Below are 57,671 nucleotides of genomic sequence, written 5' to 3'. Positions count from 1 at the left end.
TACTCATACTCGATGAGCCTACCAACGGTCTCGACCCAATGGGGATAGCAGAGATACGGGAGCTCATCAAAAAAATTGCAGCCAACGGCAAGACTATAATTTTGGCCAGTCACCTGCTGGATGAGGTACAAAAAGTATGTACGCATTTCGCAGTGCTGAAGCGTGGCAACCTGGTACATATAGGGCCTGTGGGCGATGTAGGAAAAGGTGAAGAGACTGTGGAAGTGTCAGCCGATGTTGAGAATCTGAATGAGCTGTTGCTTGCATTTGCCGGAACATCGTCCATCGATCGTGAGAATGGAAGTTACCACGTGGTAATGCGCGAAGGCTTTCACAGCAAAGACCTGAACAAGTTTCTCTTTGATAAAGGTGTTGTGGCTTCACACCTGTTTACCAAGAAGAAAACACTCGAGAAACAATTCATCGAGATATTGGCAAGCTCGTAATCATACAGCTTACACAGCGATTAAATTTATTTCACTACGCATCCCGCTATATCCGTATGAACATGTTGCATCTCCTCAAAATAGATCTTAAAAAAATGACCAGTTACCGTACCTTCTGGGTAATTGGCGGACTATACTTTTTAACGCTTGGGCTAGGCGCAGCCAGCGGCATGGAATTTTTGAAATGGCTCGCACGCACCTTCGAAGATTTTGGTACAAAACTGAACATCAACCGCATTCCACTCTATCACTTTCCCGATGTATGGATGAACCTGATCTGGTGCGCAGGTCTTTTGAAAATTGTATTGGCTGTATTGATCGTTATATCAGTCACCAACGAATATACCTATAGAACACTACGCCAGAATGTAATTGACGGATTGAGTCGTGCCGAGTTTCTTTTCTCCAAGATACTCACCAACGTTATGCTCAGCGCCATCAGCGTAATCATGATATTTGTGATCGGTCTTGTAACTGGTACGATCTATAGCCCTTCGCTGGAATGGGATAAGATGATTACCGATACAGAATTCTTTCCGGCTTACTTCCTGGAATTGTTTTGTTTCTTATCCTTTGCATTAATGCTGGGTATATTAATCCAGCGCGCAGGGCTTACCATTATTATACTGCTGCTCTTTCCTGCAATTGAATCGATCATCACGGCCAAGGTCGATAACTTTGCGCCTGCATTAATTCCTTATTTCCCGATGCGTTCCATCTGGTACCTGATACCGTGGCCCTTCCCGCGCTACGCTTTCCAGGAGATACAAGACTATATAAAGTGGGGATCAGTGGCGATTGTCGTGGCATGGACGGTAATCTTCAATTACGTAGCCTACCTGAAACTGAAACGCGCAGACATCTGATCGAGGGCTGTATAGATTTGGTTTGAGAAATCACTAATTTAATTTCTCAAACCCAACTATATGCCACATTATTCACGAAGAGATTTTATAGCACGACTAGGTCTCGGTGCTACTGCTCTGCTAACCGCGCCCTCCATCATTTCCAATGCCAGGGCTATACCTCAAGACAAGAAAATTTCCATTGCCCTGGTAGGGCTTGGCTATTACAGCGAGTTTCAATTAGCGCCTGCGATAATGAAATCGCAGTACTGCCGGCTGGGCGGTATAGTTACTGGTACGCCCGCCAAAGCAGAGAAGTGGAAAAAACAATACAACCTTCCCGACAAGAGTATATATAGCTATGAAACGTTTGATCGCATTGCTAACAACAAAGATATAGATGTAGTATATGTAGTGTTACCCAACTCCATGCACCGCGAGTTTGTAATCAGGGCAGCCAAAGCCGGCAAACATGTTATTTGCGAAAAGCCCATGGCTGTATCGGTAAAGGAAGCGGAAGAGATGATTGCTGCGTGCAAGAAAGCCGGAGTAAAACTTTCGGTAGGGTATCGTTTACATTTTGAACCATTCAACCAGGAAGCTGCACGCTTCGGTAAAGGCGATTTTGGAAAAGTAAAGATGGTGGAGTCGTCATTTGGTTTCAAGATTGGCGACCCGACACAATGGCGTCTGAAGAAAGCACTTGCCGGTGGTGGGGCCATGATGGACGTTGGTATTTACGCCATACAGGCATCCCGTTATTCTACCGGTGAAGAACCAATTAGTGTAACAGCGCAGGAATTCAAAACAGATCCCGTTAAATTCAAAGATGTAGATGAGACAATATTCTGGCAGCTTGAATTCCCCAGCGGTGCTGTGGCATCTTCTATGACAAGCTATGCATCTTACATCGAGCGCTTGTATATATCTGCAGAAAGTGGCTGGTTGGAATTGAACCCTGCCTACGGCTACGGTCCGCTCGCGGGTAAAACACATCAGGGCCCGCTCAACCTGCCCATCGTAAATCACCAGGCCGCGCAGATGGATGACTTTGCCAAATGTATATTTGAAAACAAAGAGTCCAATGTAAGCGGAGAGGAGGGACTGAAAGATTTGAAAGTGATCGAAGCAATCTACCGCGCCATTCAAACCGGAGGAAAAGTTAAAATCTAGATGGACGTTGATGCATGAAATGCAATCGCTTTTGAGACAATAATTTCTGCAATCGTTTTAAGTTGAAAGTATAGCAATAAAATTACATGAACGGTCGATCACCGCAACGTTTGATTAATTTTGTCGTGTATATATAAAACAAGAATTAAGACTCTTACAGAATTATGAATATGATTCAACTTTTAGGATTGTTTGCTGGTGGTTGTACAACGATCGCTTTTTTGCCACAGGTTATTAAAACGTGGAAATCACGTTCGGCAAAAGACCTTTCGCTGAGTATGTTCTCAATCTTTTGTCTGGGCGTTACACTGTGGCTTATATACGGCATCATGGTGCAGGATATTCCTGTAATTGCTGCCAATATGCTTACGTTGATGCTTGCTTCTACGCTGCTATATTTCAAACTGCGCTTTAAAGAGTAATAGAACTCCAGCCCGTTCTTTTATAGGAACGAAGCAGCAGAAATATCAAACCTATTTGCACGGCGATCGTGCCCAATTGAATACTCGGCCATTTGGACAGTAGATAATGTCCAAAGCCGAGTATTCCTATTATAAGGAAAGCTATAAATGCACGCGCAACGTTCCCGGACTGGCTACGCAGGTTTGGTGCGATTGAGAACGGCAATTCGCGCTTATTGATCAGCGCCAGAATCAGCAACATGATGGCGTTGTTAAAGAAGCCGAACAGTATATCATCAGCTGCGCGTATTCCCCAGATCGCCAGGATCAGAATACTGATACCAACATAACCTGGTATAAACAGGCGCACAAATACAGCCTTCAATGTTCCGGATAGAATTTCTCCAGGCTTATCAATCGGTGTTGAAAAGTAAACCCAGCTCGCCTTAAAGTCATCGGAGTACGGTATTTCATGCAACGCTACCTGCAGCACCATAAACGTAAGGTATATCAGCATGATGTGATACTCGGTGTTGGGTAAATTATGCCAGGTCTCAACTATATCTTTTTTACCCTGCATCATAAAGATTAATCCGAAAATTATCACATATCCGAAGGAAGGGTATACCTTGAGTTTGATCTTACGGTCGCGTCCCAGAATTTTATAGATCAGATCGAATGCTCCCTGTTCCATCGGGTTCGTGGTAATATACGATGACAAGCGCTCTATAAAACTTTCCTTTTCTTTCCTGTCCTTCTCAACCTTCTCTGTGCCTGCTCCCATAGAACCAAGCTTTCTGCTGAAGACCGGTGAAAGATATTTATTCACCACATAAGCCCCCGCTACAGGAAGCACAACAGCGCAGAACAGCAACGCTATGTGCGCACTATCGTACAGGTGAAAATGAATTGACTCCAATGCACCGGCCATCCACACAGGCGGCAGCAAAAAATGATACCACTGGGTTTCAAATACATAATTTTTAATGTCCATTCGTTCCATCAGACGCGGCAGAATCTGATAACCACCCATGATGAATACAGCCATCATAATCTGGAAATAGTTGATGATATTCTTCAGCTTCTCTTCGCTGGCAAACTGCATAATGACCAGGTACAGACTGTTGGTGAGAAACACAGCCGTAAGAACCGACAACGTAGTGGCTACCAGGAAACACAGGAACAGAACAAAACCATATTTGATGATGATAACAACAGCCGGTAAAATGGATAGCCCGATCGCGAGCTGACCCAGGTATAGCAGTATATGTGTGAGGCGCGCAGCGAATAATGTCTGTCCGTTTACCGGGCGCGGAAGGATGATCGTGTTGTCGCTGGTATCCAGCAGGATCGATGAAAAATCAGTGATCAGTGTCATGGCGATCATTACTATGATATAGCTGAAGAACACGATCAGCGACAATATAAAGGAAGGAATAAAATATAGCGCGAGTGCCACAAATATTCCGAAGAGACAATACACGATAAGTGTTTTTACAAAAGCATTGCTGGGTTCCTTGCTGGCTTTGCGATTGTAGGAAACGATCTGCCGCCTGCTGTCCATCGTAAGCTTTATATCGACAATAGATCGCAGTTGCTCATAGTCAACACCAAGCCGCTGGTACAGCCAGCGGAACAAATCCAGAAACCGGAGGAGGGTAGTGTTCATATTCGTTTCGGCAGAACGTGAAGCTATATATAGTAAACTAATTTTCCAGGATGTTAATAAACTGGCCTGCAGCACTGCTGTGCTCCTTGTTGCCCGTTAACTCGGTAAATATAGTTTCGAGCGATCCTTTCGCCTGCGTGTTCAGTTCTTCAAATGTACCGTTGGCAATCATTTCTCCTTTGTTGATGATCATGATGCGGTCCGAAATTTTTTCAACCACATCCATCAGGTGTGAACTGTAAAATATAGTCTTACCGCTTCGTTTCAGTTGCGTCAGAATCTCCTTTACCAGAATCACAGCGTTGGCGTCAAGCCCGGAAAGCGGCTCGTCCAGAAATAGTATAGATGGGTTGTGAATCATCCCCGCGATCAGCAACACCTTCTGTCGCATACCTTTTGAAAAGGTAGTCATGCGTGAATCAACATAATTACTCAGATCAAAAACATGCAGAAGTTCTTTTGCTTTTTTATCGACAACAGCGCGTTCCATTTTATAGAGCTGTCCTACAAAATGAAGATACTCGATCGGGGTAAGGGTATCGTATAGCGCAGCATTCTCCGGTATATATCCGATCCTCCTTTTTACTTCAATAGCATCCTTGCGAATGTCCAATCCCAATACAAACGCATCGCCATCATAATCCGGAATAATACCGGTCAGGATTTTGATCGTTGTACTTTTGCCGGCACCATTCGGGCCAACATACCCGATGATTTCACCGGCATGCACCGTCAGGTTAATATTCTTTAAAACCGGCACCTCGTAGGTCTTAGAAAGATTAACAGTGGTGATTACAGGAGATAAACTTTCCATATAGAATAATCGATATTACAAGTATAGCAATATTGTCTCACAAAGTGGTCGTTCGGATGTATGGGAATATTTAAAAATGTACATCTCATAATAACATTTGATAAAATACATACCAACCCTTGTTCGGTGGCGAAATGCATCATGGTTATGTTGATAACCCGACAAACTTACAGCTATAACGAATATTGACCTTCGGTATATTTAAATGGCGACAGATATATTTCAAGGTTCTATTTTGTGATATAACTGCAACCCTTTTAACCCTACTACGTGTGAAACATTACCGCTCCAGGATCTATATGCTGCTGCTGGCAACTGCGTTTGTTGCCTGCGAAAAGAAAACTGAATCAACGTCTGCTGAAGCCGAGGTAGAATCATGGATTACAACCGGTGACAAATCGGCCTTGTTAAAAAAAACAGCCGGTGTATCGTTTACTACATTGGCGGATAGCCTTCCCGTTATAGATATTGACACCGCGCAGCAATTTCAAACCATCGATGGCTTTGGCTATTCGCTCACCGGTGGCAGTGCTTATCACATCAACCAGAAGTTGACTGCACCTCAACGCGAAGCGCTTCTCAAAGAGTTATTTCTTACCAATGGTAATAACATAGGTATAAGCTATCTGCGGGTAAGTATAGGTGCTTCTGATCTGGATGATCATGTGTTTTCGTATGCTGACATGCCTGCCGGCAAAACCGATAAGGCACTTGAGAACTTTACCATTGCGGAAGACAAGAAGAACCTGGTGCCTGTGCTGAAAGAGATTTTGAAACTCAATCCGGATATAAAGATCATGGGGAGTCCTTGGTCGCCACCTGTGTGGATGAAAACCAACAACAGCCCCAAGGGAGGAAGTCTCAAACCTGAATTTTATGAGACATACGCGAATTACTTTGTAAAGTATATACAGGCCATGGCGGCCGAAGGTATTACCATCGATGCCATTACATTGCAGAATGAGCCGGAGCATCCCGGCAATAAACCCAGCATGTTAATGACGGCCGAAGAGCAAGCATTGTTTGTAAAGAAACATTTAGGACCAGCGTTTGAGAAAGCTGGTATAAAGACAAAGATTGTAGTATATGATCATAACTGCGATCATCCCAATTACCCGATAACTGTGTTGAACGATGCGGAAGCGAAGAAGTATATCGATGGTTCTGCATTCCATTTATACCTGGGCGAGATAAGTGCATTATCAAAAGTACATGAAGCACACCCGGACAGGAATATATACTTTACCGAACAGTGGACATCGCCAAAAGGTACATTTGATGGTGATCTGCGCTGGCATACCAAAGAACTGATTGTGGGGGCAACCCGAAACTGGAGCCGTACGGTATTAGAGTGGAACCTCGCGGCTGATCCTGAATTCAATCCGCATACCGATGAGGGCGGATGTACCATGTGTATGGGCGCACTAACCATTGGCGATTCTGTTAGCCGCAACGTTTCATACTATATCATTGCACAAGCATCCAAGTTTGTTCGGCCCGGCTCCGTTCGTATAGCTTCGAACATTGTTGATGCACTGCATAACGTTGCTTTTATAACCCCGGATGGTAAAAAGGTATTGATCGTTGTGAACGATAGTGATGTGCCCAAGGAATTTGCCGTACGAGCGCACGATAAAAGTTTTGAGACAAGCCTGGCTGCAAGCTCTGTCGGTACGTTCATCTGGTAATTATATATATACCTGATAGTATTGAAATCCCCTGGTTTATAGAGCCGGGGATTTTTGTTTTCACACGGATGATATCTGTGCTTCAAATACGAGCAATGCTTCGTAGGGATCGCCTGTCAGCTTTAAAGCTTTTGCAAATGCCGGTTCTGTTTTGAGCCCGCCTTGCTTTAGCGCCAATACTTGTTTGTGTAATGATTCTCCGTACTGTTTCAGTAAAAAATATTCTATCCGCAGGTGCCGATAAGCATATTGATTTTGAATAGGAACCGGCTGCGCGAAGATCTCAAATAAAAAATCGTTATAATGGAACCTTCCTATAACGGAAGGTGTTTGGCGAATGTTCTTGATTGTGCATTCGTAATCGCTATACATACCGAACGCTTGTGTGATATACTTTTCAAAGTGTGTCAGATCTTCAGCATAACAGATAATATCCAGGTCACTGTCTGGCAGATATAGGTCCAACGGCAACGTTCCTGCCAGTATAGCATCAAAGGCTTTTAATTTCGCCAGCGCATTCGTATCCGATAAAATTTTCCAGCCTTGTTGCTGAATGGGTGAACCGTTCAACAGGTAATTTATGTTTGTAAAATCAAGTAGCATTTCAGTTTTCAATATAGCCAAATTGTCTAATGCGGTGTCGTTTTGGCTGAAGCTATAAATTGGTATAGGTATTGATTCACGTAAGACCAAGAAGGGAGATATAACAGATGAAAAAGAAATTTCAGGATTTATTAACTTCCGTGGATGTTCTGAATACGTTGCATGGAGGTATCAGCGAACCGGTTGTTACATTACGTCAGCAGTCTGGTGGCCGTGAGGTACGTGTTCGCGTTCCAGGCATCAGCAGAGATTCCATGCAAGTGGAAATCCACAACAATGTACTCTCGGTTTTTTATCTTATTCCGATCGAATCTGAAGGTAAGAAAATTAATATGCCGGTGGTAGTATATAACAAGACCATACCGTACTTCATTGACATCAGCGCTATCAAAGCTGATTTTGAAGAAAATGAATTGATCGTTCAATTGCCGTACAATGAATTATCAAGCGGGTATAACCGAAAGATACAGATAGGTGAAGAATAAGAGAAGGTTAAGTTAAGTGGTTTTTTGAGATGAGTCGTCTGCGCAAGCGGACGACTTTTTTATGCTATATATAGTTGTCTTTGAACATTCTTCAACGCTTCGCGCGTACAATATGCCTGGTACGGTAACGAAAAAACGGGTGCAAGTAATTTGCCGAAAATATTACCGGGTTTTGAAAAAGTATGAATCTTGAAGATTAGTTTTTCTTCACCTGTTTGTTCGATTGTAAAGGTAGATATACCTCGTTCAGCATGTCCTTCCAAAGTTTCATAGCTGAACCCTATGCGTGCTGCTTCGTGAATGATCGACTGAATACGGACGCCAAAAATCAATTTAAGTGATACGCTATTTATTGGAGGAATATATACCTGTTGTATAATCGTATCACCCGGCTGCATTTCTCTATCTTCCTCTTGCCACTGCGTTAGGAATGTCATGATGTGTTTCGGAAAAATTTTGTACTGAAATAGTATATCTGGGTTTATATCTTTTATTGACTTTACTGCACCTAAGCCGATTGTTGTTACCTGCTCATGCAGCTGCGCATGGCTGTAGTTCATAACCGGTTGGCAGATCAGCTTGTGCAAGTGTTGGTCAAATTGGTCCTGTTGGTCCGATAGGTATAATTGCATTCGCGGGACTTGTATACTAATTAGTGAATGAAATCCATAAACACAAAGAAATCGCGAAGAAGGCATAAAGTATCACAGGGGAATTTTCTTTGTGATTTCTATGTCTTCTCCGTGTATTCAGTGCAATGGATTTTAATTGCGCTATATACTACGACCTTCTCGTATAAACCTTCGAGAACTGAAGCAATAATATATAGCCCAGTAACAGAAAGGTAGAGAATAAAATAGTTACACCATAAGTATGCGGATGTGCCAGCGGATTGAGGATGCGCGCTGTTATGTCGTTGAGGAGTTCGGTCGGTGCCGACACGACATCCCAGCTGTTCCAACGCAGGTAGCGACCCAGATATATACCAAAACCGGCCAGCAATAAACTACCAATGGAAATGATCCAGCCAACAACTGGATGAAACCGGCTGGTGAATACAGCCTGTATGTCCATCATGGAGGCAAAGCCGAGCATCAATCCATTCCACGCAAAGAAAAGTATAAGGGCTAGGTCATACCAATACGGAACGCCAGTTCGTGGACGAAGATGAAAAAGATCTGTTAATATATAGGGAGCATTCGGAAAGAAGCACAACCATACGGCAAAAGTTATCCAAAGCCAGAACGAGCGCTTCACCTTGTGGTGGTATAGCACCAGCAGTGTGGAGATCATGTAGGGGATGAGAGCCAGGAATATATTCCATACTAAAAATACAAATGTGACCCTGGAGGTATACTGTACCCGGAAAGCAACCAGTGTTACACAGAGTATAGTAGTAAGCGAAAAGATAAGAAGGATAGGAAGCCTGTTTGTTTCCTTCAGGCGGGTGATGATGCCGAACATAGATCAGGAGTTTATTTTCCTGTTCACGCAGAAGGCTATGGAAGGGTTTAGCGGTTGGGCGGGAATTTATACTGGAAAACCGGAATTAAGAAGTAAGGAGAATACAGGCAACCATTCTTACTCCCTACTTCTGGCTTCTAACTTCTGCTACCCCGGTAACTTCTCCATCAGTCCTTCCAGCATATTCAGTAAGCCCGTAAGCTGTCCGCTCGAAGTTTTTTTCAATTCGTCTATTACAAGTGATGAAATGAGCTTTGGCCAGAAAAACGGAGACTCTACATCACCGCCTTTCTTTTCAATGGCTTCGATTTGTTCGGCCAGTGTTATGCGTAATGATTCAGGAACAGCTTTATCCTGTGAAAGCACTTTGAGCTTTTGTAGGCCTTGTTGCAAGCGGTTTGCCTGCAGATCGGCAATAGCATCGGTTAACTGGTAAGGCCAGTGTATACCGGTTTCATTGGCGAAACCAGCCCAATAGAACTTCGACTGGTTGAAATCTTTTTCATAGGCTTTGACAAGGCCGAGCAACATATAGAATACAGTGGCTTCATATTGAACCTCTGATTTTGATTTTCTCAATTGACTTTTCGCCAGTTGAGATTCCTCTCGTGCCAGTGTGTCCCATCCTTGTTCGTACATAGCAATTGAGCGCAGTGATTGTGCGAGGTAGCGGACATCTTCATCTGTACTTTCCTGTGCCAGGTCAGCTTCAGCAAAAGCCATGGCAGGTTTCTTGGAGATCGTCCAGAGATAGCCCAGCAGCAAGTGCGCATACTCTGTTTTTACCGGTGCTATAGTATCCGGAAGTTCATGATTATAGAGTGTCACGGCCGGGCCTACTGTTGTAGCCGATGCTGCTTTATATGTTTTATAGGTAAAACTAGAAGTTGTTTCTTCGTAGCGTTCACGCTCCGTTTTTTCTTTCGAACAGCCGATAACCAATAACAGGAGTGAGAGAAGTATATATTTACTTTTCAAGGGACTACTATAATTTAATGATGAAGATTAAGACGAAGCGTTTATTGAACCCGTTTGTAGGTAACTTGTGATTTCAGCGGATCGGCACTATCAGACGCGAGACCAATGGTATTGTCATCGATGAACTCTATCTTGAATTCCTGTGAAGTGGATAATCCGTATAGTGAAAAAAGATCGCGGGCAATTTTCTTTTCCGTTAGTCTGAACTGATAATTTGATGCGCGTTTTATTTCAGATACCCACACATCATTCGAGTCTGCAAACATCCTGATAAACTTGTTGTCGTTTAGTTTGAACAGCCTTCCGGTAAACTTGTCTTCCTTTCGCTCAATTTTTATCTGGATACCCTCGAACATGCTTCTGCCTTTCAGTTCCCAGACACCAACAAATTTGTCGTCTGGCACATACGCATTATTCTTGCAACCGAAGCAGAGTGACAGAAGGATAACAAATAGAAATTTTATTTTCATGAAGCGGGTAATTGTGTGTTGATTCTGTAAATATAGGAGTATGTATTTCTTCCCGGTAATAAGTGATTTCTTTTTACGATAATTTTCCAACTTTGACATTATATAACTTTCATTTCAAATTACTACTACCCCTATGAACAAACTGATCAGCAGTATTTTCGCTGGCATCTTTCTCCCGGTATTCATGTATGCTCAACCCAGCCTCCAGCATACAGTAAATACGCAAATGCAAGAGGTAACTGTTTTTCTGAATGGTGCCGAGATTGTCAGTGTTGAGAAAATACCCGTGAAGAAAGGAAGGTCTACCATCCTTTTTAAAGGACTGTCTCCTTACGTTAATAGCAAGAGTGTGCAGGTATCAGTCGATAATGTAGCATTGCTGTCGGTTTCAACCGAGAATGCTATAGAGGAGCATGATGTTCGTTTAGAGGTGATACACGATTCGATCACGGAAGTCACCGATAAATTAGAGCTTATCCACAACCAGGAAGATGCCTTGCAGTTTGAGAAAAAGATGCTGACGGAGAATCAGCGTCTGGGAGGAACACAGAGCGGAGTTCCTTTGGCTGAACTGACACGCGCAGCGGATTTTTTCAGAGAGCGAACATTAAAGATCAACAATGCACTGACTGAGCTTAGCCGGAAAAGCAAAGTGCACGACCTGCGGTTGAAGATATTGGAAGCACGGTATAAATCCATGCGTGAAAGCATAAATACAGCGCGCAAGCATATTGTAGTAACCATTGCTTCTGATAAAGACCAGACGGCAAACTTTATAATTCGTTACCTGGTAACGGAAGCGGGCTGGGTTGCTTCGTATGATCTGATAGCTTCTGATATTAATAAACCGGTTACACTCAAGTATAAAGCGCAGGTATATAATAATACTGCAGTTGATTGGAAAGATGTAAAGCTTACCTTGTCAACCAGCGATCCTTCGCTTGCTGCTTCGCGACCGTACCTGACTGCGTGGACACTAAATTATTCTTCGAATGCGAATGAAGGTCTGCTTCAGAACCGCATGGCACAAGTAAACCAGAACCAATTTTCAGATCCTGCGGCCGCAGACTTTGAAGATATAGCAGCAGAAGAATTAAGTACATCTTTTCCGATTAAGCAACAGCAATCGGTATTGGCAAATGGACAATTCCACCAGCTCGACCTGATCGATGAGACATTGAATGCTTCCTTTGAATACCTCGCGATTCCGAAAGTTGATCTCAGTGCGTTTCTGATTGCCAAAGTTACCGGCTGGGAGAAATTAAACCTGATCAGCGGTATAGCCAATGTATACTTTGGAAATACATATATAGGCGAATCGCAGATTGATACACGGCTGATGAGCGACACGCTGGAACTTTCACTCGGGCGCGATAATCAGGTATTGATTGGTCGTGCGAAAATTGAAGACAAAGCCTCTACTAAATTGATCGGTTCAAAGCGCGATGAATCGTTCGTGTATGAGATCCAGGTAAAAAACAATCGCAAGACACCGATCAATATAAAGATACAGGACCAGATTCCTGTTTCCCAGGAGAGTGATATCACCGTGGAAACATCTACTATATCCGGAGCCGAACTGGATAAACCGTCTGGACGATTGCAATGGATACGAAATATACAGGCCGGTGAAGTCGTGAAGTATATAGTGTCGTTTTCTGTAAAGTATCCCAAAAACAAAACTGTCGACATCCGCAAGCAACGCGTGATTCGCACACCGCGATTCAAGCACTGATAAAGATATACCTGGAGTATAGATAGATGTACAAACTTATTTTAGAAGTAAGAAGCCAGGAGTAAGAAGTAAGAAGATTATCGGAATCTAATTCTTACTTCTTACTTCTAATTCTTGCCCCTGTTCCAACATCAATAAACGAACTAGCCCTTACTGGTTGTATTCAATGATTTACTCAATTGTGATGTAGTATTGATGTAGTCGTTTTCTTTCTGCTGAGACAGTTTTGATGTAGTCTGTTAATTGACTTGCCCGGCTGTATTTGTTCATTTTTGGATTAACACAAACGTTTGTGTTAAGAGTTCAACCAGTAAACCCAAAATGTATGAACAGCAATTACAGAACGATACACCTGCGAAAGGTGTGGCTACTTTTAATGGCTTGCCTGGCCTCGGCAACACTATATGCTCAGACACTGGTCTGGGAAGATAACTTTGACGGCCCTTCCATCGATGGTAACAAATGGACCTTTGACTTTGGCGATGGCTGCGAGCGTGGCTTATGTGGCTGGGGCAACAGCGAGTTACAATACTATACCAGTCGCACTGATAACGCGCGTATTGAGAATGGAAACCTGGTGATTGAAGCCAAGCGTGAAAATTTTCAGACACGTGAATTTACTTCTGCACGTCTCAAGTCAGAAGGTCGCATGCATTTTAAGTACGGTACACTTGAAGCACGCATTAAGGTACCGAATCTCGCGAACGGCTTGTGGCCGGCATACTGGATGTTGGGCACTACAGGCAATTGGCCTGCTAACGGAGAGATTGATATGATGGAGATGGGATCAGCTGCTGCTATAGCTGCGGGTGTTACAAACCGGAGAGCCGGTGCTGCCGTGCATTGGGATTACCAGGGATCGCAAGCTGACTTCGGTGAAGACTATACCAGTGCAACGGATCTTACCACAGGCTATCATATCTATAAACTCACGTGGGATTCACAATTCATCCGTGTCTTCATCGACAACATTGAGTTCTTTGACTTCGCTATATCGGATATAGCGGGAGGCTCGCTGGAAGAATTTCATATACCACACTATCTGATCCTTAACCTCGCTGTGGGCGGAACCTATACAGGTGTGATGTCTGCGGCTGGTATAACTGCGCCACTGCCGGGAAAAATGGAGATTGACTATATACGCTTATACCAGAACAGCGGAAGCACGTTATACCTGGGAAGCGCGAATGCTCAATCCGGAACCTTTGGTGTATATACGGAAAATACTCCGGTGAATAACCAGCTAACGTACGGGGTAGACGCCAATTTATACCTTTGGAATAATCTTACTCCCATATCAGCGACTCCGTACGAAGGCAGCCAGGTAATGGCGTATCGTGCCAATGCAGGTGCGTGGTTTGGACTTGGTGTTGCTACTGACTATAAGAACATGAGCAGCTTTGCCGGTGGTCATCTTAAATTCCACATGAAGACCTCATCAACCGCTACATTTAAAGTCGGCATCAGTACAGCTTTTGGTGATAGCTGGATTGACTTTGTGAATGGCGGACAGCAGTATGGACTGGTTCGCGATGGTAACTGGCATGAAGTATCTATACCCTTCAGTGCCTTTTATAATCTTGATCTATACTCCGTCAAGCAGATGTTTATGGTAGTGGCCGATCCGCCTGCTGCCAACGTAGATATATTTATCGACAATATATACTATAGTGGTGGTGCTGTTACGAATACACCGCCTACTGTGTCGATGACATCACCAACTGCCGGTGCAACTTTTATACAAGGACAGTCTATTACGATAAACGCAACCGCAGCTGATGCCAACGGCTCGGTAAGCAAAGTCGAATTTTATGCCGATGGCGTAAAGCTGGGTGAAGATACATCATCCCCCTATACCTATACATGGACAGGTGCTACACCAGGTACCAAAGTACTCACGGCAAAAGTAACGGATAATGGTAACGCAACCACTACATCATCTTCTGTTTCCATTACGGTAAATGCGGCAGCGACCAATCTTGCGTTGAATAAAACAGTTACTGTATCATCGACAGAGAACGCTACATTAACCGGAGCAGCCGCAGTGGACGGCAATGGCACTACACGGTGGTCAAGTGCATTCAGTGATCCGCAGTGGATCTATGTTGATCTTGGAGCAACCTATAATATCAACCGTGTAAAAGTTACCTGGGAGGCAGCATACGGTAAAGATTACCAGGTACAGGTGTCGTCTAATGCTTCTTCATGGACATCGATAAAAACAATTACCAATAACACAGCACTGGTAAACGATCACACCGGCCTGAGTGGCAGTGGGCGTTATGTTCGCGTCAATGGTACCGCGCGGGGCACAGCATACGGTTATTCTATCTATGAGCTCGAGGTATATGGAACACCGGGTACCAGCAGCACCGCATGCACCGGTACTGCAGCGAATGGTGATTACCGCTATGAAGTATCTACATCAGGCGGCAATGTTAATTGGAAATTTATACCGCTGTCTCCAATACAGGGAAGTACACTTTCCATCATCTATGTAAAAGTAGGCAGTGGTGGTTATGCAGGATACCCGATGACGCAATCGGGCAGCGACTTTACCTTCTCACAGGCACAAAGCAATGGCAGTGCGCTTACATTTTACTTTACCTATCGCGTGGGCAATACCACTACAGAACGTAACTCCAGTGCCAATCCGCATAGCTATACCGTTGGAACAACTTGTTCCGGAGCGAGAACTGCGGCACCGGAAACATTCGCAGCAGAATCGGAATCTCCGATTGAAATTTTCCCGAACCCAGTGAAGCATGAGTTACGGGTGAAAGGTGTAAGCGAAGCGCCTATAAAAATTACAGATGTTGCCGGTAAGGAAATTCTCAACGGTGAACTGAAGGCCGGGGCGATTGAAGTATCATCAATACCATCGGGTATATATATAGCAATCATTCGCAGTAATCGAGGTATGGCTGTGAAAAGGTTTTTGAAACAGTAGTCATACTGTCGTTGTATATATGTAAAGAGTAAGAAGGCATGCCTTCTTACTCTTTTTGTTTTTAGAACAATGGCAGATGCCGGAGAGGAGCACGGGGCGGTGGTCGCCCGGACGCTCGCGTCATAGAACTAAATCGGAAATGGAATTGTATTATTGCAGGATCAAAGGCATTTTAAAACGTACACAACATGCATGTATTACAAAAAATAGGTCTGACGATTCTGGCAATGACGATTCTGCTGTCAGCAGTTCATGCTCAGGACAAGCAACAGCTTTCGGTCGATGAGTTTGAGACAAAGCTTAATCAAACGCCCGAAAGTCAGTTGGTAGATGTGCGGACTCCGGAAGAGTTTAGGAAGAATCATATTAAGGGAGCGTTTAACATCAATATCAACAGTGACGAATTTGAGAAGCAGGTGGCTGCGCTTGATAAAACAAAACCGATTCTGGTCTACTGTCTCTCCGGAGGAAGAAGTGCGAAGGCTGCCGCGTATATGCGTAAGCAAGGTTTTAGCAAGGTATATGAAATGGATGGCGGTATGATGCAGTGGACCGCGCAGAATAAACCATTTGAGGCCAGCGAAAAATCTTTACCGGGCATGTCGGAAGCAGACTTCGGGAAGAATGTAGATACCGATAAAATTGTATTGGTGGATTTTTATGCAAAGTGGTGTGCTCCCTGCAAGAAGATGGCTCCCTGGCTGGAGGAATTAGTCACGCAATACCCTGACCAGGTAACGCTGCTCAAGATCAACGTTGATGAAAATTCAGTGCTGGTAAAGAAGATGAAGGTAGATGCACTGCCAACGCTGCAGCTATACAAAAAGGGTAAAAAGGTATGGTCGAAAACCGGACTTGCCGAGAAGAAGGAATTAGAAGAGAAGATAAAAGAAAACTTATAGTATATCTCTCCGGCAAATCTGTCGGAGAGATATATACTATATCTTAATCTGCAAAGCTCTGGTAGGTGAGCGTTTTGAATTTATCACCAATGGCCCAGTGCGCGCTGTTATATACATTGGTAAAGATGAGTCCGATCAGCTTCTCTTTTGGATCAGCCCAGTAATGTGTGTTGAAAGCTCCTCCCCACGAGAACGACCCCAACGATACGATAGACTGGTAATCATTCTCAACAGTTTCCAGTCCGAACCCCAAACCTACATGCGAGCCGTTAATATGTTGATCAGTTAACATCAGCTCAATAGTTTTACGACTGAGTATCCGAACGCCATTATACTGTCCGTTGTTCAGGAACATCTGCAGAAATTTAGCATAGTCCTCAACCGTTGAAGAAAGACCAGCGCCTCCTGAGAAATAAGTTCCTGCTGTATTCGGATAGTCAGGATCAACATTGTCGTAAGCTTTTGCCTGAGGCTTTACAATCTTGCCATCTTTATCCGTATATAATGTAACGAGACGACTGTGTTTTTCTTTCGGCAAATAGAAATATGTATCCTTCATGCCGAGCGGGTCGAAAACGCGTTTCTTCAGAAATTCATCGAACGGCATTCCTGACCAGACTTCCACCAGGTATCCCAGCAGATCGTTGTTTAATCCATAGGTCCACTTCTCTCCCGGGTTGTGTCTCAACGGAAGTTTTCCGAGTATGCGCATCTTTTCTCCGAGTATAGCATTGTTGTTTCCTATACCACTGGGTACACCGGCCTTTGCATATATGGCTCTGAACTCGCTGCTTCCGATAGCGGCATAGTCAATACCGGAAGAGTGCGTGAACAGCTGACGAATTGTTACTTCACTTTTGGCTGGCTCCGTAGTATAGCTGCTGTCTTTCGGGTTAAAGGTTTTTAATACCGTGGGATTTTTAAATTCCGGTATATACTTTGAAACCGGGTCGTCCAGCAAAAACTTGCCCTCTTCAAAAAGTATAAGTGCTGCCAGTGCTGTAACCGCTTTACTCTGCGATGCAATTCTGAAGATGTTATCTTTCTTTAAAGGTGTTTTTGTTTCTACATCGCTATAGCCATACGCTTTGTGGTATACAATTTTGCCATTGCGTACAATCAACACAACAGCACCTGGTATCGACTGGTTGGTTACATATTCATTAACCACCTTATCGATTCGGGATAGCCGGTCCGTTGCGAAACCAACTTCTTCGGGCTTTGAGACAGGTGTAAGTGTTTTTAGTTGTGAAACGGCTGATGAGGAAATAAAACAAAATAGTATTCCCGCAAGGAAAGTATTGCGCATGGTTGTTTGTAAAATGGTTTAGTACGACAGCAAATATAAAGAAGCCGTTACACTTTTACGTGTGCCCAGTTCTCTCCGATTTTGATGCGGTGTATTTGCATATCGGAAACCCGGAAGCGCTTGGCAAGTGCTTTCAAAGTTGGTTGCTTCTTCGATTTGAAGAGCGCTACTTTTATCTGCTTCACTTTGTCTTGTGTAAGCTTCGGTCCTTCATCAGGGTTGAGGCGCTGCAGTACATTGGGGTCGCGCTTGGCATGCTCGATTTGTGCTTCGTGGTTAACCCACTTCAGGTTGGTTGCTTTGTTATTGTCTTTGCGGTGATCAACATGAATAACAAACGCATTCTTGTTGTTGGTGGGCTTATTAAAGTACTCTGCCACAAGCCGGTGTATATAGTAATTCTGGCGGGTGTCTTCACGACCAATGGTTATACTTGGGTAGCCCTGCGTTAAACGCGGTTTCAATATATATCCGTCTTCAATTTCTTTTTTAAAGCTAACGATGCGTCCTTTGTCAGACACAGCATAACGCTTGGTTGATGTTCCTTTTTTCAGTTTTAGTTCTTTCCAGTTTTCTCCCGGCAGGAGTTTCAGTTTGCTTTTTTGTAGTGTAGCCATAAGTTTAAAGGTAAAGGGTTCAGAGTTAAGGGTCAGGCGTGAAGATGCCCTGTGGGTATAGTCACACCGTTGCGGTTCTGGTTTCCTATACTATAGCGTTTAGCCATCGGTATAGAAACCACGTTTACCATGGCATGGGAACCTGGGTATAGAATGTGTCCACCGGCTTCCGCTGCTATAGCTTTTTCAAGCATGCTTCCTATCTGTATATACCCTGGGTATAACGTAGTGGCTGCTGCTCGCAGTCCATGCATGCTAAAGGGCAATATTCCCTTCCGATAGATTTTACGATAAGTCTTAAGAATGTAGTCAGGCATTACACAACTTAATGACAACGGTATATCCATCATATTGCCTGCTGACAACTGGCAATACCAATTTATTCCACAGGGAGTATCAGGATCAGGATACTGGAGCATCTTTGATTACATCTAAGCTTTTCACCGTCTGACACCAAAAAAAGGGGGGTAACTGAAGATTTATTTGATTTACAGACAATGAATGTTATTAAAGTAAATATTATTTTTTGTAAGGGGCAAGACTTTAACCAAAAAGGTGTCCGGTTTTTTTCAAAACAGATCATACCATCAAAGCTATAGCCACCCCGTGTTGTGTAGTTGCGATTCTTTGCAAACCCTTTAACAGAGCTGTCTTCCGCTCGCTATGCCTCCCTATAGTTATAAAAGTTACCCTGGAAACGAAGGGTATAGGTGGCTTTCATGTAGGTTTATGTAGGTATACAAGGCTGTTTTCGTAGCCTATAGATGATTTTTGTTGTAGTTATGTATATCTATACCTGATTATGTGGTATATTATATGAGTCAGAAGTCTTTTTTATGAACAAGCAGGTAATAATCTTTTTCAATAGCCAGGTATCCTTGTTCGTAACAGTAAAAGTATTGCGCTCCCTCGCGCGTTTTGTAAACACTGGTGAAGAAGTTAAAGTCAAAGCCTCTGGCGTTTAGCCTCTCTTTACTTACTCTACTTTTGCCATCCGGGTTAAGGTCTAACAGGATGCGTCTGTTCTTGCGTAGTATATTATTGACGTTACGCATCAGATTGGTGTCATCACTGTTAAGCTTGTTGTTAAAGGAACTCCGGCATTGATCAGAGCAAAACTTTTTATCAACCCTGCCTTTGATGGCAGTACCACATTCAATGCACTTCTTTTCAACTATACCTGGCATATAACTATCCGTTTACAAACGGCTACAAACGAAAGTAAGCGAAAGTATCCGTTTTTCATACGACTATAAATTTGTTTAGCTCCCAACTTTGCATCATCAATCACCAACGAAGTGGTTCGATAAAATACTAGCTAACGCAACAATAAATATAAATACATATATGGCAAACTTACGCAACAGTGTACAACTCATCGGTCGTCTGGGTAAAGATCCAGAGGTAAAAACATTCGACACCGGTAAAAAACTGGCAACTTTTTCAATTGCTACGAATAGTACATACCGTAATCAGAAAGGAGAGAAGGTAGAGGAGACGCAATGGCATAGCCTCGTTCTGTGGGATAACCTCGCAGATATAGCTGCCCAATATCTAAAGAAAGGAAACGAGATCGCTATAGAAGGTAAACTGGTGCATCGCACGTATGAAACATCCACCGGAGAGAAACGCTATATCACCGAGATCAGCGTGAATGATATGGTAATGTTAAGTGGAAAATAAGAATAGAAGTTAAGGAGATTAAAAAGTTAGCTGTTAGTTATCGTTAGCCTGTAAACGTTAGCCTTCGTGTTGTGCTACTCTAAAATTAGCCTGGCTCTTGTGGTGCCAGGCTTCTTAGGATATTTATAGCGAAGGTATATATAGCTTAAAAAGCATAGGTTAGCTTCATGCCGAACTGCAATTTTCTGAAGTCTTCCGTCAGGTAAAATTCGGGTATAATGTTGAGGCGCGTATTACCGATATCTGAAAAGAAGAAAAATTTAGCAGTTTTTCCTTTAAAAAAGTTTTCAGTTTCATGCACAAGAACGGCTGCACCTATACCTGACCACATAGGACGGCTTCCATGTTTGCCAAAATTTTTCCGATACGTAATGCCGAGGAAGGAACTAATGGAGTTGGTATAGCCTCCTTCGCTTTTATTTTCCAGCAGAAACATACTGGAATAAGATAACTCTATCTTGTGGCTGGTTCGGTTGAAGCGGTCACTGAAACTTAAGCCGATAGAGGGCGAAAGCTCGGGATAAAATTTATCTCTGAATACACCTACACCAGCACCGGCTGTGAGGTATAGGAAATCGTGCATTTCCGTATGCAATACGTTGCTATAGCTTATGGTATTGTTCTGCATAATGAACCTGGCCTTGAAGCTTTTTCGGCCGATGTAGTAATTTTTTGATTCCTCACGAACGCGTGATACGATTTGTGGAAAGTTATTACTGGCAAGTTCACGCAACTTGCTTCGCTCAGGGATATATAGATATACTTTAGCCGTTTCAGTTTGTAAAAAGATTTCTATACCCGGGGGAAGCAACTGTATAATTTGCTGATCCTTTACCAAGACGGTAGTCTGCGGTTTTGTTTCTTCTATCGTAATTTCTTTTTCATTGTTCAGTTTATTAACTACGCGTATCGTAACCGCCTGTCCTTTTTGATGAGCCGGGATACTTTTTTCAAGATAACCATCCAGTTCCTGTAGTGTAGCCGGAAAGTTCTCGATCAACGAGCTGTGATTTTCGAATCGCTTCAATTCAAACACTACAAGCGATTCCTGCTCCGGGAATTCCACGCGAATAGAATCCGGATAGTAATTAATAGCATCGCGTTTGGTTCGGTATATATTCTCGTGGCGTCCGTGGCCTGAAGAATAATTAACCACTTGTGCGTTCAATGTGCTAGAGGTAATGACAAGGATGAATATAATGTTATAGTATTTCATGATCTGAAGTGATTTCGGGTTCTGTTATTTAATTTAGATATAGTTATACTGTCTGGATGCCGGTGCACAAGGCATTCAGTAATATTTGTATTAAAATTATAGTGAATGATTAGTTCATCCTGGCGATGATGAGTTGACTTCCCTCGGATTCTCCGTTCGTTGACTTCCCTTTTAGAAATCTGAATTTTTTCTTTTTCTCGAGCTGCGTTACCAGTGGTTGCTCCTGCGGAGGAATTATACCTATAATTACTTTCGGTCGTTTATCAACATCTGTGACAACTTCCTGTTGTGCACTTTCGGGTATGGTTACCGGGGTAGTCATCTCCTGGTTCGCTACAGTTGCCGTGTCGCGGAATGTTGCTTGCAATGCAGCTGCAGAGCTATAGGGCTCTTCTTCAATTCTGATTCGGGCACTGTTTTGTGTTATAGCGTTTCCTGGTGTAACGGTCTCAATTTTTGCCGGTATATCTTTACTTTCAGAAAGTGGTGAATTTACTATAGCCGGTTGCGCAGAATTTATTCCGCCTGACGGTATTGCTTTACCCTGTGTATAGGATGTCTGTTGGTAAATATATACTCCGGCCAATACAGCAACCGTTAAGGTGGCGGCTATCGAAAAGTATACCGGTCGCTTGGATCTTGTGGCAGTGCGATGGATCTCCATACGAGTCCATAATTCGTCCTTGTTCCAACGGACAGGGTATTGCTCGGCTTCCTGAACCTTCAGGCGAATATTTTTTTCGGTGTTATGTTCCATAATGGTATCCTTCTTGGGTGAGCATTTTCTTTAAAAGTGCTTTAGCTTTAAACAACTGCGACCGCGAAGTACTCTCCGTGATCTCCAGCATCGCAGCAATCTCCGCATGGTTATAGCCTTCCACTACAAACAGGTTGAAAACCGTGCGGTAGCCTGTGGGCAGTTGGGTTATGAGTTGATAAACATCTTCAGCCTCCTGCTCGCTGAAAGCGTGCAGGTCGGGTTCCGGTATAGAGGCATCCAGACTCTCCGTCAGGTTAAAGTTGTGTCTTCTTCTCAGCCACATCAGCGATTCATTCACCACAATCCTGTGCATCCATCCTTCCGTGCTTCCTGCGCCCTGGTAAGTAAAGTTGTCAAGGCCACGGAATATCTTGGTGAAGGCCGTCATTAACACATCCTCGGCATCGGCATCACTTCGTATGTACCGACAGGCCAGCCGGTACAATCGGTCAGCATAGCATTTATATAATTGCTCTTGTGCTTTGCCGTTGCCCTGCTTACATTTTTTAACGAGGTCTTCTTCAGTCAAGCGGTTTGGGGGTTGTGGTTTTATAGATAGAAATGCCATCTTCGCAGCGGTCGTTGCCTGACCCCTGAATTCTTTTTTAAGATGTTGCTGTGGCAGGCGAAAGTTTTATGGGCAGGAGGAGGCGGTCGTTAGTCAAATTATAGACACTACCGTGAATGAATAGCCGTTTAACTATTAACTTTATCGCTGATGAATTTTTTATATCCTTCTTTTCTGTGGGCGCTGGGTGTGCTGTCTGTTCCGATCATCATTCACCTTTTTAATTTTCGCAGAACAACCAGGATCTATTTTTCCAATAACCGTTTTTTGAAACAGGTAAAGGAAGCCACTACAGCCAAGCGCAGGCTGAAGCACTATCTTATTCTCGCTTCCAGATTGCTGTTCCTGTTTTTTCTGGTGATCACATTTTGCCAGCCCATCATCCCCGCTAAAAATCAATTGACCAACGACCATGCTATTGTTCTATACCTCGATAACTCGCAAAGCATGTCGGCACAGATGGAAGACAAAGTGCGCGGCCTTGATGCTGGAATTGCTTTTGTAAAAAATATTGTCTCACTGTTTCCGCCTGATACCCGGTATAAGCTCATCACCAACGACTTTGCTCCGTTTTCGAATTCGTTCAAAACAAAATCGGAGATACTCGACCTGCTCACACAAGTGCGCCTCTCGCCTGTAAGCAGAACCATGCAGGAAGTAACAGACCGCATCCGCCAGCAAGGCGCAGCCCATGAACGTGAAGTATTCTGGATATCAGACTTTCAGAAATCAACCTTGGGCGCTATACCAACAACGCTTGACTCGGCAACGCAGTGGCACCTGGTGCCGATTCGCTTCGCATCTCTGTCGAATATATTTATCGATTCTGCTTATCTCGAAAATCCGTTTGCTGCCAGTGGCGAGAAAAATGTATTGCGTGTAAAAGTACGGAACGATGGTAAACGCGATGTCGACCAACTCAGTCTTAAACTGACCATTAACAATATACAATCCGGTGCCGCTACATTGGATGTGCCACAAGGTGGTGTTGCCGAAACTACGTTTGATCTGGCCACCGGATTAACCGGACTCAACAAGGCACAGATAACCTTCAATGATTTCCCGGTAAGTTTCGATAACGAATTTTTCTTCGCGCTGAATTTTACCGACAAGATCAAGGTGGTAGAGATTAAAAAAGATAATGAGCCTACACCGGTCGAGAAAGTATATGGTAACAAGCTCGTATTTAGTTACCATGGTTTTGCTGTGAGTAATTTTAACTATAACGAACTGGCGCAGGCGGATCTTGTGGTTGTCAACGGACTGAATACTGTCGATCCTTCATTGACGAATGCACTGTCAGACTATATCAATAAAGGAGGAACATTGTTACTGGTGCCGGGTACCCAACCTGATGTTAACAACCTGAAGAATCTGGCGCAGGTGGCGGGGTTGAACGCTGCTCCGAAAGGTGAACTGGCTGACCTGGACAGACCTGATTTTTCAAACCCGTTTTTTGAAAATGTGTTTGAAGAAAAATCGATATCACTCGCTATGCCGAAAGCTTCGCGTGTGCTCGACTGGGGCAACGATCGCGCGGCTATACTTCGATTTAAAAATGATCTGCCTTTCCTTTCACTGTTCAATCGTGGTGGCAAGATATATATACTGGCCAGTGCGCTCGACCGCGACTTCACTGATTTTCACCAGCATGCATTGTTTGTCCCGGTAATGTATCGCATCGCTGCGAGTGCGCGTAGAAATGAAACCAAACATTATTATACCCTGCGCGAGAATTTAATTACCCTGCGACTGGATAGTATAAAGAATGATGAACCGTTAAAGTTAGTGGGTAAAGAAGAAGTTATACCGGGCCAGCGTAAAGTGGGCGACCGTGTGTTTATGGAAGTTCCCAAGTTCTCGATCGAGCAGGGCTTCTATAAAATTGCTTCGCAGCGCGACACTATAGGCTTGCTCGCTTTTAACCTGGATAAGGAAGAATCGCTCATGGACCAATATCCGGGTGAAGAAATAAAAACAAGAGTGGGTGGAGGAAATAACATCAGCATTTTTACAGCATCAACATCCGATACTTTCAGCAACGAAATAAAGGAGCGATATTTGGGCACGCCCTTGTGGAAGTACGCATTGTTGCTGGCATTGCTCTTCATTATAACAGAAGTATTACTGATCCGTTTTTTGAAATAAATATTGATGGTAAAACTTAAACATATTAACCTGTGAAAACAGTTAGTATTGAATTACCAGAGAATATAAGCGAAACAGAATTGAAAATAATTCTGGGGGGTGAGCTATATGAGCGTGAGAAACTTACCCTGGGCCAGGCGGCTGATCTGGCCGGCCTTAGCAAACGCGCCTTCATTGAAAGGATGGGCAAGTATGGCTTTTCTATTTTTGGTGACTCCGTTGATGATTTAATGGCCGATATAAAAAATGCCTGAGATTGTAATTTCAGACACGAGTTGTTTGATTCTTTTAACGAAGATTAATGAACTCGATCTTTTACGCACCAGCTATAAAAAAATAATTGTTCCGGAAGAAGTAGCACAAGAGTACGGCAGTTCCTTGCCCGACAGGCTTGAGGTAAGAGAGGTATCTCAGAATTCTCTGCAAAAAACGCTGCAACAGATTGTCGATAAGGGAGAAGCAAGCGCTTTCGCTTTAGCATTGGAAATTCCTGTTACGCTTGTAATTGTTGATGATCGGAAAGCCCGCAAGGTAGCCTTGTCATTAGGTTTTAACCGTCACAGGAACGTTAGGAGTATTTGTTAAAGCAAAAAGACTGGGATTGATACCTTCTGTTAAGCCAATACTTGCTAAACTTGCAGGAACAGATTTCCTGGGTATCCGAAAGGATTGTAACAACCATTCTGGAGCTAACGGGTGAAAAATAACAAGCATGAAAATTCTTATACAAAACGCTGAAATACTTGATCCCAATTCCCCCTTTCATCAAAAAGAAAAAAATGTATTAATCAACAACGGCCGTATTGCCGAGATCGGTGATAAAAATTATTCTGCCGATAAAGTTGTAAAGGCTGATGGTATGAAGCTGTCTACCGGCTGGTTTGACCTCGGTACCTATGTAGGCGATCCGGGACTTGAACACAAAGAAGATCTGGATTCCGTGTCTAAAGCTGCAGCAGCCGGAGGGTTTACGGAGATCGCGGTGCTTCCCAATACATCGCCTTCCATACAAACTAAAAATGAAGTAAGCTATATCACCCGCGGCAACGATACACGCCTCGTAGAAATCCATGCGATGGCAGCCGTAACAAGAAATAATAAAGGCGAGGAACTTACGGAAATGATAGACCTGCACGAAGCTGGAGCTATAGCATTTACCGATGGACTGAAGCCTATCTGGCATACCGATATCTTGCTGAAAGCGCTTCAGTATCTTCAGAAGTTTAACGGAGTGCTCATCGATCACCCCGAAGATATATGGCTGAATATGTTTGGCCAGATGCACGAGGGTATTAACAGCACGATGCTCGGCCTGAAAGGTATGCCGCGCATTGCTGAAGATATCATGGTAAGCAAGAACCTCGAACTGCTGGGCTATGCAGGAGGTCGTTTGCACATGGCCAGATTATCTTCCGGTAAAGCCATTGAACTGATACGTGCAGCGAAAAAGAAGCTGAACGTAAGCTGCGACATCGCTGCCTATCAACCGCTGTTGGATGATAGTCACCTGGCAGACTTCGATACAAACTATAAAGTAAATCCACCCCTGCGTGAGAAAGTGGATAACGATGCGCTCATCAAAGCATTGAAAGACGGAACGATTGATGTGATCTGCTCCGGTCATGTACCGCATGAAGATGAAGGTAAAGAGCTGGAGTTTGATCTTGCTGATTTCGGAATCATTAACCTGCAGACGTTCGGATCAAATCTCGTTTCATTGTCAAAGTCTGTAGACTGGAGTGTGTTGCTGGAGAAAGTAACCGTAAATCCACGCAAGTTGCTAAACCTGGAAATGCCTCGCATCGATGTGGAAGAGAAAGCTAACCTTACGCTCTTCGATCCGAATCGCTTGTGGACGTTGGATGAAAAAACAAACTTGTCGAAGTCAAAGAACTCGCCCTGGTATGGTAAAGAAGTTACCGGTAAAGTAGTGGCGGTGTTCAACAATAATAAACAGCGTATCGAGGACTAATGTCTTCGTATCCATAGGTATAGAAATGAAATCTCCCTTATTAAAAATATCCATTCGCTACGGGCTCGTTGCTGGTGCGCTTACACTTGTGCTGATGGTAGCGCTATATTATATAGGTACGCACCCGTTGATGATAGCTCCGTACCTGGATTTCAGAATTTTACTCTTTGGTATTTTTATCTTCTTTGCGCTGAAGGAAGTACGCGATTACTATCAGAATGGAGAACTATATTTCTGGCAGGGTATGATCGGTGCCGGCATTGTGGTTTTACTGGCAGATGTTATTGCATCTATAGGCCTTACGATATTTGGAAGTATAGAGAAAGAATTTATGACTTCCTATGTGACGGAGATGACGAAATACCTGGGCACTTTTTCGAAGGAGGATGTTGAGCGGATAGGAAAAGAAGTTTTTGAGCGTAATTTAAAGCAGTTACCTACGACTAACATCTCGGTCTTGGCAGTTACCTACTTTGTACAGGGAATTTCCATAGGCTTTTTTGTGAGTATAATACTTTCAGTAATTCTAAGAAGACAACCCAAAAACTAAAACTCTATGGAAGAAACAGCAAACCTTGCCACAGTACGTCAGTCCGGTATCCGCTATGGTCTAATCGGCGGTGTTGTATCAATTGCAATTTTTGTTATTATGATTGTTGCCCAGGTTGATATAACAGCATGGTATTGGAAATGGATCGGCTATCTTATCACTGGTGTCCTCATTTTTCTGGCCCACAAGTATTATAAGGAGAACGGAAATGGCTTCATGCCATACGGACAAGGAATTGGTATTGGCTTGTGGTTCGGTATTATCTCGTCTGCTATTTCAAGTGTCTTTACCTATATCTATGTTAAGTTTATTGACGCAGGTTTTATAGAAGCTATAAAACAGAAGTCGGTTGAAGATATGGAAGCCAAAGGTATGTCGAGCGAACAAATTGATCAGGCAATGAAATTTGTTGAAATGTTCACAACCGCTGAGGCTATGTTTTTAATGGGGATTATATTCGGAATAATCGGGGCAGTTATAATTGCTCTAATAGTTTCTATCTTTACGCAGAAGAAACATCCAGAACCGACATTTTAAACATGATACATCCGGAGATTTCCGTAATCATTCCGGCAAAAGACGAAGAGGAGTCAATCCCCGAATTATGCCAGTGGATAAGCCGTGTGATGCAAGCGCACGGCTTTTCGTATGAAGTGATTTTTATTGATGATGGCAGTTCCGACAGCACGTGGGAGCAGATCCTGAAAGTAAACGCGGCCGATGAACGCTTCAAGGGCGTTCGTTTCAACCGTAACTTTGGTAAATCGGCGGCATTGCAAACCGGCTTTCGCGCAGCAAAAGGCAAAGTAATTATTACCATGGATGCCGATATGCAGGATAGTCCGGATGAAATACCCGAGCTATACCGCATGGTAACACAAGATGGCTACCACCTTGTATCCGGCTGGAAGAAGAAACGTCACGACCCGCTGTCGAAAACTATACCTTCCAAATTTTTCAATTACGTTACCCGTAAACTTTCCGGTATTCCGCTCCACGACTTTAACTGTGGTTTGAAAGCATACCAGGCTTCCGTAACCCGAAACATTACGGTATATGGAGAGATGCACCGCTATATACCCGTGATCGCGAAATGGGCAGGCTTTACAAAAATCAGCGAGAAAGTAGTTGAACACCGCGAGCGTAAATTCGGAACTACCAAGTTCGGGCTCGAACGTTTTATAAACGGTTTCCTGGATTTGTTATCGATCACATTTGTGAGCAGGTTCCGCCAGAAGCCTATGCACTTTTTCGGAACACTCGGTACTATATCTTTCCTCATCGGTTTTGTATTTACCAGTAAGGTGATCTGGGATAAAATGGATGCGCTATATTTTTCCAAAATTCCGATCAAACGCGATATTACCGACCAGCCATTATTTTTCCTGGCGTTGGTAGCCATCGTTATTGGTGTGCAGCTTTTTGTTACCGGCTTCCTGGCAGAAATGATCTCCATGCAATCATTCTCCAAACGCGATTACCTCGTGATTGAGAAAGTAGGAATGGACGCAACCGAGAAGGTGTCGAATTAACGTTGCTGTATAACTATGCCGCCCAAGTATTCTGTCATTATACCGGTATATAATCGTCCGCAGGAAGTAGAAGAATTACTCGAAAGCCTTACGCATCAAACGGTAAAGAACTTTGATGTGCTTATCATTGAAGATGGTTCCACGGTACGATGCGAAGCCGTGGCAGACCGCTATCGCGATAAATTGTCCATTCAATATTTCTTTAAACCAAACACAGGTCCGGGCCCTACCCGTAACTTTGGTTATGCGCGTGCGTCCGGTAGCTATTTGGTTGTGTTTGACTCGGATTGTATCATCCCTCCGGGATACTTCGAAGCTGTAGATAAATCCCTTCAGGAAAATCAATGGGATGCCTGGGGAGGACCTGATCGTGCGCATCAGAACTTTACACTTGTGCAACGCGCTATGGGCTATACCATGGCGTCTGTATTAACAACGGGGGGTATACGCGGTGGTAAGAAGCGCGTGGGTTGGTTTCAGCCCCGGAGTTTTAATATGGGTATATCGCGCAAAGTATACGAAGCAACACAAGGTTTTAAATTCGACCGCTTTGCGGAAGATATAGAGTTCAGTATTCGCATGAAGAAGGCAGGCTTTCACGTTGGTCTTATTCCCGAAGCGTATGTATACCACAAACGCAGAACTAATTTCTCGCAGTTTTATAACCAGGTGTTTAACTTCGGCCGCGGTCGTGCGCTGGTAGGTAAAGTGCATCCTGAAGAAATAAAGATCACACACTGGTTTCCTTCGTTCTTTGTGTTGGGCACGGGTCTCATGTTGTTACTGCCATTTGTTGATATAATACTTTTTGCTGTTGCTTTTGGCGGCTGGCTCTTTTACCTCGCGGCCATCTTTCTGCACTCATTATACGAAAGCAAAAACCTGCTCGTAGCGATTTTATCAGTGCCCGCTGCGTTGTTGCAACTGGGCGGCTATGGCGTAGGATTTCTCAAAGAACGCTTTAAAAGCACACCTTAAAAATCAGGTGTATAAAACTTGAATCAAGAGAAAGAGAGGAAAATTGCAATATTTTAAATAATATTGTTAGTAAACCTATCCTATCCTTACATGAAGAATTTTGCCGGATGTTTGCTACTGATAGCGCTCTCCCTTGTTACCACCTCTTTTTTAGTTACTCAATCAAAAGAATTAACACCTGGGTATTATGTAGTGGTGGCTGCTTATGCGCCATCTCGCGAAAGCGCGGCTCAGAAATATGTGGAAGAACTGCGGCACCAGGGAACCTCTGCCGAGTACGGATACAACGCCAGCAAGAAATTATATTTCGTTTATCTGAAATATTTTACTTCTCTAAAAGAGTCTTTATTATACATGACGGCTACACGCAAACAAGGTAAATTTAAAGATGCCTGGGTGCGCGTTGTGCCGGGTTATATACCTGCCTTGCAGACTACACCACCGCCTGCCGAAGTGAAACCTCAAGAGGCTGTTCCTCCGGCTAACGGAAATGAACAGCATCTCCAAAATAACAACAGTACAACTCCGGCCGGAACTCCGGATTCAACTGCGAGCGATACTATTGAGGTAACTGACAATCCTCCGATCGTGCAATACAACCCCATGACGTTGGGCAACACAGAAGTGTTCCTCAGTTTATACAATGCACGAAACAATCGCATTGTAGATGGCTATGTGCAGGTAATTGATACCGAACGATCAAAAGCTCTGACACGCGTAAAGGGAAATGAATACCTGTTGCTTCCTGATCCGAAAAGTAAATCCGGTCAGCTTACGCTGATATGCGAAGCGTTCGGCTATAGAAAAATACAGCAGGAGATAAATTACCCGTTACCGTTGGCAGATACCGTAAAACCCTATATCGACCTGATGGGAACTACGCTGGTGGTAAACTTCGATTTGGTTCGCTATCACAAAGGCGATATCACTACGCTGTATAATGTATACTTCTTTAACGATGCAGCCGTTATGCGTCCGGAGTCTACATACGAGTTGAACAGTCTGCTCCAGTTGTTACAGGAAAACCCACGCTATAGAATACGCCTGCACGGCCACACCAACGGTAACTATCATGGTAAAATGATTACGATGGGACCTGATAAAAATTTCTTCTCGCTGGACGGGTCGAAGCAGGGCATGGGTTCAGCAAAAGACTTATCGTATAACCGTGCTTCGATTATAAAAGATTACCTCGTATCGAAAGGAATTGCCGACAGCAGAGTTGAGCTGAAAGCATGGGGAGGCAAGCGCCCTATATATGACAAGCGCGGCCCCAATGCGCAGAAAAATGTTCGCGTTGAAGTAGAGATACTCGAAGAATAAATTTGTTGGATTTCGTTGGAGCCCACTAAAAGCCCTGCAAAAGGGCTTTTGGTTTTTTACATTAATTTTACGGCTGTTAAACGAATATTAAATCTTCCATTTTTACCTATGAAGAAAGTACTACGAAGCTTCTTTCTGATCATTAACTACAAAACACTCATCATTACAGCCCTCGCGGTTATTTCAACCTATATATGCTATCACACCGGACTTACCGCAAAATTCCCCGATATGCTGGTGGGCGTTGCAATTGTTTTTCCGGTAGTGTTTTCCATTGGCTCTGCCTACAACAGGCGAGAAACGGCCTTGCAGCGTTTCTCTGATTTTAAAGGACATGCACTGGCTATATACTATGCCACGCGCGACTGGACTGTTGATAAAGAGCATGACCTGCCGCAGCGAACACGGGTTATCATCGAGTCGATGGTGGTGCTGATGCGCAGCATGTTTACTACAAAACATGAACACGATATTCAGAACAACGAACGCAAAGTGTTTCAGTACTTTTCGCAGCTATCGTCTATGACGGTGGAGATGCGTAAGTATGGTGTGCAGAGTGGCGAGATATCGCGCATCAATCAATATATCAGTAAAATGATTATCGCGTTCGATAACCTGAAGATCATTCATGCCTACCGCACACCGGTAACGTTGCGCGCCTATAGCAAAGTGTTCATCTATATATTTCCGATCATCTACGGTCCTTACTTTGCCAGCACCTTCAACGATTTCTCTGCGCATCTTGAATATGTAATGCCTGTGCTGTACAGTTTTATACTGGTGAGTCTTGATAATATACAGGATCACCTCGAGCACCCGTTCGATGAAGTAGGTGAAGACGATATACGCATCGATGAGAAAGATCTGACAACGCACATGAACTAAAGCTCACAGAGTATGCAAGAGCCTGCCACTTCCGAACAGAAACGAAAACGTGCCAGGCTATACTTTATACTGGCTGTGTCTTTTCTTTTTGTACTGGCGCTGGTGTGGTCGCTCGGTGCTTTCCTGGTATACCTTCTGTTGGGTATAATTATTTCTTTTGTTGTGTTAGGACTTCTCGCGTGGCCCTGGCAGAGACGTACGGGAGCGTATGAATACAGAGAACGGTCCTATCAAAAGAGTGGCCCGACTCACACATCATCAAAGGGATTTTCAAAAACTACTGATTCCGGAAAATATACTGAGCCATCTGAATCGAAAAAGAGAATGGTGGTTGCGAGTATCGTCTTTGTTTTTGTTTTTTCTATAGCGTTGGTAATCGTACTTAATATCGTTACATCGCCTGATGATACAGAGGCGCCCGATCAGAACTGGCAAACAGCTTTACAGTTTTACAACGAAGGTCAATATGACTCTGCCTATGTATATTACGACCGGTATAGATTACAACATCCGGATAACGTGGAGGTGCTCTTTGAAATGGGCAATACCGCCTGGAATATGCACAGACTTGATTCCGCTGTAACGATGTATGATGCAGTGCTTCAGAAAAATCCAGCGAACGAAGACGCCAGGATGAACAAGGCACGTATATATTTTGATCAGAAGAATTACCGCGCAGCTGAAACGGAGTTGACATCCCTGCTGAATCAAAACGCATCCAATCTTGATGCCATGCAATTGCTGGGCGATGTATATTATGACCAGGAAAAATATACCGAAGCGTTAAACTGGTATGAACGAGCCTATAGCAGCGGCCAGCGCAACAATTGGATATGTTACGTAATGGGATACCTGTACGAGATCAAAAACGATAATACCCGTGCAATAACACTCTATAAAGAAGCGCTGCAATACGATAGTACTGTTGTGGATATATACAAACGACTCGGTGATCTTATTCCAGGTAAAGATGGTGATCTATACCGGCAGCGTGCCGAAGGAAGACAGTGGTGATTGACTCACGATAGATCAGGATAGCACATCCTGAAAATCTTTCACCTTTTCAAAAACACTTTTCGCGAATGGACACAGTGGCAGAATCTTCAGGTTGTTTTTTCGGGCATGATCAACGGCAGCACCCACCAGTTGTTTACCTGCTCCTTTACCGCGCAACGCATCGGATACTTCGGTGTGGTCAATAATAATAAGTGCATCGCCTGCTTTGCTATAGGTCATCTCTGCAAGGCGTGTTCCGTTTTCGGCAACGAAGAAAGCTCCTTTGCTGCTGGATTGCTCGTGTTGTATCTGCATGTTGTTAATTTTGTTTATACCGGAACGCCAGAATCGTCATGATAACAAATAGCACCGCGACTACTCCCAACGCAATCCGTAATGTTTGCCAGTCTGCTATAAATCCGATTACCGGAGGGCCGATCAGAAAGCCGCTATAGCCCACCGTTGTAACCATGGCGAGTCCGACTCCGGGAGGCAGATCTTTTGTGTGGCCGGATATACTATACGCGATCGGTACAATTGTAGAGAGTCCTAATCCTACCAGGAAGAAACCAGCTATACTTATTATCGGTGTCGCGATAGAGAGTGTAGCCAGTAACCCTACCGTTGCAAGTATGCCACCGGCCATAATTATTTTTGCATCTCCGAAAAACGTGCGCATCCGGTCTCCAAGTAAACGACCAATGGTCATGGCAGTAGCAAATGCGGAAAGAGCTATAGGAGCCGTTGCCTTTCCGGACAGAGCAACATTCTCCATGAAATTCACGCTCCACTCCGACATAGCACCTTCGCCCAGCATACAACAAAAGGTAATGATACCAATGTTTACCAAGGCACGGTTGGGTAAGCGGAACAATGGTCCGTCATGTTTCAGCGAAGGATCAGGTTTATCATAAATAAGATTACGACTGGCCCAGGCAACACCGATCAATGAGAAGAGTACAATCGCAGTGAAATGTAAGATTAGTTCAACGTTCAGTTCTGCGAAGAGCGCACCACACCATGCCCCCAATGCCATGCCTATACTGAAGAAGGCATGGAATGAAGTCATGATCGGTTTTTTGTACTGTTGCTCGATCATTACAGCCTGCGCATTCATCGCCACATCAAGCACACCTGTGAAAATACCCATGACTATATAGAGTGCTATAAGCGCAGGTATATATCCCATGTAGGGTATAAGCGGTACAATCATGCAGTACATGATCAGCGAAACCAGCGTAATTTTTCTGCTGCCATTCTTAATGATAGCCCAGCCTGCAAAAGGCATGATGCTGACGGCACCAATAGAAAGTCCTAATAACACGAGTCCGATTGTACCGTTATCAGCAGAGTATAATTCCTGTATGCGTGGAAGCCGTGATACCCAATTCGCCAGTATAAATCCGTTCGTGAAGAACGAAATCTTAACGGCAATGCGGTTTCGCAATAGTGTACGCGATATGTTTTCTTTCAAGGCAGTATGATGATCATACGAAGATCACCTGAACGAATGACTTAAACAAAAACATATTTTAGGAAATGCTCTAATTGTTGTGCGGATTCACTGTAAAGCCTGCTGCGTTGCTTCCCGTAAGTCCATCGGCTGTCATACCTTCTACAACGATGCGGAAGTTTCCGGACTGATCCGATGTATAGAACTCCAACTGCAGCGTACCATCAGCATTTGTAACTGCCGACGGATTCCAATACAGCAAAGTACGCTGATCCGGCATACGACTTTGACGCTGCTGCTGACTTTCATATCGCGGCAGGTAGAACTCCCGTTGTAACTGGAGTCCTTCGTAATTCATCTTTACACTTTTTGGATTCAGTTGAAAGCCACCCAGGTCGCCCTGATAGGTAGTATAGCTTACAATGCCCGGGAAACTCAACGGCCCGAGGTAATAACGCTTCGTTACCACTTCAAGCTTGCGCACCCTTAATGGATTAAAAGCCATGATCTCGTCTTCATCAAAGATCGGTACACCATCGAGCATAATCAGCGGTGTATCGTTAAACACATCTTTGTGAACATGGTCAATCACCATAAAGTGAAAACCATCTTTTCGTTTGCGTACCATCACACCTGGTACATACTCACGCATTACTTCTTCCATTACCGGAAAACGGGTAAAGGCGTCCAGTATATATTTTTCATCGGGAGGTCCGTAAAATGCAGAGCTATCGGCTTCACGACTGGCAAGTTTTTCAAACTGATCACGATAGTATACATCCTGCACTTGCAAAGCAACGCTGCGGTCCAGCAACGCCTGGGCATGACTTGATGAAAGATGGAGTGGAGGAATAGCGATAGATGCAAAATCGGAAGCAAACGGAGAGAGTATCTCAATACGATGCGTACTGTCGCGTGTGGGATTCGTTTGCAAAACTATATTGGCAGAGCCGGAAGACTTCTGCATCTCATAATATACTTCACCTTTGTCATTGCTGCGCGATCCGTATAGTCTTGTAATTTTACCCGGAGCGGCTGCGTATGTAAGTATACCTCTGGCAATAGAACCATCGGCATTCCTTACCATACCTTTCACGATATGGCCGCGGTATTCAGGGAGAAAATTAATAGCTGGATATTTACTGGCTACAACATCATCCCATTGAAATCTTCTCCAGCCGTGCGTTAACATCAGGTTGTCTGTAGCTTCTTTCACAGCTGCATCGTTGCTTCTATAGTATTCCGGTGATTCAATTGTGCCTTTCAGGTCTGACGTTAACGAGAAGTAGTCTGTTATGCTGCTGCCGGCTTCAGTAAAGATCGAATCAACCTTATATACCGCTATGGATAGATCCGATGTTTTTCCGCTGGTCCCTCGGCTTGCCTGCAGATCAACACGCACCCGCCTGCGATTGCTATATTGTGTTTGATCGGTCTTAAGATTAATGGAGAATGTTGACTCAGGTTTTTTGAAATATAGCCTTTCGCACAGTGGTTTCAGGTTGCCATCAAAGATGGTTATCTGGTTTATACCTTCCGGCAGATCTTGCTTTGAGACCGTAAACGTAGCAACTCCGTTTTTAATATACTTAGCCTCTGCTATCGCGATAACCTGTCGCGCGTGAATGAAGGCATATACAAAATTAGGCTCTTCAGTTTGTACGGTGCTGTGTACGTTTATATGAAGTGTATTCTCAACCGAGTCCGTTACACGCATGGAATACCCGGTTGATACTACTGCCGGGAACTTTACCGTTGATGCCTTGCCCGATGCTTCGCGAACTACCGCACGGTATATATGGCCAGGTTGTGGAGTAAACGTGAAACTGCCAATGCCAAACTTTAACGGATTGAATCGCGCCACGGTATCATTCTGTTGGTTGATAAGTGCTCCGGCAAATGCTATACCCTTGCCCGAAGCATTCGTAACGCGAAACCCGATCTTGCTTTTTACTCCGCCCACGAGCGTGCCACCTTCCGGAAAAAATTGTGCGTCCAGCGCAGCCGTTGGAGCCGCGGATTCATGTTCCAGTTTTTTGAATGCATTAACAACACTGATCGATTTATGGAAGAAGTAATCAGCACTGAAATTTTTCATCCAGCTTGTATACGCACGAATAACATAGTTGCCGGAGTTCAGGGTTGCCGGTATAAAGAGCGAACCATTTCCATTTCCTTCATTCAACGAAACTTTGGTTTGCAATACCGGTTGTGCTGCCTGATCCAGTACTTCAATATAGGCCACATCACTTAATGCCGAAGGTTTGTGGAACACACCATCAGTCAGGTATATTTTAAACCACATCGTTTCACCGGTAAGGTATCCCGGCCGATCGATGTGTACATATATCTTCTCCTGGAATCCCTTCTGGCGATAGCGATTAAATTTTATTTTCAGACTGTCCAGTGCAGGTTGTTGAGCAAAGGTATATATACCTGCAGTAAATAGTAATCCTGCAGTGAGTATAGTGCGGTATGTAGCGGATCTAAGCATACGTATATGTTTTATTGCCAGAATGCAGGTTTTGTAGTAGTACCTCCTTGTGTCCGGCAATCGGCACATGATTTAGACGAGTAAGTATATCCGATCAAGATCGGTCCATTGTTGGCAGTACCAATCAACTCATTGAAGTCCGGATAGTAGTTCGGTACATCCGCCAGCAACAGCGTATCGAGGGTACAGTTACCAACCGTTTGAAATGCTTTCAGGTGATCGGGAAGATCGAGCAGTCCGATGAAAAATCTTTTTTCCTGAACAGAGCCACCACTGAAATAACCCAGCACCGGTTCACCGGTATCGCTCACGTTATGAATATTGCCGGTCACTTTTCCGGGCTGCGGATCGAAAAGTCCGCCCAGGCTCTCCGTTGTTTTTTGAAGTTCCTCCCAGTAGTCGTACGCTTCACGGGTAAGTACGCGCTGCTTCAGCAGCATGCTATATTTGATGAACAGTTTCTGCGATCCTTTCGAAATATTAACAACCGGGAATTCGCTGATCATATCTTGCTGTAATTTTTCAGACGAGTTGATGATGATGTGCTTGGAAGACGTAGTTCGCCAGCAGCGATGTACATATTCACTATACGGCCGGTCTATTATTTCTCCGTCTACCCAGATCAACCCTGATACATATACCGCTGTATATTCCCAAGTCTCATCATAGCTCCACTGGTAGTAGCGGCTGTCACCGGTGTCATCGTGCGTGGATACAACAATGCTGATGCTGTTGTCGCCCGGTATAAATTTCAGATCATCGATGGGTGGGGACTCTTTCAGCTCAATATAGTCTGATAAGTATTCCTTTGTATCGAATGTACGAACGCGAAGCCTGTATTTACTGCCCATGTCGATCGGTATGCCTGAGCCGGTATAATTCCCCGCCTGGTCACCCAGCAGTGCCGTGCGGTTGCCTTTGTCATCTTCCACAAAAATGGTAGCATTAGTTTCCGCAGGAGGAGAGTCCGTTGATGACAGCGGTATAGCGCGCGAGAGCTTTACGGTAGCGGTTCCATCTGTGCTGTTAACAAAACCATCTACTACCAGGTAGTTGGTGTCGGATTCAATAACCGGTGGTGCATAGGGTTCTACACAGCCCGTCAGAAATGCTATATATAGTAAGATCAGAAGTGAGTATCGGTATAGGGCTTTCATGATCTTTAGAATTTAAAGTTGTAGGTAATGGTTGGAATAGGACGTGCGAAGATTGACATTTTATATCCTCTGATTCTGCCATTCTCTGAAGTGAAGTAAACTGAGTAAGCATTCTCGCGACCCCACAGGTTATACACTGCGAATGTCCACGAGCTGTGTGCGAGCTTCCGTACTTTGTGATTACCTTCTATGTTAATAGATATATCGGTGCGGATATAGTCTGGGATGCGGAAGGCGTTACGATCTGAGTAGTAAACACGCATCGATCCCCCCAGGTCATATTTGGCAATCGGTAAGGTGATGGGCCGGCCGGTGCTATATACTATATTCATCGAGAAGTTAAATCGTCTGCTGAATTTATAGTTACCGATAAAGTTTATAGCATGCGGTTTGTCATAGCTGCTCGGGTAATACTTACCACTGTTGATGGTTTCGCTGGCCGTATTGCCCAGTGTCTTTAGCATGGTGCGCGAATAGGTATAGCTGATCCACCCGTTTAATTTACCCGTTGCTTTCTTTAACATGAATTCCACGCCATACGCTTTGCCTTCTGCATTGAGTATATCGGTTTCAAGATGATGATTCAGCAGGAGGGAAGCGCCATCTTTGAAGTCAGTGGCATTTTGTATTTTCTTGTAATAGCCTTCCAGTGACACTTCGATCATATTGCCGCGCAGATTTTTATAGAAGCCGGCGGAAATCTGATCGCCAACCTGTGGACGGATATAGCTGTCGCTGAGTTTCCATATATCGGTGGGCGCAATTACGGTTGTATTGGATAGCATTTGTATATACTGTCGCATACGATTATAGCTGAACTTCAACGAAGCACTTTCAGATAAAAGATAGCGTACCGAAATACGTGGCTCCGCACCGTGATAGGTTGCTATAGGGCCTGAACCATATTGAACGGTATCTTGTATGGATGATTCCTGGCGTGGTACACCAGGTGCATAGCGGTATACTTCGCGAGGACCATAATTCTGATAGTAGGAGTAGCGGAGGCCGGCATAAACAGAGAAGGTAGGTGTTATATCAAAGTTCTCACCTACATATAATGCACTTTCTACTCCCTGCTCGTCTTGCAACACATCCGGAACTACCATGGACTCGGAACCATGCGGTTGATAATTGCCGGGTGACAGATCGTACCGTGTAACACTTGCGCCCGCTGTAATGGTATGTTTTGCGTTCGGGAAATAATTTATATCTGCTTTTGCGTTCCATTGCTTGATGGCAAAGTCCATTTCAAAAGCATTGATGGGACTGGAGTTACTCGTTACTGCATATTCATACCGGCTATAGGTCCCTGTAAGTACACCGTATAGCTTGGAGTTGAAAACGTGTTTCCATTTTAGCGAAGCATTGCGGTCGCTGTAGTTATAGGCTGTATCCGAATTGAGTTTGAATTTATCCTTACTCATATATCCCGACAGGTATATATTATTGTCATCATCTATTTTATGACTGATGCTTGCGTTCAGATCGTAAAACGAAGCATCGCTGCTTTTCAGTTCATCTGTTTTTACACGATCGAGGATCCAGTCAGAATAGGTAGAGCGTACTCCTAACAGAAATGAAGTCTTGTCTTTTATGATAGGCCCTTCAAGACTAAAGCGACCTGTAATTGGACTGATGCCTCCTGAACCTGAAATTTTTTTCAGATTTCCTTCGCGTGTATGTACATCGAGTACGGAGGAGAGTCGCCCGCCATATTCAGCATTGATGCCGCTTTTATAGAGCTCTACATTTTTGAGTACATCGGGGTTGAACGTAGAGAAGAATCCGAACAAGTGCGATGGATTATATACTGTCGCATCGTTATAAAGTATCAGGTTCTGGTTCGTAGCGCCACCGCGGACATTCAAACCAACGGTACCTTCACCAACGGTTTGCACTCCGGGTAATGTAAGTACTACTTTCATGATATCCGTTTCGCCCAATGCCAACGGCATTTGCTTCATGGTTTTGATGTCGAGTTTTTCCATACCCATCTGCATGCCGGTTACACGCGCATCGCGATCAGATTCAACCACAACTTCTTTCAGCGGAGTTATATCTTCTTCGATCTCTATATCAAGTCTGCCGTTCGCATAAAGCATTACCTGGCGATGTGTATTCTTCATGCCGATGCTTTTCACTTTCAGTATATGTTGTCCTTTGGGAAGTGTAAGTGAATAATGACCGAATTGATCGGTAGACGCTCCGATCATCGGGTTCTCCACGTAAACAGAAGCTCCAATTACGGGCTCCCCTGATTTTGAATCCCGAACCGTACCCGCGATAGTGGCTTTACCTTGCAGGTTATCGGTACGCGGGCCAATGGTATATAATTTCTCTTCGGCAAGTTTTTTCTTTTTCTCGCGCTGTTCAAAATCCGTATAGTCAAAAGAAGGAGCGGGCCTCGATTTGTTTTCTTCCGGGCCAAAGAACTCGAGCGGAAGCTCCGTGAGGATTTGCCTTTCGCGTGTAATGTAAATCTGGTTCTGATATATATTGTAATGCAATTCGGTTCCGGACAGAATCTTGTCCAGTACAGACGTTACCTCTTCATTGGATGCATTAAGATCAACGGTAAGGCTATCCGTCCATGAAGCATTGTATGATAAACGATAATCGGTTTGTTCTTCAATTTTGCTTACAACCTGTTGGAAGGTTGCTGCCGAAAACTGAGCGGTGATACGTGTTGCGCGTTGGCTATATCCGGTAGTAGCCATTACCACGAGAAGAAAGAAGGGAAAGGGTAGTTTTTTAATCATGGGTTTGTTTGGCTACGGTCGTGGAATTCAGCCAGGCGGGTAATATACTCCCGGCGGTTTTTTCGGTATGGCAGTTTCTTACCCTGCCTCACATATTGAACAGCTTCACGTTTCTGGTTTCCGAATAATTTTAGCAGGGCACCTTTACTTTTTATAGCATGGCACTGATTGTTCAGGCAGATATAGTAGCGTGTCTTCTCATCAAACTCGTGAACGATCTCCTGGGCAGTAAGTGTTTCCTGCAGAATCTTGATATGACGTGCGTATGCTCTAGTCTTACCGTTGTAAAGTACTTCATAGTATCCGGGCGATAAGCTCGTATCAGGCCGATTGACAAACACACGCTGATCTGGCAATGTAAACGAGCGAACCTTGTCTTTGGTAAGTTTCATTACACTGCTGCTGTAGTACGTTTCGGTAATCAGTTGATCGGAAGAGAGGTCGTACAACAACGGTACATTTTCGTACAGGTAGCCATCATAATATACGGAACCGAACACCCAGTCATCTGTTCCGAAGTAGGGATGTTCTTCTTTCAGCGAGAGGTATAATGCGTAGTCACTTCCATTATACAATTGCGCCTGGCCTTGAATGGCATTGTTGTAATTCTTAACAGCGCTGTTGACGGCAGCGGTAATAAAAGTTGTGTCATTTTTAAATGACTGCGCGAAGGCTGTCTGAGCAAGAAGCCAAAACAGAACAAACGGCAGGAAAGGGGAACGTTTCATGTCAGCGGTTTGGGTAACCACTAAAATATAGCTTTGAACAGTAAACACGCATACCGCTGAGATAAAAAATACAAATCATCCCCATCGTAGAGACTATTTTAATTAAAGTACCAGCGATGTTGTTCGTCTATAGGTCGATATTTTGATAAGACATATCTATAAAACCTGCGACAATGTCTATGATGATGGAGATTGCCACGCTGCAGGAATCGGAATACAACGCTACCCCTAGGCAGCGGCAGGATGGCGGCCAGCGGCATTGCTGATCGCCATTTTATGCTAATGCTACTTTCGGATCATCCGACCTCAAATCGACTGAACGATCGCCAGTACTTGTCTTTGAAAATGCCGAAGCTTATTTCAAATGAGTCTGCGAATGTATGTTGGATTTCATCAAAGACTCTGGATGGTTTTCTGAAGTCTTTGCATGCAAAGAATATAGCACGTATGTTGTTTGATGTTTCACGGCCAACATTGAGGTAGCCTTCAAAATCCTGGAGTTGTCCGGTTATATTATTTTCAATATCGTCCAACAGATGGAGTGTTTCTTCATCAGGCAGTCCACTGTCCTCAACACCATTATAGTTTATTTCAATAATGGCGGTCCAGGGATGAGAAGCTTTGCTGTCCCACGCGAGTAGATCGGTATTAATAACAGCGATCACTGGTTTGCCCTCTTCTGTTTCAGCTGTAAAACCAGAGTAATTATCATTCTCGGTGTTATGGCGTAACCCTTCGTACTTCTCTATAAACTCTTTTTCGCGCCAGATCAGGAAATCTCTGAGCTTCAGTATAGGAACCAGTTCTTTTTCTGCTTCACTTTTCCCAACAACAGTTATGTTGTCAAATGCCGTTGCAAATCTTAGTTCACCAAGGTAATGTTCTAAAAAAATAGAGGTTCCACTGGAGATGGTTGATGCAGCTTTCTCGTCAAAATCATCATGGTATACAACTGTAATATCTATCTCATCGGGATGGGCAGGATCTTCGATCGCGTAAAAAGACAAGTTGGAAGTGTTGAATGTATAGCCACTCATGTCGATCGAAACCGAATCAATATCCAACTCTTCCTCGTCTATGGGTTGTTTGAGCGCTATAATTTTCCACCCCTTTATTTCAGGTGCAGACTGAACCAGTTCTTCCACGAATACTATATTTTCGATGACACCATCGGCAGTAAATGTTAGCCTGACTATACCATCACCAGACATTCCCGCTGTAAAATGATAACCATCACGAAGCTCGTCTAATTTCGGAGAAAGTATGTTGAAGAAATTCTCTTTAACATCGCGTTTTTCTTTAATGACTTTATAGAGATTCCTTTCGTTTTTCTGAAACCAATTCCAGAAATCATGGTAAGATTGGATGGGGTCCTCCTTTTTATGGAGGATGTTTTTGAGAAAGTTCATAGGTTGGTGTACAAGGGTTATTGAAACCATGAATATAGGAAAATGCGAAACGATAAATTTTACTCTTTCAAAATAAAATTTGATGTAGTATTCCAGTTGTAATTCCAATTTTTGTCAACGTCAATTCAGATATATTAGTCTTACTAAACCTATACTTTTTATGGATATCCGAGGATCTGGCAAATGGATTATCGTAGCGGGCCTGATTGCCCTGTGCAGCATCTTCTTTACATCGATCTCGCTCTATCATACACTAGGAATATACCTGTGTCTTATCGAATCATTCTTTTGTGCTGCTTTTCTGTATATCGGACTTCTGGGTATCGATTCACTCAGTGATATACCTTTCGTTACAGAGGCCGAATACCCGAAGCTCAACGATACAGCTACCATGGCTATACCTATAGTTGCATTTGTTGTTTTAGGATTTGCCATATCCCTTAACACAGACAATCGGCTTGATAACCTGTTAAAGGAGAAAGGCGTAATTACCACTGCGATGATTCGCGATGGCTTTCAGGTATCGAGACGTTCACGCAGAGGTGTTTCTACTACTTCTGCCATTCAGATAACATTCCGGTTGAAGGATGGGAAACTTTTTAATGCGAGCTCGGATGTAAGTGACGAAGTGTATGAAAATCTGGTGCGCGGGCAAGGTGTAGACATCATCTACCTGCCAGCCAATCCATCCCTCTTTAAAGTAATTATTGGTAATGAAAATGCCCAGAAGTTTGGAGGTGTTCCCAATCGTGCTATTGAATTCTCCGATCTTGAAAAAGTCCTCGCGCTGCATGTTGACAGTGTACGCGATTACCTTAGTACTATTAGTGTATACTGGACCACCACAATCGAAAAGAGAAATTACTACTATGCCAACGAAAGTAAAAATGAATTGATAGCCCGGAAAAATGATGGAAGCCTGATATATCGCGGCCCCATGCTTATGAATATACATACCTTCCTGAGCGATGTTCCCGTACTTGAAAGGACACAAGACACAACGGCAACCGGTGAGACAGTAGGCACCACGTTGCTTACAGAAAAATACCGGATGAAATATAGCCTGGATCTGGATGCCGGAATGCTCACCATCGAACCTCGTTAACTGGCGCAAGTCTCCAGACTTGTGCCACCAATGTCAACAGTCTCCAGACTGTTGGGGGTTATTTCAATACTCAAGATAATCTATTCCATACTTGATCCCTGCTGTCATGAAAATTTTGCGGAGCGCTTCGAATTTATAATGAATATTTAAGTTTGTGGATTGAAAATTCATATCACTTTTTCAATGTTAGATCTCTTGGTTATAAAATGTACTTACAGCTGTGTCGGTGGAAGTTTATACTCAAACACCATCTCACACTTTTTATCTTCATAACTGTGACTGATGATAGAAACAAGCCCTTCCCCATTGTAGCTATATACATCGGTATAGGTTCCTTTGTCCGGGCATTCGTTCACTATAGTTGCAGCCTGTGTTTCGTAACGCATCAGCTTGCCGGTTTGGTCGTACTCGTATTTGCTTTCAAAAGATATATTGGTGGTTTTATCGTGATAGCCTTTTTCAGTTAGCGGCTTCCAGCCCTTGGTATATTGTGTTTTGGTTGTAAGAAAGAGTTTACCATCAACGAAGGTTTGTGATTCGCCAGCGATGTCTTTATAAGTATAAATAATAATCCGTGATGAAGTTGCGGGCCCATTCTCTCCGTAGTAATACTGTGATGTTATTTTTGTGGTGCGTCCTGAGTTATCATATTCATACTTTGTGAAGTCGCTCATGATGTCGGGCATTACCTGACCTTTTGCGTTTCGTTTTTTTGTTTTTATGAGTTTGTCCTTCAGGTTATAGAAGTAGTCCGTAATTTCCGGTGATGAAGGTTCTGTTAATTTTTGTTCTGTGCTGTCCAGATAGCTAAAGGTCAACCGGAATACTTTACCGGAACCATTTCGTTCGAACTCATACATCGAATGCGGTTGTCCGTTGGGAGTATAGTGTATTCTTGCAATCACTTGTCCTTTTTGGTCGAACCTGAATTTCATTTCTTTATGGCGTGTGCCTGACTGCTGTGCTGAATCCGACAGGCTCGTATATACGGTAACTTCCGTTATGCCTTTCTTCTTTACAGCGAGGCGCGGAAAAATAGTTTCATACTCATCTCTGATTTTTAGCGATGAATAGGAGCAGCATTCGGATGTGTTTTGTGCCTGAGTCGATTGAATTAAAAAAAGTAATACGATCAGTGAGAGCGGTGGTCGACTTGAGTTCATGAATAGCTAAAAGAATATTATAGGGTTGAAGTTGTTTGATAACGGTTAAATCTTTAAAAGTTTGGGTTTTACGTTATTGCAAAAGTGTTTAAAGGATGCCACGTTTCCAAGATGTTGGGTTCTGCCAAAGCCACAATTTTCAAATATAGTTCTCAGATAATCTATAAAGGAGGTCTGATGTACTTCATTCAGGAGATAGCTATCAATGCTGCGATAAGGTGTTATTTTGATCCCATAAGCAGGCCCGCCACTGATGTTGTCTTTGTGCAGATAGTCTGCGCTAAGCTTAAGGTAAGGCTTATCATCGCTGTCGTTCAAATCTTCAAGCCAGTACTCATCGGTCACCTGTTCTATCACATCATCCAGAGGTGCAATTTGAACTGGATCTGAGCCTTCCCATAAGCTATTTTCATCCGTTGTATAGTCCCACGCAAAATTGCATGACCCCACCTTTCTATAGAATAGCTGGAGCGAAAGAGGTACAAAGCCTATAGGTTCAACGGCTTTCTCCAGTTGCGTAATAAGTTTCGGAGCATTAGCGACCGGTTTATTTAGAGGGATATCGAAGCTATACTGTGCTTCCTTGTTAAAGTTGTAGCCCATGCTTAGAAGCTCGTGATAAGTTATTTCAAGATTATAAGCCGTACGGGGCATCGTTTCGGTTACGACACCCTCTATATCCATATAGTATTGTTCTGTGAAAGCTGCTTGACCTAAGCTTGTGATATCGGAATATACTGTTGCGGTTTCTCCGTTTTTATAACGCTCTGTGAAATTCATGCTTTGTAGGTGTGGTATTAACAGGTAAATAAGGCAATTATTTTGCTGTCGCATAGAGTCGGTGGTTATAAATGCTATCCTTGAATCACTCTGTTAAGCAGCGACTCGCACGAATGGGGGAGTGACAAGATGTACTTCGAAAAAGTATTTTTTGAATGTTTCTGTTCTTTGTAACATCTGTTTACCGATCAGCAACTCCGTAAAACCACCGAGGTGCTTATTTGGGACAAGACATACACGACTATATCTTTTTTTGAAAGATAAAGTAAATCTTACAATCATGTTGTTCATGATATTAGTATCGATGCCGGTTGAGGTTGACTTTGGATTTTTGCGGCCGGTATAAAAACCAAATAATATGCAACCATACTTCGACACAGATTATGCAACTATAACGTACGATACGAATAGCCATTCACTTATAGGTACCTGGAAAATGCCGGCATTACCCAATGAGTTCAGAACGTACATGGATACTTTACTTCATGCTATGGAACATTTTAAAACTGGCAAAGTGGTAGCGGATACGACAAAGATGGGTACACTGCATCCTGAAGATCAGGAGTGGGCATCTACAGAATGGAATACAATCGCTATTAAGAACGGGTATTCACATGCTGCAATCCTGTTGCCTCAAGATGTATATTCTCAGATGGCCGTTGAAGACACTATGAATGCTGTAATGGGCACCGTAACCTTCTCGTATTTCGATAATATAGAAGGTGCTTTGAATTGGATGAAGTCCATCTGAAATTGCTGATATTTTTAATGGACTATTATACAGCATTCATCATTTCGTAAGTCACTAAAATAGAAAGTACCAGATAGACATCAATAGCGAATGAAAGTATATTTCGAAAGTGATTATTTCGTTGTAAAGTATAGTACTGCCATACATGCTGTGGTAAATAAGTGGATAACAGCTCCTACATCTGTTGAATTCAGGGAAGGCATGGAAACTTTATTGCAGGCAATGATATACTATAAAGCCGGTAAAATTGTTTCAGACACTACCTATCTGGGTACGCTTTTGCAGGAGGATCAGGAATGGGCTGCTTCACACTGGTATAGACGGGCAGTTGAGGCTGGCTTTTCGCACAATGCTATTATAATACCAGCTAATCTTTTCACTGAGATGTCAGTGTATGCCACGCTGGATTCTATAGAAGAAAACGTAACAACCATCCGTTACTTTGATGCTATGGAAGATGCCATGGTGTGGATAAAACACGTTTAACTGGCGAAAGTCTAACGACTTGTGCCACACATGAGGACAGTCTTCCGGCTGTCCTATTTTTCTTTAAATGGCTAAGTATATAGTTACTTCCCCATAATCTTCTTCCGATGTGAAAGGCCCCACAGATGTAACTCGTCCATAACCTTTTCTAGCGACATACCATGGGGTGTAATAGAGTATATTACTGCAGGGGGAAATGTATCATAGACCTCACGTTTTATCAGTTTATTGATCTCCAGATTTTTCAGTTCTTTCGATAGAATTTTATCAGTAATACCATTCACCTCTTTCGACAATTCTTTGAATCGCTTCGGTCCTGATGACAACGAAAATAATATAAGCAGTTTCCATTTTCCTTCCAGCGCTTCCAACGCATCGCGTATAGAAAGCATATTTTTCGGACATCCACCTCTCGTCAACATTTTATATTACTGTTTTATTTTGCCTTTACTATCCCGCAGGATAGTGCTATCCTTTGGGATAGTACTATACATTCAAAAGTAAATATAGATAGGTTTGCAACATCAACGAAGAAAAATATATAGCAAGATGACAAGTGAACCGAAAAAATCAAAAGCCCTCCATGTTGTGCTTTGGATACTGCAAATTCTGCTAACCGCCATGTTGCTCTGGGCAGGTTTTACAAAATTGTTTGAACCGATTGAAAAGCTCTCTGCCATGTGGCCTTGGACAGGGCAGGTGCCGATAGCGTTTGTAAAGTTCACCGGTATAGTAGATGTGGTGGGTGCGATGGGATTAACATTACCCTCTCTATTACGCATCAAACCAAAGCTTACGCCCGTGGCAGCTATAGCGTTTTGTGTGCTAATGATCTGTGCAATCATTTTTCACATTGCCAGAGGAGAAGCTTCGCAGATAGGTATAAATATAGTTTTGATAATTATAGCCGCATTTGTGGCTTGGGGAAGGCTTACGAGGGCGGTTATCGGGTAACGATGAGCGTATAGTCTACTTTAAGACTATGCGCTGCCGCTAATCCAATAAAGATGAGTGGTCATTTTTCTTTGTCGATTTTATCAACGGTACTATCCATCACTTTCATCTCTCCATTGACAAGTTTTTTGTGAGTTGCTAGATGCTATTGTTTCTATATTTTCTGTTTGCCCTATAAATGCATTTAAACGATATCCCATAGCATCTACCTGTTACTGTTCTACAACTGATTTGATAAACTGGTTTCTGTTTCTTAGAAACGCAATCATGTAACGCTTTAAAATTATAGAGTTAAAAAATTTCCCCACTATACTATACGGAACTTCGTATTGAAATTTATCAGTCATTATAGTCTTGCCATCTTTCTCTTGGAAGTGATGCTCATGTTGCATACTCTTAAAGGCGCCCTTCAGCATTTTGTCTTCAAAGAAATATGGACGGTTGAACTTCGTGATTTCAACTGACAATTGTTGTCTTATTCCGAAATGTGTTGCCACCCAGGTTATCGTGTCACCTAATTCACAAAGTCCGCTCGTGCGGCCGGCTATAGCTTTTTCATTTGTCTGTTTTGTCGAGAGTTTATGAACATCAATATCGCGCGCGGCATCAAAACATTTGTGGATGTCGGCTTTTAATTCGGTTGCCAGATATATTGTTGTCATTTAATGTATCTCTTTCTCTGGATTTGCTATTGAGCATTAAAGCCTTGATACCCCATCAGAGTCACCTGCCTCCGGAGCTCTTCGCTGCATTGGATTTTCGGATTGCTTTCTTGTCCACTTTCGGCCATAGCGCCATAGCATGATCATGGCAAAGATGTGAAAAGACCAGTAAATAAACGTTCCTATTAAACGCCCAAAGCCATAGGCATCGCCCTTGAATGTACCGGCTTGCAACATTAACAAGCTGTGTGCTAAGGCAAGGAATGTTATAATATTTTTTATTGCTGTTAGCAGAAAAATTGCTGCTAAAAAGATAAATATATAGCCAAGTATGCGTTTCATTTTAGGGCATATCTCATTTGTCTTCCGAACTCTCTTCAATCAATTTGACTGTTGAATAAAATTCACTTCCAATCAATTTATCGAATGACTTGTAACGTCTGGCTCCTGGAAGCCAGTTAGCGTAAACCCATGCTTCCCATTCTTCTCCAAACTTAACCATAGGATTCAAAAGTATAACAGAGCCGTCAATCCATTCGGAAATTTGAAGGGTTTCATTCAGAAACGAAACTTTAAAGCACTCGCTTTTTTGGTCATCACCATACGTGAAATAGTCGTCTTCAGATATAGAGACGTCATCATGCTTATCGAATATTTCCAAAAAGTCCGGATCTTTCTTCTTTGTCCAGTCAATTTCTTCAACCGGATATAGACTGCCAGAGAAGAGTGATATTTGTTTGAAGCCATTTGTTACCAGAAGAAATTCCTTATAGGAAGGTGGAAGCTTTATACCTAATGACTTTTCTTTTTCTTCTATTGCTTTTAATTCAGCTCCGTCAAACCCTAACCAGTTGCTGGTTATAATGGACTTGTCGTAGTAGATCATGTTGTCTTTTACTTTGTTATGAATAGTCAGGCTGATTTTTTGAAGCAAATTAATCCAGTCCACTTGAGTTCTTTAAAATTGAAAATATAGTTTTGTTTCGCTGCCAGGAGGCACTTTTTACAAGGCCCCTGATTCTATTGTCTATCAACGCTATATTAATTAAATAACTTATTCTTTCGAAACGGAATTCCTTTCCTGATAAGATAAGCGTGATAGGCGCTTGGTATATCGTGCGTCCATGCTGGAAGAATCAGTGTGATCATTATTCTGTCGAGGTGGGCGATCAATCCAATTGTGATAGCTATTGCAAAAGGAAGACCTGCATAGCCGAATCCAATCAATGAAGTAAAAGCGATTAGTAGCGTTATTCCCCAGAGCTTTGAGAGAAATGCGTGTGTGCAGGTTTCTCTTTTAAATTTTAGCAAACTCACTACATAGCACATCGCTTCCATGACAAGAATTGTAATTACCGCTATATTATTATTTGCGATGAGATCAGGATGTAGCAGCCAGGTACTTACTCCTATAGAGAGCCAGAATAACATATCTGTCTGACTATCGAAACGTCTCAGGGCTGGAGACGAAACATCCAAATGCCTGGCAACAATTCCATCAAGTATATCGGATATTAAGCCCAGGTACATTAAAATAAGTACGATCCACTTTGCATCATCTCTTTGAAAATAAGTTAGCACTAGAATTACCGGTGCAAGAATAAGTCGGAATGTTGTTAATGCGAGGGGTACTTTTTTATACATGGTAATTGCATTAAGTGAGAGTATATTTCTATTTACTGATATTCGTTGTCTCCCCATCAGAGTCACCGGCCTCCAGGACTCCGATGGATCGGTAAATCAAAAATTTACCTTCGTCATCGTTCGATTGCTTATGTTCTAAAACTTGCCGAACGCTTCACTGCTTGACTTCCAATAAATCAGTCTTTATATTTCCCCAATGCTCGAACATGCTGTTTACCATTGTAGGTGTTAGTATTGAATCTTTACCGGTTAGTATTTTTAAATTATATTTTGATATTATTTCTTCTCTCGGTTGGAAGGAATAATAGACACCAACATGAACAGCTTGTCCAGGAGCAATTCTAACTTCCAACTCTTTCATTTCCGGGATTATCCTGCTATCGGTCGGAATGTCTTTAGGTCTTTTATTTTTATCGAGTTTATACAGTTTGAGAAGTTTGTTGTCATAGTTGTAGGTCTTCGGGTTTTCAAAGAATTGATTTTCATCACTACCCGGAGGAATTATATACCTGACAAAAATAATTTCGTTGGAGTTGTTTGCAATAACAAGATTCACTGCCCACGAGCAACTAGTCATTAATATAGCGATAAATGCAAATAGAATTAGGTTGATTGTTTTTGTCATTTTAACAAGATCGACAAATCTAAAATTTAATAGGTAAAGCGTATGGTTTTGACACCCTATCAGAGTCATCGGCCTCCGGGACTCTGATGTTTAGTAGTGAAATCCGTATATCTAAAATTTACCTTCATAATCGTTCGATGACACAATTCATTTTTTCAACGGCTCATAGTAAAGCACTATTTGGCCACCGCCAAGTGTTTTTGTTTTTGCAAGCTTAAGAACAATGCTGTCGTTTATGCTTTTAAAGAGAGTTAAACCCTGCCCTGCTATAACGGGATGAACGCAGAGTTGGTATTCGTCAAACAAATTAAGTTTTGTTAACGCAGCAATTAAACTCGGACTGCCCACTAAAATATCTTTACCCTCGTGGTCGTTCGATTGCTTCAATTCTAAAACTTCTTCTTCAAGACTTCTCTTGGCAAGCTTTACATTTTTCCAATTTACATTACTCAGCGTTCGGGAGAAAACAGTTTTGGGAATGTTTTCTATGATCACAGCAAAGTCGTCTGTGCGTTTATTGCCGGTGGGATTTTTAACTACCGTTGGCCAATAGCTTTCCATGAGTTGGTATGTTATCCTTCCGTATAGAAGATCGCCTCCGCTACGTAATAGGTCGGTATAGTGTTGATGCAGTTCGTCATCTGCAATAGCAGAAGTGTGGTCGCAAAACCCATCAAGTGTCATATTGATTGATGCAACTAATTTTCTCATAACTTTTTGTTTAAATCAATTGTCAAAAATTCTATGCCGGGTGCGAGATGAGATTTATAGACTATATATGTCTTTCTAAATATAACGATTCTGCTACTAAGCATAAGAGTCCCGGAGGCCGGTGACTCTGATGGGGCTGCTAAAGATTCTCCTGAGGTTGGAGAATTTTATTGCCTAAAAATTTAAAATACCCTCCAGGTTAGAATTGATAGGAGCGGAGGTGTGTTGATGAATTACTTTCCATTCATCTTTCTGTTTGATAAACCCGAGGGTAACTCTATTTTTCATGCTTCTTACAATAGTATTGCTGATGGAAATGGCTTGATAGGTAATCAAAGCACTTCCAAACCCAACATCTTTACCTTCGTGAATCTCTGTCATTTCAAAGATCACATTTACCTTTTCGTCTCCTAAGGAACCTAACCAACCTTTTATAGCATTAGACCAGTCTGTCAGACCTGTTTGATATCCTTGATTCCACATATCAAAAATCACAACATTGTCATGATACAATGCAATCATACTTTCGGTGTCTTTATTCCATGCCGATTGCTTATAGATTGTAAAGAAGTCTTGAAGCTGTTTCATAGGTTATATAACTTGTCGTATATGATTTATATGTTTGATTGTGATTCTGATGTTTTCTTTACTTGAACCCTAAGAAATTTTTAGCAACAATCGTAGTTTGAAGTAGCATATCAGGATACTTCTTTAAAAGTATTTTTGATGCCTCAACTGACTTGACAGATTCGATATAGGCAGTAAAATTGCTTTCTAAGGTTTCTACCAAAAAGTTTTCTTCGAGAAGATCAGGGGTGAATAAATCTGTTTCTCTCTCGTTTTGAGTAAAATAAAAACGAGTTCTAATATGCCCATCCCAATATTTGCATTTATCTGTGTTAGAACTGAGTGTGGTGAAAATATACCCTACATTAATGTAATAGGCATCACTGTAGCTTGATTTCTGTAGTCCGAGTATGATGTCTACTTCAGGATACAATAGATGGTATGCTGTGGACTTCTTAGCAAAACCTTTTGATCGTAGAAATCTGTGAAATATACCTTTGAAGTCTTTAGTCGTCATTTTTTTATTCGGGATTCAAAGTATTTGAATTCGTTAAATATAGGGTGCAAACATCCTTCCCTGAGGACGCTGAGGTAATAGACCTATCTTTTGTAAACTTTCAATAAAGTGTTCTTTACATAATACATTATTCGAAAGAGATTTTTTATTACAGTTTTCAATTTTGCATGCGTTATCTGATTCTTTAAACTTATTTTTTCTGAAATATTCTTCCATTGAGGCTGAATAGATTGTCATATCAGCGGGTGATATATAGGGATTGTCTATCCAATCACTTGTCTCAATATCAGGAACCTTGAATAGATAATTCTTACCTCCCCAATTCCATGCATTGCTGAGCTGCCAAAACTGTTTGCAAGATTTACATTGAAATAAGGAGTGCCCTTTAGGCGACTCACCTCGAAGATCAAGGTGTCGTAAGATATTCTTAGTTGCTTTGATCCGTTTGTCTATTTGATCACGTGATAATTCTAAAGGGGGATACTTCGCGCACGCGCAGGAGGTTGATTGGCCAAGTATTCTAAGCATACGTGAATTAGCAAAAATTACTGCTAAACTATATCTTTCTTGAGACAAAGATTTCTGCTGGGCATCAGAGTTGCGAAGGGAGGTAACACTGACAGGGTATCAAAGTTACAATTTAAGGTGATATATCAACTTATCGAAATGGAGAGACAGTCCAAGCATAGTCTCCGTTTCGGGACTATGCGTTTTTGAAAAGCTGCCTGTTGCTAAGTGAGTGCTTCCGTCAGAGTCCCCGGGGTGGAAGACTCTTCGGAGACTAAGGCAGGCGTACTATATAGTTACTTGAATAATTCTGCTACTAAGTATCAGAGTCCAGGTCGCGGTAGAGGCCGGTGACTCTGATGCAGTACAAGTGCGATGCTTAGTTTGTGCGGCGCTTCTTTTTGTCTATTATTTTTTTTGTTGTATTGCCAATGAATCTTTTTATCTTCTCGCTAGTCAATGTATAACCCAAGCTCAATACAAATGAGGTGGTTATAAGCCACGCTATATTTTTTGTCTCTGACATGTCCATTGCAGTTGTAGAAAAAAATCTAACATGACTTAATGCGTACAAGGATACCAAAAAGAAAACGAAGTATCCTAAAAAGCTAATTACACGTTTCATAAGTTTGATACTACAAATTTAATGTCATTCTCCACATTAACATTAATCTTTTGTTTGCCTGCGTTCGGTACAACACCTAACTCAAAAATTCCTTTTAACATTCGTTTAACATGATCTTGATAAGGTTGTTGTGTGATAAGGCTATTTCCTCCAGCTTCACATCCAGTTGGAATTGAATTGGTGTAAGCTTGATATACCTTTCCGCTACAAACAAAAGTTGTTAATGGCACATTTAAGCTGGAGGCTTTTTTCCATAAGCAATCAAACATTAGTTTTACACTGCCACTGCCAATTGCACCACTGGTAAAGCCAATTGTAAAGCCAATTATCCCACCTACAACGCCCCCGGCAACAGGATTACCGGCAGCAGTGGTTGCTATAGCACCGGCTTCGATGCCTTTGATTCCTAAGCTAACACCTGCCATCACTCCACCTGTAAATGCAGCCTCAGCAATGGCCTTCCACTCATCTTTTGTCTTAGGCAAACAACCACCAGAGCTGCTACGTCCATTTGCTGTGTTATTCCATGTTGAGCTTGGATTTTCGTAGGTATACTTTACCAGTTGTCTTAACTGAGCAAAGACTTGAACAACTGCAAATTTTTCCAGTTCCGTATATTTTGATGCGGAAGCGCCTATAGCTACCCTTTCCATAAAACTATTGCATTTTATGTTAAAAGATTCATAAGATTTAGTAGGCATCGTGTTTTTGATGTAATCGTAGAAGTCTATAAATATTTGCTTGAACGCAGCGGAAAATTCGCAAGCGTTAAGCTGATTAATCATTGATTGTCTGAACTCCTCGTTTGTCATTGCCTGCATTGTGCCTGCTTCGTCATCAAAAACTTTTACATTTTTTAGAAATGCCAGATTAGCGGGTATATTATCCAGACGCGAAAAGTCCGCTATCTTTATACCTTCGTTGTTAACTGAAATCAAATCTGAGTCAACTTTTATGTTGGAAAAAGTACTTTTTACATTTGCATATATACTTGCCTGGCTTGTCAACTTAAATGTATAGGCAGGTGTACCAGTATCACGTGGTAGAGTCGTAGTTGTATTGGGGCGAAGGGAACAACAGTATCATGTTGTTCAATCACACTTTGGTCGTTACAACTAAATGCAAATGTTAACAGTAGACAAAGTGTTGCTAGCGTAGTTTTTTTACCATGAAGAAGTACGAATTTTAGTTTGTTGGGCACAATAACACGCATTTATGTATAATATACTATACCGAAAAAATCTGGTTTTGCTCAAATTATTCTACCGGTAATTACTCTTATACTATCAACATGTAAATATTAATACCTCGTTAATGGTTAACCTATGGGTAAAATAGAATGGATTTTTTTCTGATAGAAAAACGACTAGAGAAGATTTCCTTAGAATCACCTGCTGTCAAGCATAGTCTCCGTTTCGGGACTATGTGTTTTTGAAAAAGCTGCCTGTTGCTAAGTGAGTGCTTCCGCCAGAGTCCCCGAGGCGGGAAACTCTTCGGAGACTTCGGGAGGCAAGAACCTGCGATATAGCATATGTTATAGCTATTGTTGTGCAGCGTAATTTTTACTCGAATATTTTTACTGGATTGTATTCAGTCACCACGTAATTTTCAGCGGTGAAGTCAATGTAGTAGTAATGAAATTTGTCCTGGTTGTTTAATTCTCCGTCTTTGTTTTTATCCTCCAATGTCCGGAAGTAAACCTTGCTCTCGCCTTTAATTAATTTGTAGTCATAGAACTCATGCAATTCTTTAGTAATTTTCTTAAAGTCAGTTCCATCAATTTTACTAATGTATAGCGCTTCTAAATCTGAGTGGCTTAATTCTTTGTCCCCGTTTGAGTCTCTATCCGAGATTGAGTATAAAAGGTATCCCGCCTTAGTTTTGCTAAATATCTCCCGAAGGAAATTCACATTCCTAATTAATATTTTTTTGTCTGTTAGTTTTCTTTCGTTTCTTCCTTTGTCTTGAAAGACCAAGTTTATAAAGTTTCCAATCAAATAATCTTGGTTAAAATAGCTTGAAGCGATGTCAGAACTTCCGTAAGAACCAGATCCAATTTTACTGTATCCGCCTCTTTCCTGTAAATCGACAAGTCCAATGGCAAAAATTAAAATGTCAGTGCTATCAAATTTTATAGGTAATTCCGAAACCAAAATCTTTGTCGTGTCTTTTACTCTGTCGTCAACAACGGAAGTCGTGTCAATTTTTTCCTCATAGTCGATCTTAGGTTGTTGTCCACAGGATGCGAACAGAGTCAATAACACAATACAAATAGCTAGTTCCCTCATCGTTTTAGTTGGATAAATCTTCCCCGAAAATTATGTTGTACAACGTTCTAATATAGGAATATCATTGTTTAAATGTGTTTATATATGGATATATTAGGCTCTGTTTTTTTTGATTAAAATATATTGGAGCAAGTCGAAGTATAGCTATAAAGCCGAAGCATAGTCTCCGTTTCGGGATGCTGCCTGGTGCTAAGTTTGTGCTTCCGCGAGAGTCCTCGAGGCGAGAGACTCTTCCGGGACTTTAAAGCATGACTATACTATGGCGCTTATATACTACACTTTCAATAAAGTCAGCTTTGTTTTTTGATTTGCTGTCAGTATGCCAGAAGATACAAGCGTCATTAACCCATCGTAAGAGATCCACCGTCCTTTTTCAATAGAGAATTCTGCAATTGCCTGATGTGTAAACTTCATAGTTGTTTCTGTTTTTTCTCCTTGGTTGTTTGACCGTGACGGAGTGTAAAATACCCCCTTCACATATTCTACAATGTTATATTTAACAACGGCTATATTTTCATTATTTACCTTCTTGATATCAATTAACTTCACTTCGTTAAATTTATATGAGCTGTCGCAGTCGAAATTCTGATCGTTAGAAATAAGATTAACATCCAGTTTCCAAGTGTCGCCTATTTTTACTGGTTTAGTAGGCAGCTCAAAGAATATGGAAATCAAATTTTTCTGGTTACTCTTTACCCAAAAGCTGTGGATGCCTCCTGATTGATATACAGAGCCACGTAGAACAACACCTTGGTTCATTGTTTGCAGCCTCGCTATAATCTCTTTCTTTACATCATCAACGGTATCCAGAGAGAGTTGTGTGTTTTTGTTTAGGTTCGCTACTACTGCGATATCGATAATTCCAGAACCTTTATTTGACAATGTAGTTACCAAGTCAACGCTTTTAAGAGACTCATTTATTTTTTTAAATATAGATTTGACTTCATCTATACCGGTTTTAGTGCTGTCTGAAAAAGATTCGTTAAGTGAGCCGAAATTTAAATCAATAGACGAAGTGTCAATGTTGGTCATCATCGTTAAGTAAGAAAGCTTTTCTTGCTTCCCTATTTTCCAATCCAGATCAACCTGTTGGTGTTTCTTTTGAGAAAAAGCATTCGATGTTAGA

At 42.6% G+C, this 57,671-nt stretch carries 62 protein-coding genes (1 of these 62 running past the window's edge); 26 read left to right on the top strand and 36 right to left on the bottom strand.

Annotated features, from left to right (window positions below; genetic code table 11):
- The 4 genes from ACFQ21_RS10735 to ACFQ21_RS10720 form a co-directional block, all read left to right on the top strand.
- Positions 1-446: the 3' portion of an ABC transporter ATP-binding protein gene (locus ACFQ21_RS10735; RefSeq protein WP_377578797.1), read on the top strand. It extends 445 nt beyond the left edge of the window; 446 of the gene's 891 nt are visible here — the last part of the coding sequence; its start codon lies off the left edge, out of view; it ends in the stop codon at positions 444-446.
- Between the two features lie 62 nt (positions 447-508).
- Positions 509-1,312, top strand: coding sequence for an ABC transporter permease (locus tag ACFQ21_RS10730; protein WP_377578795.1), 804 nt, complete (start codon positions 509-511; stop codon positions 1,310-1,312).
- Positions 1,313-1,372: 60 nt separating this feature from the next.
- Positions 1,373-2,464, top strand: a complete 1,092-nt coding sequence (locus ACFQ21_RS10725; protein WP_377578793.1) for a Gfo/Idh/MocA family protein — start codon at positions 1,373-1,375, stop codon at positions 2,462-2,464.
- Between the two features lie 170 nt (positions 2,465-2,634).
- Positions 2,635-2,886 carry a SemiSWEET transporter gene (locus ACFQ21_RS10720; protein WP_377578791.1) on the top strand — a complete coding sequence of 84 codons (252 nt, stop codon included), beginning with the start codon at positions 2,635-2,637 and terminating at the stop codon, positions 2,884-2,886.
- Here ACFQ21_RS10720 and ACFQ21_RS10715 read toward each other — a convergent pair.
- Positions 2,876-4,534: a hypothetical protein gene (locus ACFQ21_RS10715; RefSeq protein ID WP_377578789.1), complete on the bottom strand. Its 1,659-nt coding sequence runs from the start codon at positions 4,532-4,534 to the stop codon at positions 2,876-2,878. The two genes, ACFQ21_RS10720 and ACFQ21_RS10715, sit on opposite strands and share 11 nt — an antisense overlap.
- A 37-nt stretch (positions 4,535-4,571) precedes the next feature.
- The gene (locus tag ACFQ21_RS10710; protein WP_377578787.1) at positions 4,572-5,348 is read right to left on the bottom strand and encodes an ABC transporter ATP-binding protein; all 777 of its coding nucleotides are present in this window, start codon (positions 5,346-5,348) and stop codon (positions 4,572-4,574) included.
- Between the two features lie 299 nt (positions 5,349-5,647).
- On the opposite strand from ACFQ21_RS10710, the gene ACFQ21_RS10705 reads away from it, so the two are divergent.
- Entirely contained in the window at positions 5,648-7,036 is a 1,389-nt protein-coding gene (locus ACFQ21_RS10705) for a glycoside hydrolase family 30 protein (RefSeq protein ID WP_377579656.1), read from the top strand.
- A 60-nt stretch (positions 7,037-7,096) separates the two neighbouring features.
- Here ACFQ21_RS10705 and ACFQ21_RS10700 read toward each other — a convergent pair whose 3' ends face one another.
- Positions 7,097-7,639, bottom strand: coding sequence for a DUF4269 domain-containing protein (locus ACFQ21_RS10700; protein WP_377578785.1), 543 nt, complete (start codon positions 7,637-7,639; stop codon positions 7,097-7,099).
- Positions 7,640-7,746: 107 nt separating this feature from the next.
- Between ACFQ21_RS10700 and ACFQ21_RS10695 the strand changes: the two genes are divergently transcribed.
- A complete protein-coding gene (locus ACFQ21_RS10695; protein ID WP_377578783.1) occupies positions 7,747-8,124 on the top strand; it encodes a hypothetical protein in 378 nt (125 codons plus the stop codon).
- Positions 8,125-8,183: 59 nt separating this feature from the next.
- Here ACFQ21_RS10695 and ACFQ21_RS10690 read toward each other — a convergent pair whose 3' ends face one another.
- The 4 genes from ACFQ21_RS10690 to ACFQ21_RS10675 form a co-directional block, all read right to left on the bottom strand.
- Positions 8,184-8,684, bottom strand: a complete 501-nt coding sequence (locus ACFQ21_RS10690) for a DUF1990 family protein (protein ID WP_377578781.1) — start codon at positions 8,682-8,684, stop codon at positions 8,184-8,186.
- Positions 8,685-8,904: 220 nt separating this feature from the next.
- Entirely contained in the window at positions 8,905-9,588 is a 684-nt protein-coding gene (locus ACFQ21_RS10685) for a DUF1361 domain-containing protein (RefSeq protein ID WP_377578779.1), read from the bottom strand.
- Between the two features lie 147 nt (positions 9,589-9,735).
- Positions 9,736-10,566 carry a hypothetical protein gene (locus ACFQ21_RS10680; protein WP_377578777.1) on the bottom strand — a complete coding sequence of 277 codons (831 nt, stop codon included), beginning with the start codon at positions 10,564-10,566 and terminating at the stop codon, positions 9,736-9,738.
- A 41-nt stretch (positions 10,567-10,607) separates the two neighbouring features.
- Complete coding sequence (locus tag ACFQ21_RS10675) at positions 10,608-11,036, bottom strand: hypothetical protein (protein ID WP_377578775.1); 429 nt, start codon at positions 11,034-11,036, stop codon at positions 10,608-10,610.
- Between the two features lie 133 nt (positions 11,037-11,169).
- Between ACFQ21_RS10675 and ACFQ21_RS10670 the strand changes: the two genes are divergently transcribed.
- The 3 genes from ACFQ21_RS10670 (at position 11,170) to trxA (ending at position 16,623) form a co-directional block, all read left to right on the top strand.
- Entirely contained in the window at positions 11,170-12,771 is a 1,602-nt protein-coding gene (locus ACFQ21_RS10670; RefSeq protein WP_377578773.1) for a DUF4139 domain-containing protein, read from the top strand.
- A 325-nt stretch (positions 12,772-13,096) separates the two neighbouring features.
- On the top strand, positions 13,097-15,721 hold the full coding sequence (locus ACFQ21_RS10665) for a galactose-binding domain-containing protein (protein WP_377578771.1): 2,625 nt from the start codon (positions 13,097-13,099) through the stop codon (positions 15,719-15,721).
- A gap of 188 nt (positions 15,722-15,909) precedes the next feature.
- The gene (gene trxA / locus ACFQ21_RS10660) at positions 15,910-16,623 is read left to right on the top strand and encodes a thioredoxin (RefSeq protein ID WP_377578769.1); all 714 of its coding nucleotides are present in this window, start codon (positions 15,910-15,912) and stop codon (positions 16,621-16,623) included.
- Between the two features lie 43 nt (positions 16,624-16,666).
- Here the strand turns inward: trxA and ACFQ21_RS10655 are convergent, their stop codons facing one another.
- The 4 genes from ACFQ21_RS10655 to ACFQ21_RS10640 form a co-directional block, all read right to left on the bottom strand.
- Positions 16,667-17,932, bottom strand: a complete 1,266-nt coding sequence (locus tag ACFQ21_RS10655) for a serine hydrolase domain-containing protein (protein WP_377578767.1) — start codon at positions 17,930-17,932, stop codon at positions 16,667-16,669.
- Between the two features lie 47 nt (positions 17,933-17,979).
- Positions 17,980-18,549: an NUMOD4 domain-containing protein gene (locus ACFQ21_RS10650; protein WP_377578765.1), complete on the bottom strand. Its 570-nt coding sequence runs from the start codon at positions 18,547-18,549 to the stop codon at positions 17,980-17,982.
- Between the two features lie 32 nt (positions 18,550-18,581).
- A complete protein-coding gene (locus tag ACFQ21_RS10645; protein WP_377578763.1) occupies positions 18,582-18,803 on the bottom strand; it encodes a hypothetical protein in 222 nt (73 codons plus the stop codon).
- 567 nt (positions 18,804-19,370) lie between these two features.
- Positions 19,371-19,736: a DUF2116 family Zn-ribbon domain-containing protein gene (locus ACFQ21_RS10640; protein ID WP_377578761.1), complete on the bottom strand. Its 366-nt coding sequence runs from the start codon at positions 19,734-19,736 to the stop codon at positions 19,371-19,373.
- A gap of 160 nt (positions 19,737-19,896) precedes the next feature.
- On the opposite strand from ACFQ21_RS10640, the gene ACFQ21_RS10635 reads away from it, so the two are divergent.
- On the top strand, positions 19,897-20,232 hold the full coding sequence (locus ACFQ21_RS10635; RefSeq protein WP_377578759.1) for a single-stranded DNA-binding protein: 336 nt from the start codon (positions 19,897-19,899) through the stop codon (positions 20,230-20,232).
- Positions 20,233-20,377: 145 nt separating this feature from the next.
- On the opposite strand, the gene ACFQ21_RS10630 is transcribed toward ACFQ21_RS10635, so the two are convergent.
- The 3 genes from ACFQ21_RS10630 to ACFQ21_RS10620 all read right to left on the bottom strand — a co-directional run bounded on the left by ACFQ21_RS10630 (position 20,378) and on the right by ACFQ21_RS10620 (position 22,737).
- On the bottom strand, positions 20,378-21,448 hold the full coding sequence (locus ACFQ21_RS10630; protein WP_377578757.1) for a hypothetical protein: 1,071 nt from the start codon (positions 21,446-21,448) through the stop codon (positions 20,378-20,380).
- 109 nt (positions 21,449-21,557) lie between these two features.
- Entirely contained in the window at positions 21,558-22,205 is a 648-nt protein-coding gene (locus ACFQ21_RS10625; RefSeq protein WP_377578755.1) for a hypothetical protein, read from the bottom strand.
- Positions 22,195-22,737 (bottom strand): RNA polymerase sigma factor, encoded by a 543-nt coding sequence (locus ACFQ21_RS10620; protein ID WP_377578753.1) that lies wholly within the window; start codon positions 22,735-22,737, stop codon positions 22,195-22,197. The genes ACFQ21_RS10625 and ACFQ21_RS10620 overlap by 11 nt, the downstream gene beginning before the upstream one ends.
- A 189-nt stretch (positions 22,738-22,926) precedes the next feature.
- On the opposite strand from ACFQ21_RS10620, the gene ACFQ21_RS10615 reads away from it, so the two are divergent.
- The 12 genes from ACFQ21_RS10615 (at position 22,927) to ACFQ21_RS10560 (ending at position 33,178) form a co-directional block, all read left to right on the top strand.
- Positions 22,927-24,924: a BatA domain-containing protein gene (locus ACFQ21_RS10615; protein WP_377578751.1), complete on the top strand. Its 1,998-nt coding sequence runs from the start codon at positions 22,927-22,929 to the stop codon at positions 24,922-24,924.
- 32 nt (positions 24,925-24,956) lie between these two features.
- Positions 24,957-25,178, top strand: coding sequence for a UPF0175 family protein (locus tag ACFQ21_RS10610; protein WP_377578749.1), 222 nt, complete (start codon positions 24,957-24,959; stop codon positions 25,176-25,178).
- On the top strand, positions 25,171-25,509 hold the full coding sequence (locus tag ACFQ21_RS10605) for a hypothetical protein (protein WP_377578747.1): 339 nt from the start codon (positions 25,171-25,173) through the stop codon (positions 25,507-25,509). Before ACFQ21_RS10610 ends, ACFQ21_RS10605 begins: the two co-directional genes overlap by 8 nt.
- Before the next feature lie 16 nt (positions 25,510-25,525).
- Positions 25,526-25,624 (top strand): hypothetical protein, encoded by a 99-nt coding sequence (locus ACFQ21_RS10600; RefSeq protein WP_377578745.1) that lies wholly within the window; start codon positions 25,526-25,528, stop codon positions 25,622-25,624.
- Between the two features lie 12 nt (positions 25,625-25,636).
- Positions 25,637-26,896 carry a dihydroorotase gene (locus tag ACFQ21_RS10595; protein ID WP_377578743.1) on the top strand — a complete coding sequence of 420 codons (1,260 nt, stop codon included), beginning with the start codon at positions 25,637-25,639 and terminating at the stop codon, positions 26,894-26,896.
- A 25-nt stretch (positions 26,897-26,921) separates the two neighbouring features.
- A complete protein-coding gene (locus ACFQ21_RS10590; protein ID WP_377578741.1) occupies positions 26,922-27,446 on the top strand; it encodes a DUF4199 domain-containing protein in 525 nt (174 codons plus the stop codon).
- 6 nt (positions 27,447-27,452) lie between these two features.
- The gene (locus tag ACFQ21_RS10585; protein ID WP_377578739.1) at positions 27,453-27,983 is read left to right on the top strand and encodes a DUF4199 domain-containing protein; all 531 of its coding nucleotides are present in this window, start codon (positions 27,453-27,455) and stop codon (positions 27,981-27,983) included.
- Between the two features lie 2 nt (positions 27,984-27,985).
- Positions 27,986-28,978 (top strand): glycosyltransferase family 2 protein, encoded by a 993-nt coding sequence (locus tag ACFQ21_RS10580; RefSeq protein WP_377578737.1) that lies wholly within the window; start codon positions 27,986-27,988, stop codon positions 28,976-28,978.
- 15 nt (positions 28,979-28,993) lie between these two features.
- On the top strand, positions 28,994-29,956 hold the full coding sequence (locus ACFQ21_RS10575; RefSeq protein ID WP_377578735.1) for a glycosyltransferase: 963 nt from the start codon (positions 28,994-28,996) through the stop codon (positions 29,954-29,956).
- Positions 29,957-30,046: 90 nt separating this feature from the next.
- Entirely contained in the window at positions 30,047-31,279 is a 1,233-nt protein-coding gene (locus tag ACFQ21_RS10570) for an OmpA family protein (protein ID WP_377578733.1), read from the top strand.
- Positions 31,280-31,387: 108 nt separating this feature from the next.
- The gene (locus ACFQ21_RS10565) at positions 31,388-32,164 is read left to right on the top strand and encodes a hypothetical protein (protein ID WP_377578730.1); all 777 of its coding nucleotides are present in this window, start codon (positions 31,388-31,390) and stop codon (positions 32,162-32,164) included.
- A 12-nt stretch (positions 32,165-32,176) separates the two neighbouring features.
- The gene (locus ACFQ21_RS10560; RefSeq protein ID WP_377578728.1) at positions 32,177-33,178 is read left to right on the top strand and encodes a tetratricopeptide repeat protein; all 1,002 of its coding nucleotides are present in this window, start codon (positions 32,177-32,179) and stop codon (positions 33,176-33,178) included.
- 15 nt (positions 33,179-33,193) lie between these two features.
- Here the strand turns inward: ACFQ21_RS10560 and ACFQ21_RS10555 are convergent, their stop codons facing one another.
- From ACFQ21_RS10555 to ACFQ21_RS10525, 7 genes are all read right to left on the bottom strand, one after another.
- Positions 33,194-33,475: a GNAT family N-acetyltransferase gene (locus tag ACFQ21_RS10555; protein ID WP_377578726.1), complete on the bottom strand. Its 282-nt coding sequence runs from the start codon at positions 33,473-33,475 to the stop codon at positions 33,194-33,196.
- Between the two features lie 4 nt (positions 33,476-33,479).
- A complete protein-coding gene (locus ACFQ21_RS10550) occupies positions 33,480-34,634 on the bottom strand; it encodes an MFS transporter (RefSeq protein WP_377578724.1) in 1,155 nt (384 codons plus the stop codon).
- Positions 34,635-34,704: 70 nt separating this feature from the next.
- Positions 34,705-37,107 carry a hypothetical protein gene (locus tag ACFQ21_RS10545; protein WP_377578722.1) on the bottom strand — a complete coding sequence of 801 codons (2,403 nt, stop codon included), beginning with the start codon at positions 37,105-37,107 and terminating at the stop codon, positions 34,705-34,707.
- Between the two features lie 11 nt (positions 37,108-37,118).
- The gene (locus ACFQ21_RS10540; protein WP_377578720.1) at positions 37,119-38,264 is read right to left on the bottom strand and encodes a DUF4249 domain-containing protein; all 1,146 of its coding nucleotides are present in this window, start codon (positions 38,262-38,264) and stop codon (positions 37,119-37,121) included.
- 5 nt (positions 38,265-38,269) lie between these two features.
- The gene (locus ACFQ21_RS10535) at positions 38,270-41,023 is read right to left on the bottom strand and encodes a TonB-dependent receptor (protein WP_377578718.1); all 2,754 of its coding nucleotides are present in this window, start codon (positions 41,021-41,023) and stop codon (positions 38,270-38,272) included.
- Complete coding sequence (locus tag ACFQ21_RS10530; RefSeq protein WP_377578716.1) at positions 41,020-41,751, bottom strand: hypothetical protein; 732 nt, start codon at positions 41,749-41,751, stop codon at positions 41,020-41,022. The genes ACFQ21_RS10535 and ACFQ21_RS10530 overlap by 4 nt, the downstream gene beginning before the upstream one ends.
- 296 nt (positions 41,752-42,047) lie before the next feature.
- Positions 42,048-43,160 (bottom strand): DUF695 domain-containing protein, encoded by a 1,113-nt coding sequence (locus ACFQ21_RS10525; protein ID WP_377578714.1) that lies wholly within the window; start codon positions 43,158-43,160, stop codon positions 42,048-42,050.
- Between the two features lie 160 nt (positions 43,161-43,320).
- Between ACFQ21_RS10525 and ACFQ21_RS10520 the strand changes: the two genes are divergently transcribed.
- A complete protein-coding gene (locus ACFQ21_RS10520; protein ID WP_377578712.1) occupies positions 43,321-44,265 on the top strand; it encodes a hypothetical protein in 945 nt (314 codons plus the stop codon).
- Positions 44,266-44,477: 212 nt separating this feature from the next.
- On the opposite strand, the gene ACFQ21_RS10515 is transcribed toward ACFQ21_RS10520, so the two are convergent.
- Both ACFQ21_RS10515 and ACFQ21_RS10510 read right to left on the bottom strand, forming a co-directional pair.
- The gene (locus ACFQ21_RS10515; protein ID WP_377578710.1) at positions 44,478-45,428 is read right to left on the bottom strand and encodes a hypothetical protein; all 951 of its coding nucleotides are present in this window, start codon (positions 45,426-45,428) and stop codon (positions 44,478-44,480) included.
- A gap of 45 nt (positions 45,429-45,473) precedes the next feature.
- Positions 45,474-46,208: a hypothetical protein gene (locus ACFQ21_RS10510; protein WP_377578708.1), complete on the bottom strand. Its 735-nt coding sequence runs from the start codon at positions 46,206-46,208 to the stop codon at positions 45,474-45,476.
- A 358-nt stretch (positions 46,209-46,566) separates the two neighbouring features.
- Here ACFQ21_RS10510 and ACFQ21_RS10505 point away from each other — a divergent pair, with 358 nt between their 5' ends.
- Positions 46,567-46,959: a hypothetical protein gene (locus tag ACFQ21_RS10505; RefSeq protein WP_377578706.1), complete on the top strand. Its 393-nt coding sequence runs from the start codon at positions 46,567-46,569 to the stop codon at positions 46,957-46,959.
- A gap of 90 nt (positions 46,960-47,049) precedes the next feature.
- Entirely contained in the window at positions 47,050-47,445 is a 396-nt protein-coding gene (locus ACFQ21_RS10500) for a hypothetical protein (protein WP_377578704.1), read from the top strand.
- Between the two features lie 83 nt (positions 47,446-47,528).
- On the opposite strand, the gene ACFQ21_RS10495 is transcribed toward ACFQ21_RS10500, so the two are convergent.
- A complete protein-coding gene (locus ACFQ21_RS10495) occupies positions 47,529-47,867 on the bottom strand; it encodes a winged helix-turn-helix transcriptional regulator (RefSeq protein ID WP_377578702.1) in 339 nt (112 codons plus the stop codon).
- Positions 47,868-47,994: 127 nt separating this feature from the next.
- On the opposite strand from ACFQ21_RS10495, the gene ACFQ21_RS10490 reads away from it, so the two are divergent.
- Positions 47,995-48,399, top strand: a complete 405-nt coding sequence (locus tag ACFQ21_RS10490; RefSeq protein ID WP_377578700.1) for a DoxX family protein — start codon at positions 47,995-47,997, stop codon at positions 48,397-48,399.
- A 212-nt stretch (positions 48,400-48,611) separates the two neighbouring features.
- Here ACFQ21_RS10490 and ACFQ21_RS10485 read toward each other — a convergent pair whose 3' ends face one another.
- The 12 genes from ACFQ21_RS10485 to ACFQ21_RS10430 all read right to left on the bottom strand — a co-directional run.
- Entirely contained in the window at positions 48,612-49,061 is a 450-nt protein-coding gene (locus ACFQ21_RS10485) for an SRPBCC family protein (RefSeq protein ID WP_377578698.1), read from the bottom strand.
- Between the two features lie 36 nt (positions 49,062-49,097).
- Positions 49,098-49,403 (bottom strand): hypothetical protein, encoded by a 306-nt coding sequence (locus tag ACFQ21_RS10480; RefSeq protein WP_377578696.1) that lies wholly within the window; start codon positions 49,401-49,403, stop codon positions 49,098-49,100.
- 13 nt (positions 49,404-49,416) lie between these two features.
- Positions 49,417-50,010, bottom strand: coding sequence for an SMI1/KNR4 family protein (locus ACFQ21_RS10475; protein WP_377578694.1), 594 nt, complete (start codon positions 50,008-50,010; stop codon positions 49,417-49,419).
- 92 nt (positions 50,011-50,102) lie between these two features.
- Complete coding sequence (locus ACFQ21_RS10470; RefSeq protein WP_377578692.1) at positions 50,103-50,705, bottom strand: CDP-alcohol phosphatidyltransferase family protein; 603 nt, start codon at positions 50,703-50,705, stop codon at positions 50,103-50,105.
- 154 nt (positions 50,706-50,859) lie between these two features.
- Positions 50,860-51,330, bottom strand: a complete 471-nt coding sequence (locus ACFQ21_RS10465) for a hypothetical protein (protein ID WP_377578690.1) — start codon at positions 51,328-51,330, stop codon at positions 50,860-50,862.
- A gap of 147 nt (positions 51,331-51,477) precedes the next feature.
- The gene (locus tag ACFQ21_RS10460; protein ID WP_377578688.1) at positions 51,478-52,041 is read right to left on the bottom strand and encodes a dihydrofolate reductase family protein; all 564 of its coding nucleotides are present in this window, start codon (positions 52,039-52,041) and stop codon (positions 51,478-51,480) included.
- Between the two features lie 174 nt (positions 52,042-52,215).
- Entirely contained in the window at positions 52,216-52,629 is a 414-nt protein-coding gene (locus ACFQ21_RS10455) for a YybH family protein (RefSeq protein WP_377578686.1), read from the bottom strand.
- A 58-nt stretch (positions 52,630-52,687) separates the two neighbouring features.
- Positions 52,688-53,125: a DUF4304 domain-containing protein gene (locus ACFQ21_RS10450; protein WP_377578684.1), complete on the bottom strand. Its 438-nt coding sequence runs from the start codon at positions 53,123-53,125 to the stop codon at positions 52,688-52,690.
- 33 nt (positions 53,126-53,158) lie between these two features.
- On the bottom strand, positions 53,159-53,701 hold the full coding sequence (locus ACFQ21_RS10445) for a hypothetical protein (RefSeq protein WP_377578682.1): 543 nt from the start codon (positions 53,699-53,701) through the stop codon (positions 53,159-53,161).
- A 552-nt stretch (positions 53,702-54,253) separates the two neighbouring features.
- Positions 54,254-55,264, bottom strand: a complete 1,011-nt coding sequence (locus ACFQ21_RS10440) for a hypothetical protein (RefSeq protein ID WP_377578680.1) — start codon at positions 55,262-55,264, stop codon at positions 54,254-54,256.
- Between the two features lie 555 nt (positions 55,265-55,819).
- Positions 55,820-56,545: a hypothetical protein gene (locus ACFQ21_RS10435; RefSeq protein ID WP_377578678.1), complete on the bottom strand. Its 726-nt coding sequence runs from the start codon at positions 56,543-56,545 to the stop codon at positions 55,820-55,822.
- A gap of 273 nt (positions 56,546-56,818) precedes the next feature.
- A partial coding sequence (locus tag ACFQ21_RS10430; RefSeq protein ID WP_377578676.1) for a hypothetical protein occupies positions 56,819-57,671 on the bottom strand: 853 nt, incomplete at its 5' end.

Source organism: Ohtaekwangia kribbensis (assembly GCF_042676245.1).
GTDB classification, from domain to species: domain Bacteria; phylum Bacteroidota; class Bacteroidia; order Cytophagales; family Cyclobacteriaceae; genus Ohtaekwangia; species Ohtaekwangia kribbensis.
This window is presented reverse-complemented; position numbering and strand designations above follow the sequence as displayed.

Bases quoted from the DNA above. Each gene is read 5' to 3' on its own strand.
- ACFQ21_RS10465 (WP_377578690.1), bottom strand. From the start codon at position 51,330: ATGACAAAAACAATCAACCTAATTCTATTTGCATTTATCGCTATATTA.
- ACFQ21_RS10595 (WP_377578743.1), top strand. From the start codon at position 25,637: ATGAAAATTCTTATACAAAACGCTGAAATACTTGATCCCAATTCCCCC.
- ACFQ21_RS10615 (WP_377578751.1), top strand. From the start codon at position 22,927: ATGAATTTTTTATATCCTTCTTTTCTGTGGGCGCTGGGTGTGCTGTCT.
- ACFQ21_RS10520 (WP_377578712.1), top strand. From the start codon at position 43,321: ATGGATATCCGAGGATCTGGCAAATGGATTATCGTAGCGGGCCTGATT.
- ACFQ21_RS10710 (WP_377578787.1), bottom strand. From the start codon at position 5,348: ATGGAAAGTTTATCTCCTGTAATCACCACTGTTAATCTTTCTAAGACC.
- ACFQ21_RS10665 (WP_377578771.1), top strand. From the start codon at position 13,097: ATGAACAGCAATTACAGAACGATACACCTGCGAAAGGTGTGGCTACTT.
- ACFQ21_RS10725 (WP_377578793.1), top strand. From the start codon at position 1,373: ATGCCACATTATTCACGAAGAGATTTTATAGCACGACTAGGTCTCGGT.
- ACFQ21_RS10540 (WP_377578720.1), bottom strand. From the start codon at position 38,264: ATGAAAGCCCTATACCGATACTCACTTCTGATCTTACTATATATAGCA.
- ACFQ21_RS10705 (WP_377579656.1), top strand. From the start codon at position 5,648: ATGCTGCTGCTGGCAACTGCGTTTGTTGCCTGCGAAAAGAAAACTGAA.
- ACFQ21_RS10455 (WP_377578686.1), bottom strand. From the start codon at position 52,629: ATGAAACAGCTTCAAGACTTCTTTACAATCTATAAGCAATCGGCATGG.
- ACFQ21_RS10645 (WP_377578763.1), bottom strand. From the start codon at position 18,803: ATGCATGGACTGCGAGCAGCAGCCACTACGTTATACCCAGGGTATATA.
- ACFQ21_RS10685 (WP_377578779.1), bottom strand. From the start codon at position 9,588: ATGTTCGGCATCATCACCCGCCTGAAGGAAACAAACAGGCTTCCTATC.
- ACFQ21_RS10510 (WP_377578708.1), bottom strand. From the start codon at position 46,208: ATGAATTTCACAGAGCGTTATAAAAACGGAGAAACCGCAACAGTATAT.
- ACFQ21_RS10640 (WP_377578761.1), bottom strand. From the start codon at position 19,736: ATGCCAGGTATAGTTGAAAAGAAGTGCATTGAATGTGGTACTGCCATC.
- ACFQ21_RS10635 (WP_377578759.1), top strand. From the start codon at position 19,897: ATGGCAAACTTACGCAACAGTGTACAACTCATCGGTCGTCTGGGTAAA.
- ACFQ21_RS10630 (WP_377578757.1), bottom strand. From the start codon at position 21,448: ATGAAATACTATAACATTATATTCATCCTTGTCATTACCTCTAGCACA.
- ACFQ21_RS10670 (WP_377578773.1), top strand. From the start codon at position 11,170: ATGAACAAACTGATCAGCAGTATTTTCGCTGGCATCTTTCTCCCGGTA.
- ACFQ21_RS10625 (WP_377578755.1), bottom strand. From the start codon at position 22,205: ATGGAACATAACACCGAAAAAAATATTCGCCTGAAGGTTCAGGAAGCC.
- ACFQ21_RS10695 (WP_377578783.1), top strand. From the start codon at position 7,747: ATGAAAAAGAAATTTCAGGATTTATTAACTTCCGTGGATGTTCTGAAT.
- ACFQ21_RS10565 (WP_377578730.1), top strand. From the start codon at position 31,388: ATGAAGAAAGTACTACGAAGCTTCTTTCTGATCATTAACTACAAAACA.
- ACFQ21_RS10490 (WP_377578700.1), top strand. From the start codon at position 47,995: ATGACAAGTGAACCGAAAAAATCAAAAGCCCTCCATGTTGTGCTTTGG.
- ACFQ21_RS10655 (WP_377578767.1), bottom strand. From the start codon at position 17,932: ATGCGCAATACTTTCCTTGCGGGAATACTATTTTGTTTTATTTCCTCA.
- ACFQ21_RS10690 (WP_377578781.1), bottom strand. From the start codon at position 8,684: ATGAACTACAGCCATGCGCAGCTGCATGAGCAGGTAACAACAATCGGC.
- ACFQ21_RS10450 (WP_377578684.1), bottom strand. From the start codon at position 53,125: ATGACGACTAAAGACTTCAAAGGTATATTTCACAGATTTCTACGATCA.
- ACFQ21_RS10720 (WP_377578791.1), top strand. From the start codon at position 2,635: ATGATTCAACTTTTAGGATTGTTTGCTGGTGGTTGTACAACGATCGCT.
- ACFQ21_RS10545 (WP_377578722.1), bottom strand. From the start codon at position 37,107: ATGCTTAGATCCGCTACATACCGCACTATACTCACTGCAGGATTACTA.
- ACFQ21_RS10590 (WP_377578741.1), top strand. From the start codon at position 26,922: ATGAAATCTCCCTTATTAAAAATATCCATTCGCTACGGGCTCGTTGCT.
- ACFQ21_RS10480 (WP_377578696.1), bottom strand. From the start codon at position 49,403: ATGAAACGCATACTTGGCTATATATTTATCTTTTTAGCAGCAATTTTT.
- ACFQ21_RS10730 (WP_377578795.1), top strand. From the start codon at position 509: ATGTTGCATCTCCTCAAAATAGATCTTAAAAAAATGACCAGTTACCGT.
- trxA (WP_377578769.1), top strand. From the start codon at position 15,910: ATGCATGTATTACAAAAAATAGGTCTGACGATTCTGGCAATGACGATT.
- ACFQ21_RS10580 (WP_377578737.1), top strand. From the start codon at position 27,986: ATGATACATCCGGAGATTTCCGTAATCATTCCGGCAAAAGACGAAGAG.
- ACFQ21_RS10535 (WP_377578718.1), bottom strand. From the start codon at position 41,023: ATGATTAAAAAACTACCCTTTCCCTTCTTTCTTCTCGTGGTAATGGCT.
- ACFQ21_RS10575 (WP_377578735.1), top strand. From the start codon at position 28,994: ATGCCGCCCAAGTATTCTGTCATTATACCGGTATATAATCGTCCGCAG.
- ACFQ21_RS10470 (WP_377578692.1), bottom strand. From the start codon at position 50,705: ATGTATAAAAAAGTACCCCTCGCATTAACAACATTCCGACTTATTCTT.
- ACFQ21_RS10530 (WP_377578716.1), bottom strand. From the start codon at position 41,751: ATGAAACGTTCCCCTTTCCTGCCGTTTGTTCTGTTTTGGCTTCTTGCT.
- ACFQ21_RS10435 (WP_377578678.1), bottom strand. From the start codon at position 56,545: ATGAGGGAACTAGCTATTTGTATTGTGTTATTGACTCTGTTCGCATCC.
- ACFQ21_RS10460 (WP_377578688.1), bottom strand. From the start codon at position 52,041: ATGAGAAAATTAGTTGCATCAATCAATATGACACTTGATGGGTTTTGC.
- ACFQ21_RS10605 (WP_377578747.1), top strand. From the start codon at position 25,171: ATGCCTGAGATTGTAATTTCAGACACGAGTTGTTTGATTCTTTTAACG.
- ACFQ21_RS10570 (WP_377578733.1), top strand. From the start codon at position 30,047: ATGAAGAATTTTGCCGGATGTTTGCTACTGATAGCGCTCTCCCTTGTT.
- ACFQ21_RS10505 (WP_377578706.1), top strand. From the start codon at position 46,567: ATGCAACCATACTTCGACACAGATTATGCAACTATAACGTACGATACG.
- ACFQ21_RS10525 (WP_377578714.1), bottom strand. From the start codon at position 43,160: ATGAACTTTCTCAAAAACATCCTCCATAAAAAGGAGGACCCCATCCAA.
- ACFQ21_RS10715 (WP_377578789.1), bottom strand. From the start codon at position 4,534: ATGAACACTACCCTCCTCCGGTTTCTGGATTTGTTCCGCTGGCTGTAC.
- ACFQ21_RS10650 (WP_377578765.1), bottom strand. From the start codon at position 18,549: ATGGCTACACTACAAAAAAGCAAACTGAAACTCCTGCCGGGAGAAAAC.
- ACFQ21_RS10585 (WP_377578739.1), top strand. From the start codon at position 27,453: ATGGAAGAAACAGCAAACCTTGCCACAGTACGTCAGTCCGGTATCCGC.
- ACFQ21_RS10485 (WP_377578698.1), bottom strand. From the start codon at position 49,061: ATGACAACAATATATCTGGCAACCGAATTAAAAGCCGACATCCACAAA.
- ACFQ21_RS10560 (WP_377578728.1), top strand. From the start codon at position 32,177: ATGCAAGAGCCTGCCACTTCCGAACAGAAACGAAAACGTGCCAGGCTA.
- ACFQ21_RS10515 (WP_377578710.1), bottom strand. From the start codon at position 45,428: ATGAACTCAAGTCGACCACCGCTCTCACTGATCGTATTACTTTTTTTA.
- ACFQ21_RS10500 (WP_377578704.1), top strand. From the start codon at position 47,050: ATGAAAGTATATTTCGAAAGTGATTATTTCGTTGTAAAGTATAGTACT.
- ACFQ21_RS10555 (WP_377578726.1), bottom strand. From the start codon at position 33,475: ATGCAGATACAACACGAGCAATCCAGCAGCAAAGGAGCTTTCTTCGTT.
- ACFQ21_RS10675 (WP_377578775.1), bottom strand. From the start codon at position 11,036: ATGAAAATAAAATTTCTATTTGTTATCCTTCTGTCACTCTGCTTCGGT.
- ACFQ21_RS10495 (WP_377578702.1), bottom strand. From the start codon at position 47,867: ATGTTGACGAGAGGTGGATGTCCGAAAAATATGCTTTCTATACGCGAT.
- ACFQ21_RS10700 (WP_377578785.1), bottom strand. From the start codon at position 7,639: ATGCTACTTGATTTTACAAACATAAATTACCTGTTGAACGGTTCACCC.